Source organism: Pseudonocardia sp. MH-G8 (genome assembly GCF_002262885.1).
GTDB lineage: Bacteria > Actinomycetota > Actinomycetes > Mycobacteriales > Pseudonocardiaceae > Pseudonocardia.
Genome location: NZ_NKYF01000033.1, coordinates 1 through 57,125, shown reverse-complemented (window position 1 = coordinate 57,125; position 57,125 = coordinate 1). Strand labels below are relative to the sequence as shown.

Below are 57,125 nucleotides of genomic sequence, written 5' to 3'. Positions count from 1 at the left end.
GACGGAGTGGTGGTTGCGCCCGGTCATCAGGGCCTGCCGGCTGGGGGAGCAGAGCGCGGTGACGTGGAAGCGGGTGTAGCGCAGGCCGTCGTCGCCCAGCCGCTCGGCCGCCGGCATCCGGCACGGGCCGCCGAACGCGCTCGAGGTGCCGAAGCCGAGGTCGTCCATCAGCACGATCACGACGTTCGGCGCGCCCGGCGGGGGCAGGACGGGGCGCACCGGCTCGAACGCGGCCGTCTGGTCGTCGATGCCGACGGCCGTCACCACGCTCTGCCTCCGCTCCGGCTCCGGCAAGATGTGGCGGCCGGCGCTGAAGCTGCCCACGCTGAATCCTCTTTTCTGTTGACGAATTGCAGGATCGTCCGAATGGCGAATGGAATACCGACGAGTCGGCCCTGAGAATTCCTGGCCCTCAAATCGGTCCAGTGCATGATCACATGCGCGTGGTGGATCGGTCAACGGCGTGCGGCGCCGGTCCGAGACCGGTTTTCGATCCGACCGATAGAAGAAAACTATGGCACGATCGGGGCCCGGGTCGAGGCCAGGGGAGGACGCGTGGACCGTCGGCAGCTCGAGTACTTCCTCGCGGTCGCGGCGCACGGCAGCTTCACCAGTGCGGCCGCGTCGCTGCGCGTGGCGCAGCCGTCGCTGTCGCATGCGATCAAGACCGTCGAACGCGAGGTCGGGGCCCAGTTGTTCCACCGGCTCAGCCGCGGTGTCCGGCTCACCCCGGCGGGCGAGGCGCTGCTGCGGCCCGCCCAGCAGGTGTTGCGGGACTTCGCCGCGGCCCGCGCCTCCGTGCAGATGGTGAGCGACCTGACCGCGGGCCGCCTTGCCATCGTGGCGCAGACGACCCTGGCCGTGCACCCGTTGGCCGGTCTGGTCGGCGCGTTCCGGCAGGCCCACCCCGCGATCACCGTCGGCATCGAGGACCCCGAGCACGGGGCCGCGGTGGTGGAGATGATCCGCACCGGGCACTCCGAACTGGGGTTGACCGACTTCTCGGCTCCGGTCGGTGATCTGCGGTCCTACGAACTGCCTGATCAGGAGGTGCTGGTCGTCCTCCCACCGGATGCGGGCATCGGCCGCGGGGAGTCGTTGAGGGTTGCCCAGGTGGTGACGTTCGACCTCATCGTCACCCCGCCGGGCACCGCGAGCCGCGCGCTGCTGGAGTTCGCCCTGTCCGACGCGGGCGTGCCGCTGCGGGTCGCGGTCGAGACACCCCACCGGGCGGCCATCGTCCCGCTGGTGCTCGCCGGCGCGGGCGTGACGCTGCTGCCCCGGTCGATGGCCGAGGACGCCGCCCGGCAGGGAGCACGGGTGGCGGGCCTCGATCCGCGCGTCGTGCGCAGGGTGCAATTGCTCTGGCGGCGGGAGCCGCTCTCGCCGGCCGCACGGGCGTTCGTGCGGATGGTGGTCTCCGCGACCGGTGGGCGCCCGTCGGAATTCGCCGACCTCGATCGATAGAGGGAGCCTATGGCTGCGACGGGAACGTGCCCGGACCCAGGCGGGTACGACCGGTAGCATCGCCTGCCGTGCAGCACGCCGACCGAATGCTGCAGGACATCGTGGACTCGCTGGCGGCGCGGCTGGAGCGCTCGGTCGCCATCGACGATCCGCAGATCAAGCTACTTGCGGCGAGCCGGCACTTCGGTGACGAGGACCGGGCCCGGATCGAGTCGGTGCTGCACCGGGAGGTGGGGCCGGAGAACGTCCGGTACGTCATGTCCCACGGGATCTCGGGATGGCACGAGCCGGGCTGGATGCCGCCCGACGACGCGCTCGGGGTGCACGGGCGGATCTGCGCTCCCGTCCGGTGCCACGGCCTGCTGCTGGGCTACCTGTGGCTGATCGACCCGGACGGCAGCGCGTTCGAGGGCGACCTGGCCCCGGTCACCCGAGCCGCGGAGGCCGCGGGTGTGGTGCTCTATCGCAGCCTGATGCTGCACGAGCAGCAGCAACGCAGGGCGGCCGACCTGCTGCTCGACCTGCTGTCCGCCGACGGGGAACGGCGCGCGCACGCCGCGGTCGTCGCCCGCGACGAGCGGCTGCTCACCGAACCCGGACCGGTCGTCGTCCTGGCGGCGGCGCTGGAGGGGGACTCCCCGGAGCTGGAGGTGCTGCTGTCCGCGGCGGCCGAGTACGCGGTGCGGCCGCTGCCGGCGGGTGCGGCACTGGTTCGGGTGGCCGGAGCGGGCCTCACGCTGCTGCTCTCCGCCGCCGCCCTCGACGCGGAGGTGAGCGCGGTCGAGGTGGCGGAGCGACTGGTGGCCCGGGTCGGCGAACTCGCCGGCGAGGACGTCGGGTGCGCCGTCGGCGTCGGCTCCGCGGGGCCGGACCTGGCGCACGCGTTGGCGTCCTACCGGCACGCCACGAGTGCGCAGCGGGTGGCGCGCGCCGTGGCGGGCGCGGGCCCGGTGGCCGTCTGGGACCGCTTGGGTGCGTACTCGCTGCTGGCCCGGTTGGGTCCGGAGGACCTCACACCGCAGAGCTGCCCGGCGCCGGTGGCCCGCCTGCTGGCCGACGGGCGCTCCGCGCACCTGCTGGAGACGCTCGAGACCTACCTCGACCACGCGGGCGACGCGGCGCGCACCGCCGCGGCCCTGCGGATCCACCGCACCACGCTGTACTACCGGCTCGGCCGGGCCGAACAGGTCGCGGGCATCGACCTGCGGGACGGGGCCGACCGGCTCACCGTCCACCTCGGGGTGAAGCTCGCCCGGCTGGCCGGCTGGATCGACGACGCCGGCGCCTTCCGTCAGATGTAGGAAGCGGGCGTCGTACTTTCCCACTGCGCGTGCATGACCGCTGCCCGTGCCGGGGCCCACGCTGGGGAGCCATCAGCGGGTACAGGGAGGTGACCGCGTGCGGGAGCGGTATTCGCACATCGTGATCGGTGCGGGCGCGCTGGGCAGTGCCGCCGCCTACTGGCTGTCGGAGAAGGCCGGGAGCAGCAGTGTCCTGGTCCTGGAGCGGTTCCGGACGGGCCACACGTTCGGCGCGTCGGAGGACCACTCGCGGATCATCCGGCACACCTACCACTCCACGGACTACACGCGGCTGGCTCCCGCCGCCTACGCCGCCTGGGAGCACGTCGAGGCCGAGACCGGCCTGCGGCTCGTGCACCGCACCGGCGGGCTGGACATGGCCGTGGCGGGGAGCCCCGGCGCGGCGGCGGTGGCGGCGGCCCGCGACGCGCTGCGGGCGGTCGGTACCCCGTTCGAGGACCTCGACACCGACGCGTTGCGGGCTCGCTGGCCGCAGTGGCGGTTCCCGGGGGAGATGGTGGGGATCCACCAGCCCGACGGCGGCATCCTTGACATCCGGCACGCCACCGCCGCGCACCTCGCGCTGGCGCGTGCCCGCGGCATTGACGTGCTCGACGAGACACCGGTGCACCGGATCGACGGCGTCGGCGAGGCCTACGTCGTCCACACCCCGCGCGGCACGTTCACCGCTGACCACCTCGTGCTCTGCGCGGGCTCGTGGACCGGGCAACTGCTGCCCGACCTCGGCGTCGACCTGCCGATCACGCTCAGCCAGGAGCAGGTCGGCTACTTCGCCACACCGAACCTGCGCGAGTTCGCCATGGACCGGTTCCCGGTCTGGATCTGGCACGGGGAGGACGACTGGTACGGCTTCCCGGTCTACGGGGAGCCGGCGATCAAACTGGCCCGGGACATGGCGGGCCGGTTCGTCACCCAGGAGACCCGGTCCTTCGAACCGGACCCGGCCGAGACCGAGGTCCTGCGTGGGTTCGTCGCCGAGCACCTGCCGGCGGGCCTCGGCCCCGAGCGGCTGAGCAAGACCTGCGTGTACGACATGCCTCCGGACCGGGAGTTCATCGCCGACACCCTGCCCGGCCACCCCCGCGTCGCGATGTGCGTGGGTGCGGGTCACGGAGGCAAGTTCGCCGGCTTGCTCGGCCAGATCCTCGCCGATCTCGTCACCGAGGGCGCCACCCCCCATCCGATCGAGGCGTTCCGGTCGGACCGGCGGGCCCTGACCGATCCCGATTTCGTCCCGACCTTCCATCACGAGTCGGCACGCGCGGTCTGAACCGCACGCGGCAGGAGGAATATCAACGATGAGTCCTACCGGCCTTTCGCTCGACGAATCCCCCTTCACCCGGTTCCACCTGCGGGTCACCGTCTTCACCGCGGGCGGCCTGTTCTGCGACGGCTACATCATCGGCTCGATCGGGCTCGCGCTCCCCCTGCTCACCCCGGCGATGGGGCTCGGTCCGGTGTGGCAGGGCGCGATGGCCGCGTCCGTGCTGGTCGGGCTGTTCGTCGGTGCCCTGGTCTTCGGCCCGGTCACCGACCGGTTCGGCCGGCAGAAGATCTACCTCGCGGACCTGGTGGTCTTCGTGGTGGCGTCGGCGTTGCAGTTCTTCGCCGACGGCGCGGTCACGTTGCTCATCCTGCGCCTGGTACTGGGAATCGCCATCGGGGCGGACTACGCCATCGGCGGTGCGTTGCTGGCCGAGTTCGCGCCGCGCAAGTGGCGCGGCCGGATGATGGCCAGCCTGAACGCGACGTGGACCGTCGGCTTCGTGGCGGCCTACGGCGTCGGGGTCCTGCTGCAGGGCGCGGCCGGCCCGGACGCGTGGCGCTGGATGTTGGCCAGCAGCGCCGTGCCCGCGCTGATCACCCTGCTGCTGCGGCTCGGCGCCCCGGAGTCCCCGCGGTGGCTGCTCGGCAAGGGCCGGGTCGAGGAGGCCCGGCGGGTGATCAAGACCTACATCGGCCCGGAGTACGACCTCGACCCCGCGGAGGTGACCGCGCCGCGCAGCCGCTACCGGGACCTGTTCACGCGGCGCTACGGCCGCCAGACCTTCTTCGCCGGTGCCTTCTACTTCTGCCAGGTCTTCCCCTACTTCGCGGTGGGGATCTTCCTCCCGGGGATCATCACCGCCTTCGGCGTCGAGGACTCGACGCTCAGCGAGATCGTCTACAACGGTGTGCTGCTGGTCGGCGCCCTCGCGGGCCTCGTGCTGATGGACCGCCTGCCACGGCGCGGGTTCGTCATCTGGTCGTTCTTCATCATCGGGGTCACGCTGGTCGTGCTCGGCCTGAACCCGAACGGCTCGCTCGCGGTCCTGCTGCCCACGCTGCTGGTGCTGGCGTTCGTGATCTCCGCGGCGGCCGACCTGGAGAGCGTCTATCCCCCCGAGATCTTCCCGACCGAGATCCGGGCCTCCGGCGTGGGCCTGGCGACGTCGATCAGCAGGATCGGGGCCGCTCTGAGCACCTTCGTGCTCCCGCAACTGCTGGTCGGAGTCGGGGTCGGCCCGACGATGTTCGTCCTGGCCGGAGTGGTCGCCGCAGGCTTCGTGATCTCGCTGTGGCTGGCCCCGGAGACGAGGGGCGTCGGGTTGTCGGCAGCAGCCGGCCCCGGGCCGGACCGGCCACGACGGGTGGAGCCGGGAGTGGTGGCGGCACCGGAGCTCTAGCTCGGCAACTCGTTGACGCGGTGATGCACCTCTCCTACGGTGTCTGCATAAATGGAGGCGCGTCCATATATATGGACGAGCCCCGCCCCCGCTTCATCCCGTGGACCGACGAGGAGGAGATGTGAGGCAGCCCGATCAGAGGCCGGTTGCTCGACGGCGTGCAGGCGTGAAGGGGAGAGGTCGGGCGCTGGCCGTCGCGGCCGTCGTCTCCATCGGGCTGTCCGCGTGCACCACCGGTGGTGCGGGGGGTGGCGCCGACGGCGCGACGAGCACGATCCGGACCGCGATCAACGCCACGCCGACGACGTTCACGCCGTGGATGGTGCAGAACCGCGACGACTACACGGTCAGCCGCCTGCTGTTCCACACGCTGGTGCGGCGCGGCGCGGACAACTCGATCGTGCCCGCGCTGGCCACCTCGTGGGAGTCGACGCCGACCACGGCGCAGCTCACCCTCCGCGACGACGCGACCTGCGCGGACGGCACGCCGATCACGGCCGGGGTGGTCAAGGACTCGCTGGACGCGATGGCGACGGCCGAGGTCTCGGTCTTCCGGGAGATCGTGTTCGGGCCGGGCACGCCCACCATCTCCGCCGACGACCAGGCGAACACGGTGACCATCGCGCTCGCGCAGCCGTGGCTGGACCTGTTGCAGGGGTTGAGCCTCGAGGCCACCGGCATCGTGTGCCCGGCCGGGCTCGCGGACCAGGACGGGCTGCGCACCGGTGCCGTCGAGGGTGCGTTCTCCGGCCCGTACGTGCTCGCCGAACAGTCGCCCGGCGTGTCCTACACGCTGGCGTTGCGCGACGACTTCACGGCGTGGCCGGAGTACAGCGACCCGCCGTTGCAGGGCGAGCCCGCGCAGACCCTCGAGGTGGCCGTGGTGGGCAACGACTCCTCACGGGCGAACGCGCTGCTCACCGGCAGCATGGACATCGCCGACATCAACACCGAGGACATGACCCGCTTCGACGGCCAGGAGGGGTACACGACCCACCGGCTGCCCTACCTCGCCCTGTACGTGCTGTTCAACGAACGCCCCGGCAGCGTCTTCGCCGACGAGGCGGCGCGTCGGGCGGTGGTCCAGGCGCTGAGCCGGGACGCGCTCAACAGCGCCGCCTCCGGTGGCCTGGGAGAACTGGCGGTCACGTTCAGCCACGCGGCGGTCCCGTGTGCCAACACCGACGCCTCCGTGCTCATCCCGCAGGACGTGGCGGCGGCCCGGGGCGTGCTGAGCGGCCGGACCGAGCCCGTCAAGGTGCTCGGGATGGACGTGATCGGGCCGCAGGGCGCCGCGAACAGCTACGTCGCCGAGGCGCTGCGGGAGGCCGGGGCCGCCGTGGAGCTCAACAACGTCGACGTCTCCACGTGGTCGACCACCGGCGCGACGGAACCCGGCGCCTGGGACCTCACCGTGTTCCCCGCGATCAACGCGGGCGGGACGATGTACGGCGCGCTCTCGCCCATCGTCGGGCCGGCCACCGAGGACGGCGGGGCGAACTGGTCGGGCGTCCGCCACGAGGACGTGCTGGCGATGGTCGACGAGGCCATGCGGCAGCCCGACGAGCAGGCGCGGTGCGGGGTCTACCAGCAGATCCAGGAGAACCTGATCGGTGCGGCACACGTGATGCCGCTGTCCTACAGCCCGGAGCAGTCCATCGCGCGCCCCGGCTTCTCGATCAACGCCTACAACAACCAGGTCGACTTCTCCACGATGCGGATCGGCACCGGGGCCCAGGGGTGACGGCGGTGGCGGTGCGCCGGGTGACCTGGCGGGAGCGGCCGTGGCTGCGGTTCGCGGGGCAGCGGCTGGGCGGGCTGGTGCTGTCGTTCGCGGTCCTGGTCGTGGTGACCTTCGTGATCGTGCCGCTGATCCCGGGGGATCCGGCGGTCGCGGTCGCGGGCCAGGAGGCCACCGGCGCGGAGGTCGCCCGGATCCGGGCGGAGCTCGGGCTGGACCAGCCGCTGCACGTCCAGTTCCTGGACTACGTCGGCGGGCTGTTGACCCTGGACCTGGGCACGTCGTTCTCGAACGGGCAGGACGTCGCCACGGTGATCCTCGCCCGGCTGCCGTTCACCGCGGAGCTGGCCCTGTTCGCCATCGCGCTGGTGCTCGTGATCTCCGTGCCGGTGGGCATGCTGGTCGCCTTCCTCACCCACGGCGGGCGCAGGTCGTGGCTCGACCACCTCTTCAACGTCGTGACGAGCCTCGTCTACTCGGTGCCGCAGTACGTGATGGCCACCCTGCTCGTCGTGGTCTTCGCGGTGGGTCTCGGCATGTTCCCCGCGGCCGGAGCCGAAACGCTGTCCTCACTGGTCCTGCCGACGCTGGCGCTCATGCTGCTGCCCATGTGCGTGGTCTCGCGGGTGGTGCGCCGGGAGACCGCGGTGGTGCTGGACCAGGACTACATCCGCACCGCCAAGGGGTGGCGGATCGGGCGGTTGCGGCTGTTCGGGCGGTACGTGCTGCCGAACGTCATCACCACGACGCTCACGCTGTCCGGGCTCATCCTGGCCGCGCAGCTGGGCGGGGCGGTCGTCATCGAGACGGTGTTCGCGTTCCCCGGGCTCGGTCAGGGTGTCGTCCAGGCCATCCTGGAGCGCGACTACCCGGTCATCCGGGGCACGATCCTCGTCCTCGGGCTGATGGCCACGCTGATCATCAGCGTGGTCGACGTGATCCTGGCGATCATCGACCCGCGCTCGATCGAGGCCGACCATGACTAGCCGCGGGCGCAGAGGGCTGTGGACGCCGTCCATGGTGGGCGGCGTCGTGCTGGGCATCGGCCTCCTCGCCGTGGCGGTCGTGGCGCCGATCGTGCTGGCCGCACCGGCCGCGCAGCTCACCGGGGACGCCGGGCAGGGTCCCGGCGCCGAGCACCTGCTGGGCACCGACAACCTCGGGCGCGACAACCTCGCCCGTGCGCTGGTGGCCACCCGCCTCACCCTGCTGATGACGACCTGCACCACCCTCATCGCGGTCGTCGGCGGCATGGTCGTCGGCGTGGGGATCTGGTCGTGCCGGCCACGGGCCCGCAAGGTCGCACTGCGGCTGCTGGAGACCGCGGTGGCCTATCCCAGCCTCATCTTCGCCCTCGTCATCGCGGCCATCCTGCGTCCCGGCGTGGTCTCGAGCGTCGTCGCGATCGGCGTCGCGGGCATCCCGAGCTTCGCGCGGCTCACGGCGAACCTCGCGGCCAAGATCTCCACCAGCGAGTACGTCACCACGGCCCGGTTGCTCGGGGTGCCACCCTGGGCCGTCGCCGTACGGCACACGCTGCCGAACATGGCCGAGCCGCTGCTGATCCTGGCCACCACGGTGTTCGCCCTGTCGATGGTGGAGCTGTCGGCTCTGTCGTTCATCGGGTTGGGCGTGCAGTCCCCGAGCTACGACTTCGGCCGCCTGCTCAACGAGAGCCTCACCCAGATCTACACGCAGCCGACGGCGGTGGTGGGGCCGTCGATCATGATCGTGCTCACCGGTGTGGCGGTGATGCTGCTCGGGGACGCGCTGGCCGCTCGCGCGGATCCCCGCACCGGTCGGCGCGCCGCGGCGCGTCCGTCCGCTCCCGCGGTCGCGGAGGTCCCGGACGGGGACGCCGCGCTGGTGCGCGTCGAGGACCTGCGGGTCGGGGTCCCGGGTGGCGCCGAGCTCGTGCGGGGCGTCTCGCTGGCCATCGAGCCCGGAGAGGTGGTGGCCCTGGTCGGGGAGTCGGGCTCCGGCAAGTCGCTCACCGCGATGTCGGTGGCCGGGCTGGTCTCCGAGGAGCTCGAGGTCCGCGCGGAGGTGCTCCGGGTGGGCGACATGAACATGCTGGGGCAGCCGGACCGTGGCCGCCTCGGCCGGGAGATCTCGGTCGTCTACCAGGACCCGGGGAGCACCTTCAACCCCTCGCTGCGCATGGGGGTGCAGCTCACCGAGGTGCTGCGCACCCACCTGGGCATGGGACGGGGCCGGGCCCGCGAGCTCATCACCGAGGCGTTGACCCAGGTGAACATCAGCGAGCCCGCACACCGGTTGCGGCAGCACCCGCACAAGCTGTCCGGCGGCATGCGCCAGCGCGGCATGATCGCCATCAGCCTGGTCACGACCCCGAAGCTGATCGTGGCCGACGAGCCGACCACGGCGCTCGACGTCACCGTGCAGCACGAGGTGCTGCGCCAGTTCCGCAGGATCCACCGCGCGCAGGGCACCGCGATGCTGTTCATCTCCCACGACCTCGGGGTCGTCGAGGCGCTGTGCGACCGGATCCTCGTGATGAAGGAGGGAGAGATCGTGGAGCGCCTCACGCCGGCCCAGCTGCGCGACCGCGACGTGCACCACCCCTACACCCGGGCCCTGATGGACGCCGTCCCGGTCGTGGACGTGACACCCCTGCAGGCGTCCTCGTGACGGTCGACACGACACCGCCGCTGGAGACCCGCGGGCTGCACGTCTCCTTCGGCCACGCCGCCGTGCTGCGCGACGTGAACCTCACCGTGCCGGCCCACACCGCGGTCGGCCTGGTGGGGGAGTCCGGATCGGGCAAGTCGACGCTCGGCAAGACCGTCGTGGGCATCCACCGGCCGCGCACGGGGCAGGTGCTCGTCCACGGCGAGGACGTCTTCTCGGTCGGGAAGCGGCGGCGCGCCGCGATGCGGCGGCAGGTCCAGTACATCCCCCAGGACCCGTACTCCTCCCTCAGCCCACGCCGGACCATCGGGCAGACGCTCGCCGAGGCGCTCGATCCGCGACGGGCCGACCCGGCCGACCACGAGGAGGCGATCGCCCGGGTGCTCGAGCAGGTCCGCCTCGACGCGAGCACGACGGCGAAGTACCCGCACCAGTTCTCCGGCGGCCAGCGGCAGCGCATCGCGATCGCCCGCGCGCTGATCCTCCGGCCGCGGTTGATGATCGCCGACGAGATCACCTCGGCGCTGGACGTCTCCGTCCAGGCGGAGATCCTGACGTTGCTGAGGTCGCTGGAAGCCACGATCGAGGCGTCGCTGCTGTTCATCTCCCACAACCTCGCCGTGGTCCAGGCGCTGTGCGAGTACGTGGTCGTGATGCACCAGGGCGTGATCGTCGAGCAGGGCAGGGTGGACGACGTGTACCGCGATCCGCAGCACGACTACACCCGCCGGCTGCTCGCGTCCGTACCGGGATCGGAGGGTTTCAGCCTTGACTGACTCCACCATGGAACAGCCGGAGCTCATCAGCGTGCGCGGGTCCTACCGGTCGATGGGCGCCGACTACGGGCGGGTCGCGCTCGACAAGATCGAGCACAACCTCGACTTCTACCGCCGCGTGTGGACCGAACGCGCGGGGATCTCGGCGGAGGACGTGCTCGCGTGGGGAGACGTGTTCGCCGAGCAGGTGCGCGCCTACGACGCGGATATCGCCGAGCTGATCGACGGCGTCGCCGAGGGAGCCGGGTTCGACCGCCGGCTGATCTTCGCGCTCAACGCGAAGCTCGAGCTCATGTACGGCAGCGGCTACACCGACTGCGCCTGCACCTCGCTGGCCGTGCTCGATTCGCGGACGACGGACCGGCACACGCTCCTCGCCCAGAACTGGGACTGGCACCCGGACATCGGACCGAACACCGTCCTGCTCTCCACCACCGACGAGGACGGGTTCAGCGTCCTGACCCTGACCGAAGCGGGACAGGTCGGGAAGTCGGGCCTGAACTCGAACGGGATCGGGGTCTGCGCCAACCTCCTCGTGACCGATCGCGATGCCGCCGGACGCGGGGTGCCGTACGCGGTGCTCCTGCGCGGAGTGCTCCAGTCGCGGACGATGGCGGACGCGATCCGCGCCGTCACCACACCGACCCGGATCAGCTCGGGCAACTTCCTGATCGCGGCACGGGGCGGCGAGGCGATCGACATCGAGGCGGCGCCCACCGACTTCGGACACCTCGTGCCGCGCAACGGGCTGGTGGCCCACGCGAACCACTTCGAGACCGAGGTCGCGGGCCGGGACACCAAGAAGGGATCGGCCCGGCTGACGCTGCTGCGGGCCGAGCGGGTGCGCCACCTCCTCGAGGATCGGCTCGATGCGCGCCGCGTCGACGCCGAGGCGATCCACGAGGTGCTCACCGACCACTTCAGCTACCCGGACGGTCTCTGCCGCCACACCAACCCCGCCAACGAGTACGTCGAGCGGATCGTCTCGGCATACTCGATGATCATGGACCTCGACGAGCTCACGATGGACGTCACGCCCTACCCCGTCTGCGAGAACCCGTCGACGACCTACGCCCTCGACGCGGCCGGTGTCGTGACGGCGGGGGCGCAGCGGCAGGGGACGGCGTGACCGAGCGCGGTGGCCCGCTGGCCGGGGTGCGGGTCGTGGAACTCGGGACCACCTTCATGGTCCCGTACGCCACGCAGCTCATGGCCCAGATGGGGGCGGAGGTCACCAAGGTCGAACCGCCCACCGGGGACATCATCCGAGGGGTCGGCGACCCCACGGGGAGAGGGCTGGGCCCGGCGTTCATGAACGCCAACCGGGGCAAGGGCAGCGTGCCGCTCGACCTCAAGGACGTGGCCGACCGCGAGTCCTTCCTGCGGTTGATCGAGGGCTGCGACGTCTTCGTCCACAACCGGATCCCGCGCTCCGTCGATTCCCTCCGCATCGGGTACGCCACCCTCGCCGAGCGCAACCCCGGGCTCGTGTACTGCGCGGTCCGGGGGTACGGCGAGGAGGGGCGCTACCGCGACCGACCGGCCTACGACGACGTCATCCAGGCCGCGTCGGGCCTCGCGGCCACCCAGACCAACGGCGCAGAGCCCAGCTACGTCCGCACCCCGGTCGCCGACAAGACGACCGGCGTCCTCGCGCTCTCCGCGGTGATCGCCGCGCTCTTCGAGCGCGAGCGGTCCGGGCAGGGCCAGGCCGTCGAGGTGCCGATGTTCGAGTGCATGGCGGCGTTCACGCTGTTCGAGCAGCAAGGCGGGTACGTCTACGACCCGCCCCGGGGCCCGGCGGGGTACGCGCGGACCGCCGCGACGGACCGACGGCCCTACCGCACGGCCGACGGGACGATCGGGGTCACCGTCTACACCGACGAGCAGTGGCGCCGCTTCTTCGCCCTCGTCGACCGGCCCGACCTCGCGCAGGACCCGCGGTTCACCTCGGCCGGCGCGCGGAACGAGAACGTCGACGACCTCTACGCGTTCCTCGCCGACGTCCTGCGCACGCGCGACACCGACACGTGGATGTCCGTCCTCGTCCCGGCGGGGATCCCCGCCATGCCGGTGCACGAGGTGGCAGACCTGTTCGACGACCCGCACCTCGCCGACGTCGACTTCTTCCGCTCCGCGGAGCAGCCGGGGGTCGGGCGGGTGCGGTACCCGCGGTTCCCGATCCGCTTCTCGAGGACACCGGCTGCGAGCAGCGGGACGACGAGCGAGCTGGGCGGCACGAGATGAGCGCCGAGCACCGCACGGTCACCCGGACGGCACGCATCCTCGAGATGGTCTCGGCCGATGCCGGCGTGCTGCGGCTGGCCGACATCTCCGAGCGGCTCGGCGCCCCGAGGTCGTCGGTCCACGTCCTGATCCGAGGTCTGGTCTCGGTCGGCTACCTCGTCGAGGTCGACGGGCGCTACTCGATCGGCTACTCGCTCGGCGAGCTGGTCCGGCCGAGCGAGAGCGGGCTGACCGAGCTGTTCCTCCCGCACCTCGACGAGATCCGGGACGAGACCGGCGAGACCGTCACGCTGGGACTCTTCGCCGGGGAGCACGTCGTCTACACCGCGTGCGCGCAGTCGAAGCACTCGGTCCGCTACGTCCCCGAGCTCCGGATCCGGCGCCCGCTGTTGCCCACGAGCATCGGCAAGCTGCTGCTCGCGACGTGGCCCGAGGACCGCCTGCGCAAGCACGTGCTCGCCCACGGCTCCGGCGACCTCGACGCCGACCTCGCGACGGTCGGGATCGTGCGCACGCAGAGCCGGGCCTTCAACCGGGGCGAGACGCTGAGCGCCGTCACAGCCGTCGCGCGCCCGTGCCGCGTGGACGGCCGGCGGATCGGCGGGATCAGCGTCGGCGGGCCGAGCGAGCGCATGCTCCCCCGCCTGGAGGAGATCGACGCGGTACTGAGCAGAGTGCTCACCTGAGTAGGGGGGATCGGCAGATGGAGACCTTCGACGTCGCCGTGGTCGGGATGGGTGCTCTCGGCAGCGCCGCCGCGTACCACCTCGCCCGCAAGGGCGTGAACGTCGTGGCGTTCGAGCAGTTCGAGCTCGGGCACGTGCGCGGTGCGTCCCACGACACCTCGCGCATCCTCAGGACCTCCTACGGCAAGCCGCAGTACGTGCGCCTCGCGCGGTCGGCCTACCAGGACTGGGCCGACTTCGAGGCCGTCGCGGGGGAGAGGTTCGTGACCGTCACCGGGGGTGTGGTCTTCTGCCCGGTCGAGGGGCCCTACGCCGCCGGTGACTTCACCTCGAGCCTCGACGAGGTCGGCGTGCCCTACGAGCTCCTCGGCCCGGCGGAGGTGAACACCCGCTGGCCGCAGTTCCGGATCCCCGAGAACGTGGAGTCGATCTACACCCCGGACACCGGCATCGTGCACGCGTCCCGCTCGGTGGCCGCCCTGCAGATGCAGGCGCGGGCGCACGGCGCCGTCATCCGGGACCGAACCCCGGTGGAACGGCTGAACCCCGACGGGTCGGGCGTCGTCGTCCACACCGCGAACGGGGACGTCCGCGCGGGCAAGGTGGTGCTCGCCGCGGACGCCTGGACCAACACGCTGCTCGAACCGCTCGACGCCGCCATCCCGCTCGTGACGATGCAGGAGCAGGTCACCTACTTCAAGCCCGCGGATCCCGACGCCTTCGACCGCGACCGCTTCCCGGTGTGGATCTGGGAGGACACCTCCTGCTTCTACGGGTTCCCGACCTACGGCGAACCGACGATCAAGGCCGCCCGCGACCGCTCGGACAACCTGATGACGCCGCAGGAGCGCACCTTCGTCCCCTCGCAGGAGCTGCTCGACGAGCTGTCGTCCTTCATGGGCGCGACCATCCCCGGGAGCGGGCCTGCGCTGCGCACCGTGACGTGCCAGTACGCGATCACGCCGGACCGCCGGTTCGTGATCAGCCCGCTGGAGCAGCACCCGGACGTCATCGTGGCTCTGGGCGCGGGCCACGCCTTCAAGTTCACCCCGGCGATCGGGCGGATCCTCGCCGAGCTCGCCGTGGACGGCGGCACGGGCGAGGACATCTCCGCCTTCGCGTCGCACCTAGTGGCTGCCTCATAGTGGAAGGGATGACAGCGGTGGAGTTGCGCAACGCGCGATTGCTGGGCGGCGGCGAACCCGTCGACGTGCGGATCGACGACGGCCGGATCGTGGGGATCTCGCCCGTGGGTGCGCAGCCGCGCACGGGAGCCGAGACCGTCGACCTCGACGGTCGCATCCTGGCGCCCGGTCTGTGGGACGAGCACGTGCACTTCACGCAGTGGACGATCCGGCGGTCGCGCTTCGACCTGGGCGGCACGACGAGCGTCGAGGACGTCCTGGACCGGGTGCGCGCGGTGCTCGGCCGCGGCGGGCACCCCGCGGACGCGATCGTGACCGGTTACGGCTTCCGCGACGGCACGTGGCCCGCGCCTCCCACACTGGAGGCCCTCGACGAGGTGACCGGCCCGACACCCGTGGTGCTGATCGCCGCCGACCTGCACTGCGCGTGGCTGAACTCCGCCGCCGCCGCACGGCTCGACGCGAAGCCGGACGAATCCGGGATGCTGCGCGAGTGGGACTGGTTCGCCGTGGGCCCGAAGCTGGCCGCGGTGTCACCGCCCACGGTCGACGCGTTCCGGGAGGCGGCCGAGGCGGCGGCCCGGCGCGGCGTCGTGGGCATCGTCGAGTTCGAGAACACCGACAATCTCCTCCAGTGGCCGGAGCGTGTGGCGGCCGGGGTGGACAGCCTCCGGGTGGAGGCGTCGGTGTGGCCCCAGCGCCTCGACGACGCGATCGGACGCGGGCTGCGCACCGGGGCCGGCCTCGAGCCGCGAGGCCTGGTGAGCATGGGCCGGCTCAAGGTCGTCGTCGACGGTTCGCTGAACACGCGCACCGCCTTCTGCTGGGACCCGTACCCGGGCCTCGACCGGCACGCCCTGCACCCGTGCGGCGTCTCGAGCGTCTCGCCCGACGAGTTGCGCGAGCTGCTCGTGCGCGCGGACGCCCACGGCATCGGCGGAGCGATCCACGCCATCGGTGACCGGGCGAACACCGAGGTCATCGACACCTTCGAGCAGCTCGGGATCCCCGGGGTGATCGAGCACGCCCAGCTCGTGCGCGCCGAGGACTTCGCCCGCTTCGCCTCGCTGGGCCTGGTGGCGAGCGTGCAGCCCGAGCACGCGATGGACGACCGCGACGTCGCCGACCACCACTGGTCGGGACGCACCGACCGCGCCTTCGCCTACGCCTCGCTGCACGGGGCCGGAGCGACGCTGCGATTCGGATCGGACGCGCCGGTCGCGGTGCTGGACCCGTGGTTCGCGATCGCCGCGGCGACGAGCCGCAGCCGGGACGACCGCGCCGCCTGGCACCCCGAGCAGCGCGTGCCGCTGGACGTCGCGCTCGCCTCGAGCATGCGCGGACGGACCCGCGTGGAGGTCGGCGACGTCGCCGACCTCGCGATCCTCGACGCCGACCCGTACACCGCGTCCCCCGAGCGGCTGCGCGAGCTGCCGGTGGCGGGCACCCTGCTCGGCGGCCGCTGGACCTGGCGGGGGCTCTGACCATGGCACCCACGGTCTTCTCCGGACGCCCTCGGGGCGGCCCCACGCACAGCCGCGTCCTCATTCCTCCGAGCGACGCCGGGTGGTCGGGCGTGGCGATGATGGAGTGGGAGCTCACCGCGCAGGAGTGGAGCGACGAGCACCCGCACGACGAGTTCAACTACGTCCTCGAAGGCACGCTCATGGTCTCCTGCGACGGAGAGACGGTGGAGGTGCCCGCCGGCTCCGTGGTGCAGGTGCCCGCCGGCTCCCGGGGCCGCTACTGGGCTCCGGAGCACGCCCGCATGCTCGCCGTCTACGGCCCGAACCCGAACGCCGAGCCGAGCACGATCGTCGGGCTCCGTTCCTTGGGGACCTGACCACGCAAAGCGTTCCGATGCTCCGGTGCGTTCCGCGGAACGCACTGCTTTCAAGGTCATGCCGACGTCGTGGCGACTCGGGCGAGTCGAATAGCGTCGACGGCGGCCTTGATCAGCGAACGAGGGACATGAGCCGCACCCCTGCACGGGCAACACCGTTTAACCGCTGGTAGACGCGCCGCGGACCGATCACGGTCCGCGGCGTGACGGGCCGGCGATGCCCGCCCCCATCCGTCCACGTCGAGGAGCGTGTGCTACGGATTCCGGCGGGGTTTTTGTTCCGGGTCGATCCATTTCGGTGGGATGAATTCGGGTAACCCGTCACGGATCCGCACCACCCACCCGGAATCGTGGATCAGGCGGTGGTGGACTTTGCACAGACTCACCAGGTTGCCCAGTTCGGTGGGCCCGCCGTACTCCCACTCCCAGATGTGGTGGATTTCGCACCACGATGGTGTCCGGTCGCAGCCCGGGTGGGCGCATCCACGGTCGCGGGCGGTGACCGCCCTGCGCAACCCGTCGGGGATCACCCGGGTGGAGCGCCCCACGTCGAGGGGCTGTCCGGCGCCGTTCATGACGATGGGTACGACGGCGGCGTCGCAGGCCAGCATCCGCAACGACTCTGCGGTCATGCGGCCGCCGAAGTCGAGCATCGCCGACCGGGCGCGGGTTTCGAGGTCCTCGAGCCGGATCAACACGTTCAGGTGCGGCCGTCGCCCACCGGCGTCGGGGAGGGTGGCGTGGTCGGCGTGGGCGAGGACGAACCCGCAGGCGTCGGCGAGGGCTTCGGCCTGACGCTGCCCCGTCGATCGTTGATCATCGCGGCCGAGCGGCTTGGCCTTGGCGTCGATCACGGTGGCGATCGCGTCGAACATCGCCGCGTCGTCGAACTGACCGCTGATCGTGCCGCCCGACCCGTCGCGACGCTTACGGACCTGCAGCCGGTTGACCGGCTCCGGCGGATTGTCATCAGGCTCGGGGCCGTCCCCGTCCAGCGCCTCCAGTAACTGGGTGCCCAGCTTGCGTAGCTGTCCGGGCGAGTATTCGGCGGCCATCCCGGCCAGCTGCTCTTCCAGCCCCGCGCGTTGCCAGTCGGTGATCCGCCCGGCCTCCGCAGTGTTGAGAAGGGCGGCGATGACTTCGACATGACGCAGCCCGGCGTGCCCGGCGGCGAACGCCTTCCCCGTCGCGGGGAGGCGGGCGGGGATCACGGTGCCGTCGAGCCCGATCTGCTCGCACGCCTGCTCGGCGGCCACGACGCGGCGGCGGGCTTCGTAGGAGTCGCATCCCAGCAGGTCGGTGAGTGCGCCTTCGGGTTTGCGATAGCCACGTTCGGCGAACGTGCCGCGCCGTTGCAGGGCGGCGGTGGTGGAGACGGTGAGGTGGTCGTGTTGTCGGGACATGCCTTCACCGATGGTGAGTACCGACAGCAGTTCCGCGTCTGAGGTCAGGGGGTTTTCCGCGGCCTGCCGGAATGCGTCGAACGCCTCTTGGAGGTGTTCGTATGCGGGGGCGACTGCGGACATGCCTCCAGTTTAGTCGAACAGGTGTTCGATGGCATGGGTCTGTTCGGGTGGTTCACCGTGTGCAATAGTGAACGTTGCGCGCCGAGATGATCTCGATAGCAGAACAACGAGTGTTGGCCGCCCTTGCCGCAAACGTCTTCTGTCGGTCTATCAGAGGCGATCCTCCTCTGCCTCGTAGCCCGGGTTGCAGTGGGCGCGCCGTTCCCGGCTCGAGACTTCCTGCCCCGCCGCCGCCCGGGGTCTCACGCGCAGTGGGTCCGGCGCCGAGGTCGACCTCCGCGCCGAAGGTGGCCGGGTTGGGTACAAGCAACGAATACCGTGGTCGACCGGACAGTCGTCCCCGACGCGGGCCCAGGCCCATTCTCGACGAGTCCGCGGCGGCCGGGTCCGTGCCCACCTGGCTGTGGTGCCGTTCCCGAACCTCTCCGACAACGGCCTTGATCAGCGAACGAGGGACATGAGCCGCACCCCTGCAGCCCCTGTCCCAATCCCGCCGATCATGGGGGTCAACACGCCTCGAACCAGCCCGATGATCACCGTGAGGGGGTGGATCGGGACCATCGCAAGGTGCGTTCCGCGGAACGCGACGGCCATGATCAGCAGAAATGGTGTGGGGACGACAGATCTGTCGCCGTGGCACCACTCCTGGCGATCATGACGGCGAGCCGACGTGCGGGAAGCGGTCGCGGGGGCGGCCGGCTCACCGCGCCCTCGTCACCAGCCGCAACCGGCAGGCGAGCTCGACCGAGAAGCGGGTGTCGGGGTCGTCCAGGTCGAGGTTCAGGGTCTGCTCGATGCGGCGGATGCGGTAGTTGACCGCGTTGGGGTGCAGGGTGAGCGCGGCGGCGGCGCGGGCGAGGGAGTTGCGGGTGCTCACGTAGGCGAGCAGGGTGCGCACGGCCACCAGGCAGCGTTCGGGGCCGAGCGCGTCGAGCGGGGCGAGGACGTCGTCGAGCAGGGTGCGGCTCAGCGGGGACGCGGAGAAGTCCAGGAGCACCCGGCGCAGGCCGGTGACGTCGGTGACCACGGTGGCGCCGAGGCGCCCGCCCGCGACGGCGGACTCGGCGGCGATCCGGGCCTCCGTCGCGGACTGCCGCAGCCCCGACGCACCGTTCTGGGGCGTGCCGAGCCCGACGGTGAAGGCCCAGTCCTCTCCGGTGATCGACGAGGCGACCTCGACGACCCGGTCCACCACCTCGCGCAACCGGCGCTGCTGGTCCGGCGCGCCGGGTTCCTCGGACACCACCATCAGCAGGTCGTCGTGGAACCCGACCACGTGCCAGGTCTCGTCGTGCCCGCCGGCGGAGCGTTCGTCGACGAGCTGCAGCGCGCGCAGCTCGAGGGCGGCGAGCTGGGCGGGGGACGCGCGCCGCGTGCCGTCGCCGCGGTGCCGCGGGCTCACCCAGGCGACGGAGTGCGACAGCTGCACGGGCAGCCCGGCCCGTGCGGCGTCGACCCCGAGCGCGTCCAGGCGCGAGGACTCGGCGAGGAGCAGCTCGATGACGAGGTCGGCGCGCGAGCGGACCGGGCCGTAGCGGTCCTGCGACTCGCGGGCGACCGCGCGCGAGAGCACCGCCGCGACGACCGGGAGCGCGATCGCGGCTGCCGGGTCGCGGCGCTCGGCCACGAGCCGGCCGATCGGCACCTCCCCGATGCAGACGGCGTCGGGATCCGTCCAGCGCACGCCCGGGTCCTCCCGCACGCTCAGCCGCACCCCGAGCGCGGAGGTGGCGGCGTCCAGGAGCGCCGCCCGCACGTCGGCCGCGCCCGCTTCGGCGACCGCGCAGACCGTGGCGATGGCGTGCTCCGCGCGCGCGATGGCCTCCGCAGCACCACGCCGCACGCAGCGGTCGACGAAGACGGCGAGCTCCGACGGGGCCCCGTCGGCGGTGAGGACCGGCAGGCCGGCGCGCTCGGCGAGCACCCGCGCGGTCTCCGCGAGCGTGACGGGGGCGGCGAGGACGAGGGCGGCGACCTCGGCCGCGATGCAGCGGCGGATCGCGATGTCGATCTGGTAGGCGTGCAGCGGCGCCCCGGCACCCGGCTGCGACGTGATGACGAGGTGCCCCCGCGACGCCGTGGCGAGATCGTTGACGGCCAGCATCTGGACGCCCTCCACGACGACGCCGCCCGGATCGCCCGTGAGTACCGCGACGTCGAACCGCTCGGCCTGCTCGATGATCCCGTCGAGGGTCGCGCGGTCCTGTGCCATCAGCACAGTCTGCCGGGATTCCCTGAGTTATCAGCACATTGTCGGGGGTCACGTCCGTTCCTAGGCTCCCTCCATGAGCTCCCCGGCGCCACCGCTTCCGCGGCGCATCACCCGCGACGACGTCGCGCCGCTCGCCGCCGGTGCCGCGATCTTCGGTACGGGCGGTGGCGGCGCCGTGCACACGGCGCGGCTCGCGGCCGAGTCCGCGATCGACCGGCACGGGCCGGTGCGGCTCGTGGGGGTCGACGAGCTCGGGCCGGACGACGCTGTGATCGCCATGTCGGGCATCGGCGCCCCGTCGGTCGGCATCGAGATGCTCGGCGCGAGCGCGCAGGCCTCGACCCTGCTGCGCGAGGTCGAGCGGCTGATCGGACGCCCGGTGACCGTGGTCATGGCCACCGAGATCGGCGGCGGCAACGGCGTCGCGCCGGTCGGCTGGGCCGCGGACATGGGGCTCGCCGTGCTCGACGCGGACGGGATGGGCCGGGCGTTCCCGGAGGCGACGATGGTCGCGATGAACGTCGCGGGCCGGTCGCGCGACTTCGTGGTCCTGACCGACGTCGTCGGCAACGTCAGCGCGCTCCGCACGCTCGACTTCGCCTGGCTGGAACGCCACGCCCGCGCCTTCACGGTCGCCGCCGGGGGCATCGCGCTCGGTGCGCACCACCTGGCCGACCCGAAGGGCGCCGTCATCGAGGGGACCGTCAGCCGCGCGATCGGCGTCGGGCGACGGCTGCTGCATTCCGCGGACCCGGTGGTGGACACCGCCGACGAGCTCGGCGCGACGATCGTCGTCGCCGGCAAGGTGATCGACATCGAGCGGCGGACCGACGGTGGCTTCACGCGCGGCTCGGCGACCGTCGAGGGCATCGGCGAGGACCGCGGGCGCCTCGTGCGCGTGGAGATCCAGAACGAGAACCTGGTGGTCATCGAGGACGGGGCGGTCACGGTGAGCGTGCCGGACCTCATCACGGTCGTGGACTCCGAGACCGGGGAGGCCATCTCCACCGAGCTGCTGCGGTTCGGCCAGCGCGTCAGCGTGCTGGCCTGGGCGTGCGACCCGCTCTGGCGCACCGAACGGGGCGTCGAGCTGACCGGTCCGCGGGCGTTCGGCTACGACCTCGACTACGCGCCCTTCGGCGCGGTCGCGGCGGGGGCCGCGCGATGAACGCCGCACCGATCAACAGCGGCCGCGACCTCTCCGTCGGCGTGGACGTCGGCGGCACCAACACCGACGCGGTCGTGCTCGACGGCGCCGGCGGCGTCGTCGCCTGGACGAAGCAGCCGACCACGGCGGACGTCACCGGCGGTGTCCGCGCCGCGCTCGCCGCCGTGCTGCACGACATCGGCGAGCGGCGTCACCAGGTCTCCCGCGTCATGCTCGGCACCACCCACGCGACGAACGCGATCGTGCGCCGCCGCGACCTGGGCCGCGTCGCCGTGGTGCGCCTCGGCGCACCGGCGTCGACCGGTTACCCCCCGCTGGTCGGCTGGCCCGCCGACCTGCGCGACACCGTGCTCGCGGGCGCCCTGCTCGCCGGCGGCGGGCACCTCGTCGACGGTCATCCGATCTCGCCGCTCGATCCCGGCGCCATCCGCCGCTTCCTCGACGGGCTCGAGGGCCGCTTCGACGCGGTCGCGGTGTGCGGGATCTTCGGCCCGTCGTTCCCGGAGCAGGAACTCGAGGTCGCGGCGCTCGTGCACGACCACGTCGGGGTCGATGTGCCGGTGTCGCTGAGCCACGAGGTCGGCGCGCTCGGGCTGCTGGAGCGCGAGAACGCGACCGTGCTCAACGCCGCCCTGCACCGCGTCGCCCGGGACGTCACGAACGCCCTGGTCACCGTCGTCGACGAGGAGGGCCTCGACGCGGCGCCGTTCTTCGCCCAGAACGACGGCACGCTCATGGCGCTCGACTACGCCGCCCGCTACCCGGTGCTCACCATCGGCTCCGGGCCCGCCAACTCGATCCGCGGCGCCGCCCGGCTCTCCGGCGCGGACGACGCGATCATCGTGGACGTCGGGGGCACCACCAGCGACCTCGGTGTGCTGACCGGCGCCTTCCCGCGGGAGTCGACGTTGCCACGCGAGATCGGCGGCGTGCGCACCAACTTCCGGATGCCCGACATCCTGAGCCTCGGCCTGGGTGGCGGCTCGATCGTCGACCTCGAGCGCGGCGTGCCGCTCACGGACTCGGTCGGCCACCGCATCAGCACGGAGGCCCTGCTGTTCGGCGGTCCGACCGCGACGCTCACCGACGCCGCCGCGGTCGGCGCGCCCGCCACGATCCCGGGCCACGCCCTCCCGACGCTCGACGCCGCCACCGGCGCCGCTCTCGGGCGCGCTCTGCAGGTGGCGCACGACCGCATCGAGTCCGCCGTGGAGCGGATGTCGTTGGGCCGCGTCGGGTTGCCGCTCGTGGTCGTCGGGGGCGGCGGCTTCCTGGTGCCGGACACGGTCTCCGGTGCGAGCGAGGTGGTGCGGCCGCAGCGCGGCGACGTCGCCAACGCGGTCGGGGCCGCGATCGCGCTCGCCGGCGGCCGCGCCGACCAGCTGTGCGACGTCGCCGACCGGTCCGCCGCCATCGACGCCGCGAGCCGCCAGGCCGTCGACCGCGCCATCCAGGCGGGGGCCGACCCGCGCGCCGTCGAGGTCGTCGACGTGCTCGAGACGCCGATCTCCTACAGCACCCGCCCGACGCTGAAGGTCTCGGTCAAGGCCGCCGGGCCGCTCGCCCGGATCGAACGGACCAGCTCACCCGCGCTGTCGGCGACGAAGGGCACACCATCATGAGGAGCAGGGCCCGCGCGGCAGTCGTGGCCGTCACCTCGGCCGCCGCGATCGCGCTCACCGGGTGCGGCGCGGTGTTCTCCCAGCCCTCGGGCGGCGGCACCGGCGAGCCGGCCTCGGGCGCCACGTTCACCGTCGCGCTGAACGACGACCCGGGCAACCTCTCGCCGCTCACCGGTGTCTCGCTCGTCCAGCGCGGGCTGGTGCCCTACGGCTACGAGTCGCTGGCCTACACCACCGCCGACGGGGAGATCATCCCGTGGCTCGCCGAGAGTTGGCAGGAGACGCCGACCTCGATCACCTACGCGCTGAAGCCGGGGATCACCTGCGCCGACGGCACCCCGTTCACCGCGCAGACCGCGGCCGCGAACATCGCCTACCAGGCCGACCCGGCGCACGGCACGTTCTGGCACGGCTCGAACATCACCGCGGGCATGACCGCCACGGCCGAGGGCGCCAACCTCACGATCACCAGCCCGACGAGCAACCCGTTCCTGCTGGCGAGCACCGGCGCGGTCGAGATGGTCTGCCAGGCGGGGCTCGACGACCCCGAGTCGCTCGCCGACACGACGAACGGCACCGCGCTCTACCGGCTCACGGCGGCCACGCCCGGGTCGACCTACACCTACACCAGGCGCGAGGGATACACCTGGGGCCCCGACGGCGTCACGAGCGACACCCCGGGGCTGCCCGACGAGATCGTCGGTCGCGTCGTCACGGACGAGGCGACCGCGACGAACCTCCTGCTCTCCGGCGAGCTGAACGCCGCCTCCATCGCCGGCGCCGACCGGCAGCGCATCGAGGCCGCCGGGCTGGGGTCGGTGGGCGTGCTCAACCCGATCGGCGAGATGCTGTTCAACGAGCGTCCCGACCGCCCGACCGCCGACGAGCGCGTGCGCCGCGCCCTCACGCTCGCCCTCGACCGCGCCGCCGTCGGCGAGCTGGTGACCGACGGCGACCACGTCGAATCGGTCTCGCTGGTCAACAAGACGCCACTGACCTGCGTGGCGGGCGGCCCGCTCTGGGAGCTCCCGGCCACGGACGTGGCCGCCGCGAACGGGCTGCTCGACGAGGCCGGCTGGGTGCGCGGACCCGACGGGCTGCGGTCGAAGGACGGGCAGCCGCTTGCCATCCGCTTCCTCTACGACGGCGGCACCCCGTCGCACGGGGCGGCGGCCGAGGAGGTGGCGCAGGAGTGGAACGCGCTCGGCATCACCACCGAGCTGGTGGCCGAGGACCCGGCGGGCTGGTCGACCGACCTCTACCAGAGCTACGACTGGGACACCGGATTCATCCAGCTCACGCCCAGCAGTCCGGTCGTGCTGAGCCTGTTCTTCCTCGGCGGGACCTCGGAGAACGGGGGGTACAACTTCATGGCGGTCGACAACCCGGAGTACGAGGCGCTCGCCCAGCAGGCGTTCACGGCCGGCTCCTCCGAGCAGGCCTGCGGGCTGTGGCAGCAGGCCGAGCGCGAGCTCGTCGACCGCGTGGACGTGTTCCCGCTCGCCGAGACCCGCACGCCCACGTACATGAGCGGCGCGACGTTCGAGATGCCGGGCTCGATCGCCCCCACCTCGATCCGGATGCTGGGCTGACGCCGTGACGGGCCCGTCGACGGCGCCGGTCACCCCGCTCCCCACGCCGTCTCCCGGCGCGCGCAGGGGCCCCGGGTGGGACTCGCCCCGGGCGGCGTTCGTGGCGCGGCGGCTCGCCCGCGCGGGCGTCTGCATCGCCGTGGTGCTCGTCGCCACGTTCTTCCTGGTGCAACTGGTGCCGGGCGACCCGGTGCGGGCCGCGCTCGGGCCGACGGCCCCGCCCGAGACGGTGGAGGCGCTGCGCGTCCAGCTCGGGCTCGACCGGCCGATCGGCGAGCAGTTCGGCCGCTACCTCGGCGGGCTGGTCACCGGCGACCTCGGGGTGTCGGTCACCTCGCAGCGGCCGGTCACCGCGATCCTCGCCGAGCGGCTGCCGACCACCCTGCTGCTCGCCGTCGCGTCGTTCCTCGTGGCCGCGGTCGGCGCCTTCCCGATCGGCGTCGCGACCGCCGTCTCCGCCTACGGCGGCCGCCACCGGCCGCTGGACCTCGCGGCCTCCGGGCTGCTGGGCGTGCTCGTCGCGGTGCCGAACTTCCTGCTCGCGGTGCTGCTCATCGCCGTCTTCAGCGTCGGCCTCGGCATGCTCCCGCCGGCCGGGTGGGCGGGGCCGGTCCACGCGGTGCTGCCCGTCCTCGCGCTGGCGGCCGGGCCGCTGGCCTACCTCGCGCGCATCGTGCACGTCGAGATGCTGCGGGTGCTGGCCGCGCCCTACCTCACCACGGCGCGCAGCAAGCGCCTCCCGGCGCGCCTGCTGTACGCGCGGCACGCGCTGCCCAACATCGTCACCGCGAGCCTCACCGCGGGCGGCGTCGTGCTGACCGGCCTGGTCGCGGGCACGGTGCTCGTCGAGACCGTCTTCGTGATCCCCGGCATCGGTTCGACGATCGTCTCGTCCATCGCCACCCGCGACTACCCGCTCATCCAGGGCCTCGTGCTCGTCTACGCCGCCCTCGTCCTGGCCGCCAACCTGTTCATCGACCTCGCGCTGGCCGTGCTGGACCCGCGGTCCGCGATCGCGGAGGCGTGATCATGTCGACGACATCCGCACTGCGCCGCACCCTGCTCACCCCGCAGGGGATCGCCGTACTGGCAGGCCTGCTCGTCGTCACCCTCGTCGCCGTGTTCGGCGAGGCGCTCTTCGGCGACGCGGCGACCGCGCGCAACATCGCGGAGCGCCAGTCCCCGGCGAGCCTCGCGCACCCCTTCGGCACCGACGAGCTCGGCCGCGACCTGCTGGCCCGCGTGCTGGTGGCGACCCGGCTTTCGGTGCTGCTGACCCTCGGTGCCACGGCCATGTCGGTGGTCGGTGGGGTCCTGCTCGGGGTGGTTGCGGCGCTGCTGCCGCGGGTGGCGCGGCGTCTGGTCGGGGGGCTCATCGACGTGCTGCTGTCCTTCCCCTGGCTGCTGCTCGCGCTGTTCTTCTCGGTGATCTGGGGCGCGACGGCGACCGGGGCGATGCTGGCCGTCGGCGTCGCGGGCATACCGGTGTTCGCCCGCCTGGTCACCACGCTGGCGTCGTCGGTGGCGAGCGCCGAGTACGTGCACGCCGCCCGGATGCTCGGCAGCTCACCGCTGCGCACGGCCGCCCGCCACGTGCTGCCGAACATCGTGCCGCCGCTGGTCGTGAACACGGCGACGCACGCATCGGTCACGCTGCTGTCCTTCGCCGCGCTGTCGTTCCTCGGCCTCGGCGTGCAGGCACCCGAGTTCGACTGGGGGCGGTTGCTCAACGAGGGATCGCAGCGGATCTACCTCGCGCCGATGGCGGCGATCGGCCCGGGGATCGCGATCGTTCTCACCGGCGTGGTCTTCGCGCTGCTGGGCGAGCTGCTCAGCGAACGCGGCGGTCGCCGCAGGCCGGTGCGGGCGGTCCGCCCGCCCGCGGCCGCGGAGCCGGACGAACCCCTCGAGAAGGGGGCCGTGGTCGACGTCGCCGCGCTGCGCGTCGCGTTCCGCACGCCCGGTGGCGGGCTCGTCGAGCGGGTGCACGGCGTGGACCTGCACGTCGACGACGGCGAGGTCGTGGGCATCGTCGGGGAGTCGGGATCGGGCAAGTCGGTCACGGCGATGGCCGTGGCGGGGCTGCTGGGCCCGGACGCGCTCGTCACGAGCGACCGGCTGCGGTTCCGCGGCATCGACATGGCGCGCCCGCTCGGCGCCGCGGACCGCCGGACGCTGGGGCTCGAGCAGGCCATGGTCTTCCAGGACCCCCAGAGCAGCATGAACCCGGCGCTGCCGGTCGGGCTCCAGCTGCGCGAGGCGAGCGAGACGCACGCCCGGACACCGCGACCGGACGCCCTGCGCCGGGCCGTGGAGATGTTGCGGCTCGTGCGCATCCCCGAGCCGGAACAGCGCCTGCGCCGGCTGCCGCACGAGTTCTCGGGCGGGATGCGCCAGCGGGCGATGATCGCGATGGGGCTGATGGGCTCACCCCGGCTCATCATCGCCGACGAGCCCACCACCGCCCTCGACGTCACCGTGCAGCGGCAGGTGCTGCGGGCCCTGCGCGACGCGCAGCGCACGACCGGCGCGGCGATCCTGCTCATCTCGCACGACATCGCGCTCGTCAGCGGCTTCTGCGACCGCGTCGTGGTGATGCGCGGGGGCGTCGTGGTCGAGGAGCTCGACGCGCGCCGGCTGCACGAGGCGCGCCACCCTTACAGCCGCGGGCTCATCGCCTGCGTGCCCGACCTGACGACCGACCGCTCCCGCCCGCTTCCCGTGCTCGAGGAGGCCGGCGAGTCCCCCTCCGGCCCGCTGCTCGAGGAGGCCCGGGCATGAGTGAACTCGCGTTCCGCGACGTGCGGGTCGCCTACGGCCGGGGCCGGCGGGCGCAGCTCGCCGTCGACGGCGTCGACCTCACCGTGCGGACGGGCACCACCCACGGGCTCGTCGGCGAGTCCGGGTCGGGCAAGTCGACGCTCGCGCGCGCAGCCGTCGGCATGGCGACGGTGTCCGCCGGCACGATCACCCTCGACGGTGCCGACCTCATGAGGCGGGCACCGGCGCGTCGGCGGGTCCAGATGGTGTTCCAGGACCCGCTCGCCGCCCTCGACCCGCGGATGCCGGTGGGGCTCTCGGTCGCGGAGGGCCTGCTCGCGACCGGGCAGCGGCTCACCCGGGCGGACCGGGAGGCGCGGGTGCGCGCGCTGCTGGAGCGGGTGCACGTCGACCCCGGGCGCGCGGGCGAGCTGCCCGCGTCCTTCTCCGGCGGGCAGCGGCAGCGCATCACGATCGCTCGGGCGCTCGCGGCCGACCCGGCGGTCCTGGTCGCCGACGAGATCACCTCCGCCCTCGACGTGTCGGTGCAGGGAGTGGTGCTGAACCTGCTGCGCGAGCTGCAGGACGAGCTCGCGCTCACGATGCTGTTCATCTCCCACAACCTGGCCGTGGTGCGCTACGTCAGCGACGAGGTGAGCGTGATGCGCGCGGGGCGCATCGTCGAGCACGGGCCCACCGGGACGGTGCTCGCCGCCCCCACCGACGACTACACGTCCGAGCTGCTCCGGTCCGTGCCGGTCATGGGACGGCCCCTCGACCTGGAGGACGACCTGGAGGACGCCGTCGATGCGTAGCAATCCGGCCTACGCCCTCACGGATCCCGGCGAGGTGCGCGCGCTGATCCGGGCGCACCCGTGGGCGGTGATGGCCAGCGCCACGCCCGACGGGCTCGTTGTCTCGCACTACCCCTTCCTGATAGACGAAGGCACGGACGGTCTCGTCCTGCTGAGCCACGTCGGCCGCCCGGACGAGCGCGCTCACCGGCTCGGTGAGTCGGAGGTCGTGGTCGTGTTCTCCGGCCCGCACGGCTACGTCTCGCCGAGCTGGTACGGGGTCGACCGCGCGGCGCCCACCTGGAACTTCGCGGTCGTGCACGCCTACGGCACCCCGGAGCTGCTCTCCGACGCCGAGAACCTCGCCGTGCTGGAACGGCTCGTCGACCGGTTCGAGGACCCGCTGCCCACGCCGTTCCGCCTGCGCGCCACCCCCGAGAACGCCGCCTACGCCGAGCGGACCGCGCGCGGCACCGCCGGCTTCCGGCTGCCGGTCACCCGCATCGAGGCGAAGGACAAGATGAGCCAGGACAAGCCCGCCGAGGTCGTCGACCGCGTCCTCGCCGCCCTCGACGCTCCGGGCCCGTACCGCAATCCGGCGTTGGCGCAGCGGATGCGCCGCGCTGCACGCGGCTAGGAAGGGACCGACGACATGCCGTACGCGAAGGCCGACGGGATCGAGATCTTCTACGACGTGACGGGGGAGACCACCGACCCCGTCGTCGTGCTCATCGCAGGCGGCGGCGCACAGCTGATCGCGTGGCACGAGGACCTCGTCGCGCTCCTGGTGGCCGAGGGCTTCCGGGTGGTGCGGATCGACAACCGCGACACCGGCTACTCGCAGCGCTTCGGCGGTCGCGAGGACGTCGACGGTGGCTACGACCTCTCCGACATGGGCGACGACGTCGTCCGGGTGCTCGACGACCTCGGCGCGGCGGCCGGTCACCTCGTGGGGCACTCGATGGGCGCGATGATCGCGCAGATGGTCGCGATCGAGCACCCCGAGCGGGTGCGCAGCCTCGGGCTGCTCAGCTCCATCCCGGGGCGGGACCCGCGCTACATCCTGCACGGCGAGCGCGAGGAGCTGCGGGTCGTGCCGCCGCGGCGCACGCGCGAGGAGGTCGTGGCGGCGGCGTCCGGGGCGTTCCGGCCGAGCGTTCCCCAGCGTTACCGCTGGCAGGAGGAGTGGATGGTCTGGGCGGCCGGGGAGGCCTACGACCGCGGCTACGCCCCCGAGGGGTACGTGCGGCAGTGGGCGGCGCTGCGGCGCGCCCCCGAGCGGCTCGAGCGCCTGCGCGCGGTGACCGTCCCGACGCTCGTGCTGCACGGCCGCGACGACGACGTGCTGCACTGGTGCGCCGCGGTCGACACCGCCGAGGCGATCCCCGGCGCGGAACTGCAGATCCACCCCGACATGGGCCACCTCGTCCCGTGGGAGCTGTGGCCGGACCTGGTGGCGGCGATCGCGCGCACGGCGCGCCGCGGCGAGGAGCTCGCGACCGGGACCTGAACCCCGGTGTCACTCGAACGGGCGGTTGTTTCGCAGGCTCCCGTGAATCCGTAGCGTTCGTCGCCGGCCGTCCGACACTGGTTGCACGAGGGCGGGCCCGGGGAGTCGAAAATGATCATGCTGCTGGCGCAGTCGATGGGTGTCGACATCACGCCGATGATCCGGTTCATGTTCGTCTGCTTCGAAGCCTTCTCGGTCGGCGTGGTCGTCCTCCGGATCGTCGATGCGGTACGGCGGCCGCGGTTGGCGGATCTCGCGGCCGAACGTCGGGAGCGGTGGGAAGCGGCGTATGCGGCTCCCTCCGGTCACGCGACCGAGCTGGACGACGACTGACGGCGAGCCACTCAGCGGAACGTCGCCTTCCAGCCCGCGGTGCGCAGCCCGCTCTCCGCGCGCCAACGAGCGATCACCTGTGACAGGCGTGCGCGGTCCTGCGCGTAGGTGGGGTCGTTCCAGAGGTTCTTCTGCTCCCACGGGTCGGCTGCCAGGTCGAACAGCTGCCCGTCGGTGTCGTCGACGAACTCGACGAGCTTCAGGGTCTCGTCGCGCACCATGGTCATGAGCTCGGTCTTCTGCAGGATCATGTCCTTCGCGTGCTCGGAGAAGACGTACTCGCGGCCCTGCCACTGCTCGCCGTGCAGGGCCGGGACCAGGGAGCGCGCCTCCATCCACCCCGGCGGCTCCAGGCCGGCCAGTTCGAGGATCGTCGGGCCGAGGTCCATCAGCGCGGTCAGGCCGTCGAGGACCTGACCGGCGACCACGCCGGGGCCGGCGATGATGGCGGGCACCCGCACGCTCGGTTCGTACATCGACCACTTCTGGATGTGGCCGTGGTCGTTGAGGCAGTCGCCGTGGTCGGAGGTGAAGATCACGACGGTGTCGTCGAGGACGCCGCGACGTTCCAGGGCGTCGACCAGGACGCCGACCTGCTCGTCGATCATGGAGACGTTCGCCAGGTAGTGCGTGCGTTGGCGGCGCAGCTGTTCCTCGGTGGGGTGTTCGAGGTGCACGACGGCGTCGTGGTCGACCTCGAGGTTGTCCCGGCGCAGGTCCTTCAGCGCGTAGGGCTGGCTCGCGCGGTCCTCCTCCGAGTCGTGGGGGAGCGGCACGTCCACGTCGGCGAACCTGTCGAGGTGCTCCTGAGTGGGGTCGTACGGGGGATGCGGGCCGGGAAAGCCGACCTGCAGGAAGAACGGTTCCGCGCCGGGGTACACGTCGAGCCAGTGCGCGGCGAGTCCGCCGACGAAGTTGTCGGCGTGCAGGTCGTCGGGCGCGTCCCAGACGAACGCGCCGAGCCGGTCGCGGTAGTCCGGCATCGCGCGGTACTTCGTGGCCCGGTCCGGCTTGACCAGCCCGCGGGCGTGGAACGCCTTGTCCCACTCGTCGAGGAAGAACGGCAGCTTCGGGTTGGACCGGTCCTTGTTCTCCACCACGTGACGCTCGTGGAAGCCGACGGGCGCGGTGTAGGGGAACGTGTGCATCTTGCCCACGTTCACGCACCGGTAGCCGGACTCGTTGAGCCGCTCGACCCACGAGTGCCGCCACGGGTCGTTGTTGCGCAGCACGCCGGTGGTGTGCGGGTAGAGCCCGGTGAACAGGCTCGCCCGCGACGGGGCGCACGACGGCGCGGTCACGTAGGTCCGGGTGAACGCCGTGCCGCGCGCCACCAGCCGGTCCAGGTTCGGTGTGATCGCGTGCTCGTGCCCGAGCGCGGCGATCGTGTCGAACCGCTGCTGGTCGGTGATGACGAAGACGATGTTGGGTCGCCCGTCGGGCATGGGGTTTCCTTCCTGCGCCTGGTCAGGTGTGTGGGCCGTGTTCGTCGCCTGCGGTCCGGTCGATGATCGTGCGCATCAGCGCCGCGGCCCGGTCGCCGTCGTGCCGCGCGACGGCCTCGGCCACGGCGAGGTGCAGTTCGACGTCGTGCGGCACCGCGTGGTCGGGACGATCGGGGCGGTGGGCGCGTTCGCGCAGCGCCTCGTCCACCACGGCCTGCAGGCGTACGAACATCGCATTGCCGGACATGGCGAGCACGAGGCCGTGCAACCGCCGGTCGGCGACGAGGAACTCCTCGGCGCCCTGGGACGTGGCGAGGTGCGCGGCGGCCTCGCGCAGGTGCTCGACCTGGTCGGGCGCGGGCCGGTGGGCGGCCAGCCGGGCCGCCTCCGGCTCGACCGCCCGGCGCAGCGCGCGCAGCTCGGCCAGCTGGGCCGCCCGCTCCGGCGAGGCGAGGCGCCAGCGGATCACCAGCGGGTCCAGCACGTTCCACGTCGCCCGCGGCAGCACCTTCACCCCGACCCGGCGCCCGGCGCTGATCATGCCCAGCGCACCGAGCACGCGCAGGGCCTCCCGCACGATGCTGCGCGAGGCGCCGGTGCGCCCCGTCAGCCCCTCCACGGTGTCGGTGTGGCCCTCGGGCAACGCCCCGCTGACGATCGCGGAGCCGATCGCGTGCAGCACGCGGTCGTAGGTGCTGGCGTGCCCACCGGCCCCGCCGGTCACCGCTGCGAGATCGGCGAGACGACGAGCTCGTCCACGCGCACGTGGGCCGGCGTGTCCAGCACGTACTGCACGGCAGCCGCGATGTCCTCGGGCGTGAGCATCACGGCGCGCGCCGCGGCGTCGGGCACGGACGGGCGCTGCTCCAGGAAGTCCGTGGCGACGTCGCCGGGGCACAGGTGGCAGGCGCGCACGCCGTGCTCGGCTTCCTGGTCGTTGATCGACTTGGTGAGCGAACCGAGCGCGGTCTTGCTGGCGCTGTAGGCGACGCCGGCGCCCGGCGAGAACCGCCATCCCGCGACGGACGAGATCATCACGATCTTGCCCCCCGTGGCGCGCAGGTCGGGCAGCGCGGCGTCGACCACCCGCGCGGCGGCGGTGAGGTTGGTGCGCACGATGTCGTCGAACACGTCCATGTCCTGGTCGGACCAGCTCCGCTGCCGGCTGTTGCGCCCCGCCGACAGCACCACGGCGTCGAGGCGGCCGAATGTGTCGAGCACCGCCTGCCGGGCGGCGGCGACGGCCGCCGGGTCCTGCACGTCGACCGGGAGGGCGAGCGCGCGTCCGCCGTCGCGCGCGATCCCGCCGGCCACGTCGTCCAGCGGCTCGGGTCGCCGGCCGCTGACGGCCACCGCCCACCCCCGTGCCGCCGCCGAGCGGGCTACGGCTGCGCCCATCCCGGTACCGCCGCCCGTCACCCACACCACGTGCTCGTCGTCCATCGCCGCCTCCGCCCTCGGTTGGCCACGAATAGTATGCTTATTGCCTCCGGGGGTGCGAGCGCGGCCGACGTCAGGCGGCAGCGGATCGGGCTGCGCCGACCGTGCGGCCGAGGAAGTCGCGGATGTGACCCACGGCGGTGTCCAGGGCGCTCTCGAGCAGGAAGTGGCCGCCGTCGAGGAGGTGGATCTCGGCGTCGGGCAGGTCGCGGGCGAAGGCCGTGGCCCCGGCCGGACCGAAGATCTCGTCGCCGTTGCCCCAGATCGCCAGCAGCGGCACCCGGCTGCTGCGGAAGTAGTCGTGCACCGCGGGGTAGAGCGGCGGGTTGGTCGCGTAGTCGCGGAAGAGCGCGAGCTGGATCTCCGGGACGCCCGGCCGGTTGACCTCGGCGTGGTCGGTCACCCAGGTGTCGGGGTCGACCAGATCGGGCTCGGACACCCCGGTGAGGTACTGCCACCGGATGGCGTCGAGCGTGAGGGCGCCGCGCACGGGGCCCTCCGTGTCGGGACCCGGCGCCCGGGCGTAGGCCCACAGCGGGGACCAGAAGGAGTCGACGAAGCCCTCGTCGTAGGCGTTGCCGTTCTGACTGATGATCGCCTGTACCGCGGCGGGGCGTCGCAGCGCCAGGCGCCAGCCGATGGGTGCGCCGTAGTCCTGCACGTACATCGCGAACCGCTCGACCCCGAGCTCGTCGAGCAGGGCCTCGGTGACGTCGGTCAGCGCGTCGAAGGTGTAGTCGAACTCGGTGGCCGCCGGGGCGGCGGACCGCCCGAACCCGACGTGGTCGGGGGCGATGACGTGGTACCGGTCCGCGAGCGCGGGGATCAGGTGCCGGAACATCCGCGAGCTCGTCGGGTAGCCGTGCAGCAGCAGGAGGACCGGCGCGTCGGCGGGGCCGGCCTCCCGGTAGAAGACCCGCTGACCGTTCACGGTCGCTGTCCGGTGGTGGATCTCGGTCATCTCTAACTCCTTGAAGGCAGATTGACGGTTAGGTGCCGGCGACAGCACACCTCAGACGGACCTAACTTGTCAATAGTCCTGAAAGGGTTAGAATGGGCGCATGGCGGATCCGGTCGCTCACGAGGACGAGTCGCTGCTCCTCGACCTGCTGAACAGCACACCCGTCGTCGACAGCGGGCAGCGGGATCTGCTGGCCGACGACCGTGGGTCGCGGGCATGGGTGCGGGCCCGGGGCGGCGTCGGGTCGGCGGCCGAGGTCGCGCACCTGCGCCAGGTGCGGGACCGGCTGCAGGCCGTCGTCGGAGGCGTGGAGGCGCCCGAAGTGCTGGCCCCGATGCTCGACGGTGTGCGCCTGCGTCCCGAGATCGTGCAGGGCGGGCTGTCGTGGCGGCTCGACGTGGCGGACGACGAACGCTCGTCCGCCCGCGCGTTGCTGGCGTGGGGGCGGGTGCAGGAGTCGATGCCCGGCCGGCTGCGGGCCTGCGCCAACGAGGAGTGCCGGCTGTTCCTGCTGGACCGCAGCAAGCCGAACAGGGCGCGGTGGTGCTCGATGAAGGTCTGCGGCAACCGGCTCAAGGCGCGGCGCCACTACGAGCGCTCCCGTCACGCGTCGCGGTGAACGCCAAGAGGGACTCGGCGGTCCGCGGCGGATCCTCGAGGTTGGGTGAGTGTCCGACACCGGGCAGCATCTCGATCGTCGCCCCGGGAACGGCGCGGTAGTCGGCGGCTGATGACGCGCGCCACCTGCGGTCTTCCTCGCCGAAGAGCACCAGTAGCGGCTTGCGCAGGGGTGCAAGCCGTTCCGGAAGCCCCTGCGCGTCGAGGTACGCCCGGACCGCCTGCGAAGTCGCGGCGAACACGTGGAAGTCGACGTCGCGGAACTGGTCCACGAACGCCTGGGGGATCTCGTAGCCCGCGTGGAACCCGTCGCTGATGGCCTGGCGCACCTGGTCGTCGGTCAGGTCCGCCCACGACGCCGCCCGGACGGCGACGTCTTGCGCGATGTAGGCGGCCATGTCGGGTCCGGTGTTGAGGAGCGCGACCGCGGTGACGAGGTCGGGCCGTTGCTCGGTGAGGGCGGTGGCAACCACCCCACCACTGGAATGGCCGACGACGACGGCGTGCCGGACCCCGAGCCGGTCCAGTGCCTCACCGACCCGGCGAGCCTGGTCCGGGACCGCGTAGCTCGCACCGTCCGGTCTGGCCGACCGGCCGCAGCCCGGCAGGTCGATGCGGATGACCCGGTGGGACCCGGTCAGCAGCGGGACCATCGGCTCCCACGAGCGGGCCGACACGGCGGTTCCGTGGATGAGCAGGAGCGCGGGGGCGTCGCGGGGGCCGTCCTGGAGCACGTGGATCTCGCCGTCGTCCAGGCGCAGGGTGGAGTCATCGGGAACGGTCATGGGGGAACTGTCGCCGCCGGTGCGTGCAGTCGGCTTGGACGAATGTTCCCGGCTCACCGCCGGTCCGCGTCGTAGCATGGAACCGGCCCTCGGCTGTGACCGGCATCACTTCGGGAAGACGTTCAAAGGTTTGATTACCTCGTCCCGGTCTTCTACCGTCCGATCGTGGAAAGGAAGCCCATGGCCAAGCCGTTCGCGTCGTCCGCCGACAGCGCCGCCAAGGAGCAGACCCTCGAGGTGCTCGCCGAGGGCGTGTACGCCCTGACCGCCGAGGGGGATCCGAACATCGGGGCGATCGAGGGCGAGGACTTCCTCGTCTGCTTCGAGGCCCTCGCCACCCCGGTGGCCGCGCAGAAGTGGCTCGCGACGCTGCGCGAGCACACCGACAAGCCCGTTCGCTACCTCGTGCTGAGCCACTACCACGCCGTGCGCGTCCTGGGTGCCAGCGCGTTCGACGCCGAGATCATCGTTTCCCACGAGATCACCCGGGACCTGGTGGCCGAGCGGGGCAAGCAGGACTGGGAGTCCGAGTTCGCGCGGATGCCGCGCCTGGCCGAGGCCGCGGACTCCGTGCCCGGGCTCACCTGGCCCACGCTGACCTTCGCCGACAGGCTCACGATCGACCTCGGCGGCGACCGGGGCGACCTCGTGCTGCAGTACCACGGTCGCGGCCACACCGAGGGCGACCTCACCGCGTGGCTGCCGCGACAGCGGATCCTGTTCGCCGGGGACCTGGTGGAGGCCCAAGCCGCCCTGTACACCGGCGACGCCTTCCACCGCGACTGGGCGGGCGCGACCCTCGACCGCGTCAAGTCCCTCGGCGCCGAGCAGCTGGTCGGCGGGCGCGGCGCCGTCAGCCGTGGCCGCGCGGAGGTGGACGCCGCGATCGAGCAGACCCGGGGCTTCCTCCATGTCATGATCGATCAGGTCGGGGCGGTCCACGGCCGCGGAGGCACGCTCAAGGAGGCCTTCGAGGCCACCCACGCCGCGCTGGTCGACGACTACGGGCAGTGGCCGATCTTCGAGCACTGCCTGCCCTTCGACGTCTCACGGCTGTGGGACGAGCTGTCGGGCATCGAGCGCCCGGTGATCTGGACGGCCGAGCGCGACCAGGAGGTCTGGGCCCAGCTGCAGGGCTGAGTCCTCGGCGCGACGACGGGAGTCCTGATGTCCTCCACCTGGCCTCACGACCCGGTCGCCGTCCTCGGGGCAGGCCCGGTCGGCCAGTCCACCGCCCTGCTCCTCGCGCGCTGGGGCGTGCCGTCCGTGGTGCTCGACCAGCGCCCGCGGCGGGACCGGATCGGCTCCAAGGCGATCTGCCAGCAGCGCGACGTCCTCGACATCTGGGAGGCGGTCGGCGCGGGCCGCCGGATCGCCGACGAGGGGGTCACCTGGACCACCGCCCGCACCTTCCACCGCGACGCGGAGCTGTTCGCGATCGAGCTGGCCGAGCCCGGTAGCCCGGCGTTCCCGCCGTTCGTGAACATCTCCCAGTCGCGCACCGAGCAGATCCTCGACGAGCGCATCGCGCAGGAGGCCCTCGTCGACGTGCGCTGGGGCCACGACGTGGTCGACGTCGCCCAGGACGACGCCGAGGTGGTGCTGCGCTGCCGGACCCCATCGGGGCCCGTCGAGGTCCGCGCGCCCTACCTCGTCGTGTGCGCCGGAGCCCGCAGCGACGAGCTGCGCGCCCTGCTCGGGGTGAGCTTCGACGGGGGCAGTTTCGACGACCGCTTCCTGATCTGCGACATCCGCGCCGACCTCCCCGGCTGGGCCACCGAGCGCCGCTTCTACTTCGATCCCGAGTGGAACCCGGGCCGCCAGGTCCTCATCCACCCCTGCCCCGACTCGACCTTCCGCATCGACTGGCAGGTCCCGGTCGGCTACGACCTCGACGCCGAGGTGGCTTCCGGTGCCCTGGACGCCAGGATCCGGAAGATCATCGGTGAGCGGGAGTACGAGATCGTGTGGAAGTCGGTGTACCGGTTCCAGTGCCGCGTGGTCGACCGCATGCGCTGCGGCCGCATCCTGATCGCCGGAGACGCCGCGCACCTGGTCTCGCCGTTCGGTGCCAGGGGACTCAACTCCGGGGTCGCCGACGCGGAGAACGCGGCGTGGAAGATCGCATACGTCGGGCACGGCTGGGCGCCCGACGAGCTGCTCGAGACCTACCACCACGAGCGGCACGCCGCCGCCGTGGAGAACGTCGCGGTCACGACCGCCACGATGGACTTCCTCGTGCCGCACGACGACGCGCAGGCCCGCCGGCGTGCCGAGGTCCTCGCGGCCGCGGCCACCGACCCGGAAAGCCGTGCGCGGGTGGACTCCGGCCGGCTCGCGGAGCCGTTCTGGTACGTCGACTCCCCGCTGACCACCCCCACCGCGCGCCGGCCCTTCCTCGGCAGGCCCCCGCGCGGGCAGGCTCCCCCCGCCGGGCCGGGGGTGCTGCTGCCCGACGCCCCCGTCGCGGCTCCCGGTGGTGGTCGCAGCCGCGCGCGGGCCCTCGCCCGGGACGGGTTCCTGCTGCTCACGACGGTCGGTGTCGACGCCGGCGCGGTGCGGGACGCCACGGCGGCCCTGCCGGGCCCGGTCCGTGTCCTGGACCTCGCTGCCTCCGGCGACCGGGAGGGCACGCTCGGCGCTGCGCTCGGCGCCCGCCCGGGCGAGGTCTGGGTCGTCCGGCCCGACGCGCACGTCGCCGCCGTCCTGACGGACCCGACGACCGAAGAGATCACCGCGGCGCTGCGGCGCGCCGCCGCCCACCCCGCAACCCGGGAGGAGAGCCACGATGGCGCACTACAGGCGAGCGGGTGAGGTCCCGCCCAAGCGGCACACCCAGTTCCGCACGCCCGAGGGAGGGCTGTACTACGAGGAGCTGATGGGCGAGGAGGGCTTCTCGTCCGACTCGTCGTTGCTCTACCACCGGGCGATCCCGTCCGCGGTGGTCGACGCCACGCCGTGGGAGCTGCCCGACCAGAGCACCACCGAGAACCGGCCGCTCCTGGCGCGGCACCTGCAGCTGCACGCGCTGTTCCCGGGGGAGGAGGGCAAGCGCGCCGACGTCGTCACGGGGCGGCGGCTGGTCCTGGGCAACGGCGACGTGCGCATCTCCTACGTGGTGGCGGGGGAGGCCTCGCCGCTGTACCGCAACGCCGTCGGCGACGAGTGCGTCTACGTGGAGGCCGGTGCGGCCACCGTCGAGACCGTGTTCGGCACGCTCACCGCGCGGCAGGGCGACTACGTGCTGCTGCCGCGCGCGACGACGCACCGCTGGGTCCCGGTCGGCGAGGAGCCGCTGCGCTGCTACGTGATCGAGGCCAACTCGCACATCGCCCCGCCGAAGCGCTACCTGTCGCGGTACGGGCAGCTGCTGGAGCACGCCCCGTACTGCGAGCGCGACCTGCACGGGCCGGACGGGCCGCTGCTGGTCGACGGGAGCGACGTCGAGGTGCTGGTCAAGCACCGCGGCTCGCGGGGGGTCACCGGCACCCGCTATACCTACCCCACGCACCCGTTCGACGTCGTCGGCTGGGACGGCTGCCTCTACCCGTACACGTTCTCGGTCCACGACTTCGAACCGATCACCGGGCGGGTGCACCAGCCGCCGCCCGCGCACCAGGTGTTCGAGGGCGACAACTTCGTGATCTGCAACTTCGTGCCGCGCAAGGTCGACTACCACCCGCTGGCCGTGCCGGTGCCCTACTACCACTCCAACGTCGACTCCGACGAAGTGATGTTCTACTGCGGCGGTGACTACGAGGCCCGCAAGGGATCGGGGATCGGGCAGGGCTCGATCAGCCTGCACCCCGGCGGCTACGCCCACGGTCCGCAGCCCGGGGCGATGGAGCGGGCGCTGGGCGCGGAGTTCTTCGACGAGCTCGCCGTCATGGTCGACACGTTCCGCCCGCTGGAGCTGGGGGAGGGGGCCGTGGCGAGCGAGGACCCGAACTACGCGTGGACCTGGTCCGGGCGGGGCCCCGCGTCGTGAGCACCACGATCCGCATCCCGGACGGCTCCCCGTTCGGGCCGCACAACCTGCCCTACGGCGTCTTCTCCGTGGCCGCGGGCGCTCCGCGGATCGGCGTCCGGCTCGGCGACACGGTGATCGACCTGTCGGTGCTGCTCGACGACGACGGCGCCGACCGGGTGTTCTCCGCCGCGTCGCTCAACCCGTTCATGGCTCAGGGCCCGGCACGGTGGGCCGAGGTCCGCGAACGGATCACCGCGCTCGTGGCCGCGGACCTGCCCGACGAGGCGCTGCACCCGGTCCGCGACGTGACCCTGCACCTGCCCGTCGAGGTCGCGGACTACGTGGACTTCTACGCCTCGCAGCACCACGCGTCCAACCTCGGGCGGCTGTTCCGGCCCGACGCCGAGCCGCTGCTGCCGAACTGGAAGCACCTGCCGGTGGCCTACCACGGCCGGGCCGGCACCGTGGTGGTCTCGGGCACCGGCATCGTCCGCCCGTCCGGCCAGCGCAAGGCGCCCGACGAGGCCGTACCGACCTTCGGGCCGTCGCAGCGGCTCGACATCGAGGCCGAGCTCGGCTTCCTCGTCGGCGTGGGGTCGGAGCTGGGGGAGCGGATCGACGTCGACGCGTTCGCCGAGCACGTGTTCGGGGCGGTTCTGGTCAACGACTGGTCCGCCCGCGACATCCAGGCCTGGGAGTACGTGCCCCTCGGCCCGAACCTGGGCAAGAGCTTCGCCACCTCGATCAGCCCGTGGGTGGTGCCGCTCGCCGCGCTGGAGGCCGCCCGGGTGCCGCTGCCCGAGCAGGATCCGCAGCCACTGGACTACCTGCGCGGCGGCCAGGACCGGGGTCTGGACGTCGAGCTCGTGGTCGAGTGGAACGGTGAGGAGGTCACGCGCCCGCCCTACCGCGAGATGTACTGGTCGCCGGCGCAGATGCTCGCGCACATGACCGTGGGCGGTGCGTCGGCACGGACGGGCGACCTGTTCGCCTCCGGCACCGTCTCCGGCCCCGAGCGGCGCCAGCGCGGCGCGTTCATCGAGCTGACCTGGGGCGGGAAGGAACCGGTGACGGTGAAGGGGGAGGAGCGCACCTTCCTCCGGGACGGCGACGTGGTCACCATCTCCGCCGCCGCACCGGGCCCGGGGGGCACCCGGATCGGCTTCGGCGAGGTCACCGGGACCATCCTGCCCGCAGGGTGACCACCGCGAGCGCGCCGCCGACCCCGGGGACGAGGCTGAGCAGCGTGGGCCGGCTCGTCGGTCCCGCGCACATGGCGGTTCCGATGATCGCCGCGATGTAGGCGCAGCCGTGCAGCGGCCCGAGGAGCGTCGCCACGACCGGGACGTGCACGGTGGCGAGGTTGACCAGGAGTACCAGCAGCGTGCCGAACTCGACCGCGGCGAGCAGGGCCAGAACGCGGGTGTTCACGCCTCACACCCCGGTGGTCGAGCCGGGTCGCACGATCATCAGGACGGTCACCGCGGCCCACAGCAGGTTGAACACGCCGGTCGCCATCGCGAGCCCGCCGATCTTCTGCCGCGCGATCACCGCGACGTCGGCCCCGGCCCCGGCCCCGGAGTGCGCGGTGACGTCGGCGAGCAGGCTCTGCTGGCGGGGGAGCACCACGAAGGCGAGCACCAGGGCGGCCACGAGGGTGAGCCCCATGGACACGATCACCCAGGTCTGGGACAGGACGTCCATGGACGCGGCGGTCATCATCCCGAGCACGGGTACGGCGATCCCGACGGCTGCGTAGACGCGGGAGATGCGGGCGAGGACCACCAGGCGCGTGGCGGCGTGGTCGCCGAGGGCGCGGCGCGCCTCGGCGGGGAACATGCTGGCCGCCACGCAGATCGGCCCGATGGCGATGATGGCGGCCAGGACGTGCAGCGAGAGCAGGACCGCGTTCATCGGCAGACCTCCGTGCTTTCAGCTCGACTGAAACTCAGGTTACAGCCTAGCTGTAACTCGCGGCGCGTGAGGTCGCGGCTTCGGTTGCCCGGTCGTCAGGAGCGGGGCTCGGGGCGGTGGGCGTCGAGGAGCTGCATCAGCAGCGGGCCCACCGCGGTGGCGTCCTGATCGGGCAGCGCGGCGAGGAGCTGCCGGTCGGCGGCGGCCACGGTCTCCAGGCCGGCGGTGCGGAGCCGACGTCCGGTGTCGGTGAGGTGCAGCTCGGCCGTGCGGCCGCGGCCGGGTGGGGTGCGGCGCTCGACCGCGCCGAGCGTCTCGAGCTGCTGCAGGGTGGCTTGCATGCTCTGCGCGGTGACGCCCGCGCGGCGGGCGAGCTCGCTGTAGGACAGCCCGGGTTCCCGCCCCAGGTGCCCGAGCGCGGACAGGTGCCGGAGCGTGAGCCCCGAGGTGGCGAGATCGCGCTCGATCTCCGTGCGCAGCTGCCGGCCCAACATCATGATCAGGATGGCGGGGCTGGGGGTGGGAAGATCATTGCCGGCCGGCATCGCCCGAGTCTTCCACCCGCACCGTGCGACACACGACTCCGGCATCAGGGGTGGGTACGCAGCAGCTCCCGCAGCCGCGCGATGTGCTGCCGCGCCGCCGCCTCGCCGGCATCCGGATCACCCGCGGCCAGCGCCTCGAAGATCCGGCGGTGGTCGGCGACGGCCTGGGCCATCCCGCCGCTGACGCTCGTCGACCGCATCGCCAGCATCACCTGGCCCTGGATCTCCTCGAGCATCCGGGCGAGCACCGGGCTGCCGGCGGCCTGGCGGATCTCGCGGTGGAACGCGGCGTCGACATCGATGTGGCGGGTGAAGTCGTGGGCGGCGACGACCTCGTCGTGCTCGGCGAGCAGGTCGCGCAGCCGGCGCCGCACGGCGGGCGTGAACCCGGCCGTCGCGAGGCGGGTGGCCATGCCCTCCAGTGCTTCGCGCGCGTCGTAGAGGCTGATCAGGTCCTCGCGGCTGAGCTGCCGCACGACGGCGCCCCGGTTGAACGTCTCCTCCGCGAGGCCCTCGCGGACGAGTTGGAGGACGGCGTCGCGCAGCGGGCTGCGGCTCACGCCGAGCTCGCGTGCGATCGCGGGTACCGACAGCCGCGACCCCGCGGGAAGGGCGCCCGTGAGGATGCGGTTGCGCAGGTCGCGGTGCACCCGTTCCCCGACGCGCTCGTTCGGGTCGAGCAGCGGGGTCACGCCGGCGATCCGCCGGTGACGGCGAGGGGCCGGGACGCGTCGACGAAGACGTCCACGAAGTGGCGGTACCGCGACGCCACGGCGGACACCGCCGCGGCGTGCTCGATCTCGCCGGCGAGGAGCCCGCGCACGGCGTCCCACCAGATGCTGCGTCCCACCGCGAAGCCGGCGAAGCCGTTGCGGGCCGCGCGCGACAGCCAGGTGTCGACCTGTTCGGTCGGAGCGCCCGCGCCGAGCAGCAGGCACGTGGCGTCGTGCGTCGCCGCGAGCGCCACGGCGTCCGCGTAGGCCTGCTCCGGGCCGAGGCTCTCGAGCTTCCAGACGTCGACGTCGACGTCGGCGGCGATCTCCTCCATGGCCCGCAGCACCAAGCCGGGCCGCACCTCGTGTGCCCACACGTCCGCGTCGCGCTGCGACTCGGTGGGTGGGGCGGACACGGGCGGGACCAGCAGCTCGAACAGGAACCGCGAGCCCGCCTCGTGCGCCGCGCGTGCGGTGGCCGCGAGCCGGCGCCGCTGCACCGCGTTCGCGTCGGCGTCGCCGTCGGGGTTGTAGCGGACGAGCACCTTGGCCAGGTCCGGGGCGTGGTGGGCCAGGTGGGCCGGGACGTCGGCGGGTGCGTCCTCGTACAGGTCGAGACCGGCCCGTTCGAGCGGCATGCTCAGGGTGATCCCCGCGGCCCGGGCACGCTCGGCCACCCCCGGGCCGAGCTCGTCGTCGACGAGCAGGCCCGCGGCCTCGCGGGGGACGCCGGCGTCCACCGCGGCGAGGAGCCCGTCGAGGACCGCGTGCTTGGCGCGGGCCGCGGTGGCCCGCTGGTCCGGGGTCGCGGTGCCGGTGTGGCCCCACAGGGCCTGGGTCAGCCACGGCCGCTGGTCGACGGCCAGGACGAACAGGTGGCGTGCGGTCATGCGGGGGCTCCAGAGACGATGTAGGGCTTCAGCAGGTCACCGGCCACGAACTTGTCGAAGGCCCGGGCGAGCTCGGGCAGGGTGAGCGGGTGCGCGAGGACGTCGCGCAGGGCCGGGCCGCAGCGGCGCAGCAGGTCCCAGTTGCCGTCCACCTCGGTGAGCGGGAAGTAGAAGGAGCGGACGGTGAAGCAGTCGGTGCGCCGCCAGCGCGGCGTCGCCGCCATCACGTACGGGTCGTTCGACTCCCCGAGCACGAGGACGGTGCCGCCGGGCACGACCACGCGCTGGGCGGCGTCGCGCCCGGGAGCGGAGCCACTGACCTCCACCGTGACGTCGTACCGGTTCTCCGCCTGCAGGTCGACCTGCGTTCCCGCGCCGAGGCGCGCGGCGAGTGCGAGCCGCCCGGGATGCGGGTCGTGGGCGTCGACGGACGCGACGCCCAGCGCGCGGGCAACGGCCACGACGCCGAGGCCGAGCGGGCCGCACCCGACCACGAGCAGGCGCCGGGGGAGCTCGTCCTGCGTGCGCAGGGCGAGCCGGAGGCCGTGCGCCGCCGTCCCCACCGTGTCGAGGCCGAGCACGGCGACGTCCTGGGGCACGTCGTCGGGAACCGGCAGCGCGCACCGCTGCGGGACGTCCACGAAGTCGGCGAAGCCGCCGTCGCGCTGCCAGCCGATGAGCTCGCGCAGGTGCAGGCAGCGGTTGGTCTGGCCCCGCAGGCACTGGTCGCACTCCCCGCAGAAGACGGGGATGTAGACGATGCAGCGGGTGCCGGTGGGCAGCGTGGTGCCGCGGCCCGCCGCGACGACCGTGCCGGCGATCTCGTGCCCGGGCACCACCGCCGAGCCGCTCGCGAGGAGGCGCTTGTCGGAGCCGCACAGCGCGCAGACGTCCACGCGCAGCCGCACCTCGGCCGCGGCGACCTCGGGCAGGTCGTCGTCGGTGAAGTCGATGACCGCATCCCCGCGGAAGCGGGCGGCCCGCCGCGTCGCCGGTGTCATCGCGTCAGCCATCACTTCACCGCCCCGCCGGTCAGGCCCCGCACGAGCCAGCGCTGCGCGAAGACGGTGAGCAGGAGCGCCGGCAGCGAGATGAGCGTGCTGGCAGCCATGAGACCTCCGTAGTCGCTCGCGCCCTGCCCGATGAAGTTGAACGCGATCACGGGCAACGGCAGCGTGTCGGCGTTCGCCAGGGCGAGGGCGAAGAGGAAGTAGTTCCAGGAGAAGATGAAGCTCAGCGTCACCGCGACCGACAGCCCCGGCAGGGCCAGCGGCACGACGACGTGCCGGAAGCGCTGCCACACCGTGGCACCGTCGAGCATCGCCGCCTCTTCGAGGCTGATCGGGATGTCCTCGAAGAACGGCACCAGAAGCCAGATGCACAGCGGCAACGTGATGATCAGGTGTGCCGCGATGAGCAGGGCGAAGTTCAGGCCGTTGTTCGACGGCGCACCGGTCTGCACCGAGAGGACGAACAGGGGCAGCACGAACAGCACGCCGGGCGCCATCCGAGCGAGCAGCATGAGGAAGCCGATGCTCGTGGCCTTGCGGCGCACGATGACGTAGGCCGCGGGCACACCGAGTGCCAGACCGAGCAGCGTGGAACCCCCGGCCACGACGAAGCTGTTGCGGATGTAGTAGTAGAAGACGAACCGGTCGAACAGGTTCGTGAAGTTCTCCAGGGTCAGCGGCGCGGTCAGGTTGAAGATCGAGCCGGTGATGTCGACGTTGCTCCGGAACGCCGACCACAGCATGAACAGGACGGGTCCGAAGAAGACCAGCGCGGCGAGCAGGTACAGGGCGTACACCTGCGTGAGCCGTCGAGCGGCAGGGGTCCTAGTGGTCAACGCTGATCCTCCGGCGCCAGAGGGTGAACACGCCGGCCAGGACGACGACGAGCAGCAGCAGGCTCAGCTGGAGCGCGGCGGCGTAGCTCGCCTCCTGGTCGATGAACGCGGCGCGGTAGCCGTAGACGTTCAGGGTGTTCGTGGAGTCGACGGGGCCGCCCTGGGTCATGATGTAGACGGTGTCGAAGAACCGCACGAGGTCCACCGTGCGCAACATCATCGCCACCGAGATCACCGGCATGAGCAGCGGCAGCCCGACGTGCACCGCCTTGCGCCAGCCCGAGGCGCCGTCGATCGACGCCGCCTCGAACGGCTCGGCCGGCAGGGAACGGATGCCCGCGGCGATGATGAGCGCCATGAACGGCGTCCACTGCCAGACGTCGACGAGCGCGATCGACCAGAGGGCGATGTCGGGGTCACCCAGCCACACGACCGGGTCGAGCCCGACCGCGGTGAGGATCTGGTTCGCCGCCCCCAGGGTGGGGTCGTAGATGAGCATCCAGACCAGGGCCACCGCGACCGACGCCGTGATCGCCGGGATGAGCATGATCCCCTGGAAGACCTTCCGCCCGGGCACGTCGATGCTCAGCAGGTAGCCGAGCGCGATGCCGAGCACCGTCTCCACGAGCAGGCAGACCGCGAAGAGCACGAGGGTGACCCGCACGGAGTTCCAGAACTCCGGCGCCGCCACCATGCGGGCGAAGTTGTCGAGCCCGACGAAGCCGGCGTTGGTGCCGTCGCGGCCGCGGTCCGACAGCGACAGCCAGACCGTGTAGAGGACGGGGAGGACGACGAGGGCCAGCGTGACGACCATCGCCGGCACCAGCAGCGGCCAGACGCCCCGCGCCACCGGGGTCGCCCCGCCGCCCCGGCCCCGCCGGGACGGTGGAGGTGCGAGGGCCGGCGGAGTGGGCTCGCGCGTGCGCGTGGTCACGGTGGTCATCCATCCGCCAGTTGGGACGTGAGGCCGGACTGGATCTCCGCGGCCGCCTGCTCCGGGCTCGCCTCACCGAGGATGGCCTTGCCGACGGCGTCGCCGATGACCTTGCGCATCGCCGGCGCGTTCGCGCCGACCGGTCCCACCTCGACGTTGCCGTTCTCCTGCAGATCGGCCACGGCGGCGCGCCACTGCTGGTGCGTCGGGGTGTCGAGCGCTTCGGCGTAGGAGGGCTCGTCGGCGACGGACTGCCGCGGAGGGGCGATGTCGGCCTTCGCGAGCTCCAGCTGCGTCGCCGGGCTCGTGGCCCACTGCATGAACTGCCACGCGGCGTCCTTGTTCTCCGAGAACGGGGACATCGCGATGCCCCAGGACAGCACCGTGGTGGCGGGCACGGCGGCGACCCCGACGTTCTCGGCGACCGTCGAGCTGCCCGGGTCGATGAGGCTGTTGAGCTCGTTGCTGGACTCCAGCTCCATCGCGGCCTTGCCTTGCGCGAAGAGCGTGGAGGACTCGGTGAACGAGTAGTTGATGACACCGGGCGGCCCGAACTCGCGGGCCAGGGTGGCGTACTGGTCGATGGCGAGGACGGCGCGCGGGTCGTCGAAGGTGGGCGCTCCCTGCGCGTCGGTCCACTCCAGACCGGTGCCGTGCAGGAACGGGCCGAAGGTGAACGGGAGCGCCGAGGAGGCGCCGCGCAGCGTGATGGGCGTGACGTCCGCGGTGCGGCCCTTGATGGCCTCGGCCGTGGCGCGCAGCTCGTCCACCGTCGTGGGCGGGGTGAGGCCCCACTGCTCGAACAGGTCCGTGCGGTAGTACAGGACCGGGCCCTCGACGTTGATGGGCAGCGCGTACGTCGTGCCGTCCACCTGCATACCGGTGAGGGCGCCCCGGCTGAAGCCGTCGGCCTCGTACTCCGCGGGCGCCTGCGCGAGCCGGTCGTCGAGCGGCTCGTAGTAGCCCGACGACGCGAATACCGGGCCCTCGCGCGACGGGAGGGTCATGTAGACGTCCATCGCGGCGCTGCGGGACTGCAGGTTGAGCTGGATCTTGTCGCGCGTCTGCTGCTCGGCGAACGTCTGCACGTTCACCGTGATGCCCGACTCCTCCTCGAACCGGTCGATGAGGGGTTCGATCCCGCGTTGCCACGGGTGGTTCGACATCACGAGGTTGATCGCGTTGCCCGCACCCGAGGCGGCGTCGGTGGGGTTGCCGCACGCCGGTAGGGCGAGGACGGCGGCGCCGAGGACGCAGCCGAGGAGCCGGGTCCGTGTCTTCATCCGGGTCCGTGTCTTCACGAGGCCTCCAGGGCGATCGCGGCAGTGGAATCTGCCTGGGGGGTGACGAGGGGGGCGAGCCAGGCGTGGAAGTCGCCGAGGTCGGCCGGGTCGCGGCGGCGCCAGCGCTCGGGAACGGTGCGGACCCGCGCCGCCACTTCGGCGAGCGGCACGAGCGGGTGGTGCGCGCGGTAGCCGGGCCCGGGCCGGCGCTGCACGCCGACCATGACCGCCGTCGGTGCGGCCGGGTCGAGCAGTGTGGCGGCCGCCAGCCCGCCGACTTCCACCGCCTCGCGGGCGTCCGCGGCGCTGACGAGGTGCGACGCGCAACGCTGGGCCACGCCGAGCACCTCGCCGCGCGCGGGCAGGCCGAGCCGGGTGGTGACGAGCTCGGCGAGGCGGCGCGCGACCCCGCCGACCAGCAGCGTCGTGTGGTTGGCCGCGTGGATCGGCGCCGCGGTGAGGTCGGTGGCGACACCCTCGCTGACCACGACGAGGGCACGCCCGTGCCGCTCGACCAGCCCGGCGACGTCGGTGAGGAACTCCTCGACGTCGAACCCGAGTTCGGGCAGGTGCACGCGGTGCACCACGTGCTCGTCGTCGCCCGTGACGGGCAGTGTCGCGGCGAGCGCGAGCCAGCCGGTGGCCCGGCCCATCGTCTCCACGATCCGGACCGGCTCGATCGAGGTCATCGCGCGGTGGTCGCGGGCGATGTCCTGGACGACGGTCGACACGAAACGCGCGGCGGAGGCGTAGCCGGGGGCGTGGTCGACGCCGTCGAGGTCGTTGTCGATGGTCTTGGGGATCCCCGCGGTCCGCAGCGCCACGCCGCGCTCGGTGGCGCGTCGCGCGACGGCGTCGAGCAGTGCCATGGTGCCGTTGCCGCCGACGAGGCAGAGCCCGTCGACGTCGCGCGCCGCGAGGCCGGCCACGATCGCGTCGACGTCCTCGGGCGTCGTGGCCCGGCGCCCGCCACCGAGCCACGAGCCGCCCCGCTCGACCTCGCCGGCCGGCAGCCCGCCGGGTGGCAGCGGGTCGAGGGCCGCGCGTACCAGGGCGTCCGGGCCGCCGCGCGCCAGGAGCACCTCGTGCTCGCGGCTCGCGTCGAGGAAGCCCGCGACACTGCGGTTGACCACCGCGGTCGGTGCACCGGTCTGGCCGATGACGAGGCGCATCACGACACCGCGTCGCCGGCGACCGCCGTGGTGCGCCACGCCTGGAAGGCCTCCAGCCCCTGCGGGCCGCCCTCGTACCCGGAGCCGGAGAGCCCGAGCCCGCCGAACGGGGCCCCGGGGTAGTTGGGTGTGCCGGTGTTGATGCCGACGATGCCGGCGCGCAGTCGCCCGGAGACCGCCCGCGCGACGTCGACGTCCGTGCCGCATACGTAGCCCGCCAGCCCGTAGCCGGTTGCCCGGTGCTGCGCGATCGCGTCGTCGAGGTCGGTGTAGGTGCTCACGGCCGCGACGGGGCCGAACACCTCGTCGCGGAACACCGCCGCGGCGGCGGGGACGTCGACGAGGACGGTCGGGGCGAACCAGTGCCCCGGCTCCGGCACGGGAGCGCGGGTTCCGGCGACGCGCGCCCCGGCGGCGACCGCGTCGTCCACGAGCTCGGCCAGGCGCGCGGGGTCACCCGCGGGGGCGAGCGGGCCGATGTCGCTTGCGGCATCGAGCGGATCGCCGACGACGAGTCGCTCGGTGGCGGCGACGAAGGCGTCGACGAACCCGCCCGCCACCTCGCGTGCGACGAACACTTGGTTGGCGGCGATGCAGGACTGCCCGTTGTTGCGGTACTTCGCGACGAGCAGTGTCTGCACCGCCTGCTCGACGTCGGCGTCGGGGAGCACGAGGAACGGCGCGCAGCCGCCGAGTTCGAGCACGGTGCGCAGGAACCGGGGTGCGGCCGCGGCGGCGACGAGCCCGCCCACCCGGGTGGAGCCGGTGAAGGAGACCACCTGCACCTCCGGGTGGGCGAGCCACGGGTCGACGACGTCGGCCGGCTCGCCGAGCACGGTGTTCACGGTGCCCGCGGGCAGGTGCCGGTCGAGCAGGGCCGCGAGGACCATCGACGACAGCGGCGCCACCTCGGACGGCTTGAACAGCACCGGGCAACCGGCGGCGAGCGCGGGGGCGATCTTTCGTGCCGGGATGGACACCGGGAAGTTCCAGGGGGTGAGCACGGCGGCCACCCCGAGCGGCCGCGCCTCGACGTGGTGCGCGGTGCCGGTGACGGCGTGCAGCACGCGTTCCTGCTGCTGCTCGAGCAGGTCGGCCATCACCCGGAAGTAGACGGCCGACAGGCCGAGCTCGCCGCGGGCCTCCGCGAGCCGCTTGCCGGTCTCCCGGGTGATGAGCGCGGGCCACTCGGCGCCGGCCGCTGCCGCGTCGAGCTCGTCGGCGACGGCGCGCAGCGAGGCGGCGCGCTCGGCGGGCGGTGCGGCCGACCACGCCGGCAACGCCCGGGCGGCGGCACCGGCGGCGTCCTCGGCGTCCTGCCGCCCGCCGACGGCGATCTCGGTCCACGGCTTGCCGTCGACCGGCGCGACGAGCGGCCGTCGGGACGACGTCGTGCGGCGGCGACCGTCGACGACGACACCCGTCGGCTCGGCCAGCACCGCACCGACGGTCGCGTCGCTGCTGCTCACGGTCGTCACAGGGTCTCCTCCAGGTCGGCGATGGCGTCGAGGTCGAGATCGACGCCGAGTCCGGGGCGGTCCGGCACGCGGACGGTCCCGTGGTCGGTCAGCAGGTGGTCGACGGCCTCGCGCAGCCGGTTGGCGCGCACGTCCCACTCGACGGCCGTGGTCGCCGGCACGGCCGCGGCGACCTGCAGCGTCGCGGCGGTGGCGACCGCGCCGTTGTACAGGTGCGGGTTGACGGTCGTGCCCGTCGCCGCCGCGAGCGCGACGACCCGCAGGTACTCGGTCGGGCCGCCGACCTTGGACAGGTCGGGCTGGACGATGTCCACCGAGCCCTGCTCGACGTAGGGCGCGAAGGCGGCGGCGCCGTAGAGGTTCTCGCCGGTGGCCAGGGGCAGCCCACCGCGACGCCGCAGCTGCGCGAGCGCGCCCGGGTCGTCACCGGCCAGCGGCTCCTCCAGCCACTCCACGCCCGCGTCCCGCAACGCGGGCACGAGGTCGAGGGCCTCGTCGAGCGACCAGGCCTGGTTGGCGTCGCCGAAGAGCCGGACCCCGCCCCCGAGCACGCGGCGGGCGGTGCGGAGGTTGGCCAGGTCCCGGTCGCGCCCGAAGCCGAGCTTGACCTTCACGGCCGTGTGCCCGGCGCCCGCGCAGCGCTCCGCCGTCGCCGCGACGTCGTCCGGGCCCAGGCTGGAGGCGTAGACGGGCAGCTCGCGCCGGACGTCCGCCCCGGTGAGCAGGGCGGCGAGCGGCCGGCCCGCGTGCCGGGCGGCGAGGTCCCACAGCGCGGTGTCCACGCCGCTGACGGCCTGGTGCACCGGACCCGGCGCCCCCCACTGCCGGCCCAGCGGCCGCAGTGCCGCCATGAGCAGGTCGTGCGCTTCCGCGGGGCTGGTCAGGGTGCGGCCGAGGAGCAGCGGGGCGACACCCTCGGCGAGGGTCGCCGCGCGCTCGCGCCAGGCCCAGGCCGGGTAGTTCACCCACGTCTCGCCGATGCCGCGCGCGCCGTCCTCGAGTTCGACCTCGACCACGGCCATGGCCCGATGCCCCATGGGGGCGAAGGACATCGCCACCCCGTCGACGACCGCGCTGCGGAAGACCCGCAGCCGGACCGCGGCGACGGGGGACGCCGGCAGCAGGCGCTCCGGAGTTTGTGCGGAAGCGAACATTGCATGCAGTGTTCGGATGCACGGGGCCCCTGTCAAGACCCGGGCGACGGGTCAGCGCGCGACGACGATGCGCGTGCCGGCCGCGTGCAGGCGCCGGGTGAGCCCCTCGCTCATCGGCGCGTCCGTGACCACGGTGTCGATCCGGTCCAGGGTGCAGACGCGCACCGTGCCCGGCCCGCCCTCCTTGGAGGCGTCGCAGACGAGGACGACGTCCTCGGCGACGTCGAGGAGCGCCTGCTTGACGCTGAGCTCCAGCTCGGAGCGGACGTACACACCACGGACGTCGATGCTGGCCACGCCGAGCACGAGCAGGCGCAGGCGCAGGTTCCGCACGAAGTGCGCGGCGCTGGGCCCGATCATCGCCTGGTTGTCGTGCGACAGTTCCCCGCCGATGGCGATGACGCGAGCGGCCTTGCGCGCGAGCATCACGGCCAGCGCCGGCGCCGAATGCGTGACGACGCAGCCGGAGAAGGTCTCGGGCAGCGCGTGCGCCACCTCGAGGGCGGTGGTCCCGGCGTCGATGCCCACGGTGTCGTCGGCCGCGACCATCGCCGCGGCCGCCGCGCCGATGCGCCGCTTGGCCTCGGCGTTGACGAGCGCCCGCACCCCGAAGACCGGGCGGCCGTGCGATCCCGCCGGGAGGCTGGCGCCGCCGTGCACGAGGCTCGCGTCGCCCGTCTCGACCAGGCGGCGCAGGTCACGGCGCACGGTCATCTCCGACACCCCGAGCGCCTGGCTCACCTCCGAGACCGAGACGTGCCCGCTCGCGCGCAGCCGCTCGAGGATCGCGTCGCGGCGGCGGGGTGCGGCGTCGTAGCGCAGCGCGGCACCACCGTCGGCGGATCCGCTCGTGGGTGCTGCGGCCCGGTCCGTCGCGTCGCTCACAGGGCGATGGTAGTGAGGGTGCCGGTCGCGCCACAGATGGTAGCTATCGCACATTCACTCGTGATCGTCGGCGACGATGAGGACGTGCAGCGTGCGCGGGCCGTGCACACCCTCCACGCGGTCCAGCTCGATGTCGCTGGTCGCGCTCGGCCCGCTGATCCAGGTGCTCGGCCGGCGGGGGTCGAGCGCGGCGACCGCGTCCGGTACCGCGGGCACGATCTGGTCGGTCCGCACCACGCAGACGTGCAGGTCCGGGACGAGCGTCGCGGCGCGGCGGCCCTGACCCTCCCGGTGGTCGAGCACGATCGTCCCGGTCTCGGCGATCCCGATCGCGGCGGTGGACAGCACCCCGTCGCAGCGGTCCAGCTCGGACACCGCCACGTCCGGGCCGTCGTGCAGCACCTCGACCCCGTCCGGGACCAGCGCCCGCGGGAATCCCGGTGGGACGAGGATGCGCAGGGCGCCGCTCCCCGACAGGGGGGTGCGCCCCTCGAGAGCGGCGGCGACGAGGCCGGGGGCGGTGGAGGTGGTGGCCCGCTCGACGACGGCGCGGTAGTCCGCGACCTGCTCGGCGAACAGGTCCACGACCTGCTCGTGGGTGCGTCTGCGGTCCGGTTCGGGCCGGACCACGGGGACGTCGAGGGCGGGATCGGACTCGGGTACGTCGGCCAGGGCACGGCGGGCCCGGCCGAGGATCGCCTCGCGCGCGCTCACCGCCGCTCCTCCCGCTCGGTACGACCGCCGTCGGTCCGCGCCCACCACTGCCGGAACGATTCGGGCGCCGGGACGGGCACGTCCCGGGAGTCCGACCAGGCTCCCGCCGGCCCCGGGATCGCGCCCAGCACCGGGCGCCCCCCGGGAGCGGTGCGCCCCACCTTCGCGGCGAGCCGCCCGCCGAACCCGGCCGCGCGCTCCGCCGCGGCGGTGCGCGACGAGGACGAGAACGCCCACGACGCCGCCTTCATCGCCAGGTCCTGCACCGACGGCAGGCTCCGCTCCCGCTTGTGCGCGTCCACGACCTGCGCGCGCAGGTGCACCAGCACCTCCGGGATGTCGATCCGCACCGGGCACACCTCGAAGCACGCCCCGCACAGGCTGGAGGCGAAGGGCAGCGAGTCGGTCTGCGCGTCGTGGCCCACCCCGCGCAGCTGCGGGGTGAGGATCGCGCCGATCGGGCCCGGGTAGACCGAGCCGTACGCGTGCCCGCCCGTGCGCTCGTAGACGGGGCAGACGTTCAGGCAGGCCGAACAGCGGATGCAGCGCAGCGTCTGCCGCCCGGTCGGGTCGGCCAGGACGTCGGTGCGGCCGTTGTCCAGCAGCACCACGTGCACTTCCTGCGGCCCGTCCCCGGGCGTGACCCCCGTCCAGGTGGACGTGTAGGGGTTCATCCGCTCGCCGGTGGACGACCGCGGCAGCAGCTGCAACATCACGTCCAGGTCCTGGTGGCTGGGCAGCACCTTCTCGATGCCGACCACCGACACCAGCACCTCCGGCAGGGTCAGGCACATCCGGCCGTTGCCCTCGGACTCGACGACCGTCAGCGCCCCGGTCTCGGCCACGGCGAAGTTCGCCCCGGAGACGGCCACCTTCGCCCGCAGGAACTTCTCCCGGAGATGCGCCCGTGCGGCCGCCGCCAGCTGCGCGGGCTCGTCGGTGAGGTCCTCGGGTGCCGCACGACCGGCCCGGCCCATCTCGCGCAGGAAGATCTCGCGGATCTCCGCGCGGTTGCGGTGGATCGCCGGCACCAGGATGTGGCTGGGCAGGTCGTCGCCGAGCTGGACGATCAGCTCGGCCAGGTCGGTCTCCCAGGCGTGGATCCCCGCGGCCTCCAGGGCGCCGTTGAGATCGATCTCCTGGGTGGCCATCGACTTGACCTTGACGACCTCGTCCGTGCCGTGCTTGCGGACGATGTCGACGACGATCGCGTTCGCCTCGGCGGCGTCGCGGGCCCAGTGGACGGTCGCGCCCGCCTCCGTCAGCGAGCGCTCCAGCTGCTCCAGGTAGTGCGGCAGGTGCCGCAGCGCCCGGTTCTTGATCGCCTCGCCCGCCAGCCGCAGCTGTTCCCACTCGTCGACCTCGCCGACGACCTTCGCCCGCTTGGTGCGGATCGTGGTGGTGGCGTGGGCGAGGTTGCGCCGCAGCTGGGTGTCCGACAGCGCGGCGCGGGCCGCCTCCGGGAAGGCCGGCGTGCCGAGGAAGGTCCCGCTCATCGCAGCTGCTCCCGCTTCTGCGGGACCGCGGTTCCGGCGCTCCGCGCGTCTCCCGCCCGGTCGCCGGAGGAGATCACCGGCTCGGTCTGGGCCAGTACCTCGGCCAGGTGCATCACGCGCACGCCGGAGCGCTGCCGCGACAGCAGGCCGCCGACGTGCATCAGGCACGAGTTGTCCCCGGCGACGAGCACCTCGGCACCGGTCTCCTGCACGTGCCGGGCCTTGTCGTTGCCCATGGCGATCGAGGTCTCGGCGTTCTTCACCGCGAACGTGCCCCCGAACCCGCAGCATTCGGCCGCGCCGGGCAGCTCGGCCAGCGTCAGGCCGCGCACCGCGCGCAGGAGCCGGGTCGGCCGGTCGCCGACGCCGAGCATCCGCAGCGAGTGGCAGGTCGGGTGGTAGGTGACCCGGTGCGGGAAGTACGCGCCCACATCCTCGGCCCCGAGCACGTCGACCAGGTATTCCGAGAGCTCGTACACCGGTGGCGCCTGCGCCACCCCGCGGATCAGACCGGGGTCGCCGGAGCGCTGCGCGACCATGCCGTGCTGGTGGCGCACCGAGCCCGCGCAGGACCCGGACGGCGCGATGATCGCGTCGCATCCGGAGAACGCGTCCACGTGGTTGCGCACCAGCGGGACCGCCTCGTCCAGGTAACCGGTGTTGGTCATCGGCTGGCCGCAGCAGGTCTGCGCGGCCGGGAACTCGACCTCCACCCCGAGCCGGCGCAGCAGCGTGACGACGGCCTTGCCGGTGTCCGGGAACAGCGCGTCGTTGATGCAGGTGACCATCAGGCCGACCCGGGTCATGTGGCCTCCGAGGTGAGCTGTGGTGGATGGAGGGCTTGGTCAGACCAAGCTAGCGCTATGGTGCGACCAAGACGCCGATGGGTCCGGCATGCCGGCGGTCCAGCTGGTGCGTCGCGTGAAGTTGTGCCTGCGTGTGTGAGGGGAGGGGCGTGCCGCCCGACTTCCGTGGTCGACGTGCCCACGAAATGGTGCTCACACACATCGAGCACCGGCTCATGGCCGGCGAGCTGCGCCCCGGCGATCGCCTGCCCGGCGAACGGGAGCTGGCCCACCAGTTGGGCGCCGGTAGGCAGGCGGTGCGGGAGGCGCTCCGGGTTCTGCAGGCGCAGGGCGTGATCCGCTCGCAGGTCGGCACGGGAGAGGCGTCGGGCACCGTCGTCGTCCCGGCTCCCGCTCGAGCCCTGGGCCGGGTGCTCGCACTGCACCTCGCCGTCGACTCGTTCCCGGTGGATGACGTCACCGAGGCCCGGGTGATGCTGGAGCGCTTCTCGGCAGGGCTCGCGGCCCGCCGCCGGACGGCGAGGGACCTGCTCGTCATGGCGGCCGAACTCGACGCGATGGATGCTGATCTGGGCCCTGAGGTGTTCAGCGACGCCGATATCGCCTTCCACGTCCTGATCGCAGCGGCGGCCGGGAACCGCCTGGTCAACGAGCTGACGGTGGCGATCCGCGAGTCGGTGCGAGGAGTTCTGGTGGGGGCGATGCGTGAGCGAGCCGACTGGCCCGCGCTGCGTGGACGCCTGCGCGGCGAGCACCGGGAGATCTACGCCGCGCTCGCGGACGGCGACGCCGAGCTGGCCGCCGGCCGTATCGAGGCCCATATTCGTGCGTTCCACGGTGTCCTCCCGGCACGAGGTGCGGTGGTTGACCGGAGCGCCCGAGAGGCCGACCCGCAGTCGTGATCCTCGGCCGCCCATCAGGGGTTCCGGCGGGGTTTCTGTTCGGGGTCGATCCATTTCGGTGGGATGAATTCGGGTAACCCGTCACGGATCCGGACCACCCATCCGGAATCGTGGATCAGGCGGTGGTGCACCTTGCACAAGCTCACCAGGTTGTTCAGTTCGGTGGGTCCGCCGTACTCCCACTCCCAGATATGGTGGATTTCGGACCAAGAAGGTGTCCGGTCGCAGCCCGGGTGCGCGCATCCGCGGTCGCGGGCGGTGACCGCCCGGCGTAGTCCGTCGGGGATCACCCGGGTGGAGCGCCCGACGTCGAGGGGTTGTCCGGCGCCGTTCATGACGATGGGTACGACGGCGGCGTCGCAGGCCAGCATCCGTAGCGAGGTGGGGCTCATGCGGCCGCCGAAGTCGAGCATCGCGGAGCGGGCGCGGGTTTCGAGGTCTTCGAGCCGGATCAGCACGTTGAGGTGTGGGCGTCGCCCGCCGGTGTCGGGGAGGGTGGCGTGGGCGAGGACGAACCCGCAGGCGTCGGCGAGGGCTTCGGCCTGACGCTGCCCGGTCGATCGTTGATCATCGCGGCCGAGGGGCTTGGCTTTGGCGTCGATGACGGTGGCGATCGCGTCGAACATCGCCGCGTCGTCGAACTGCCCGCTGATCGTGCCGCCTGACCCGTCGCGACGCTTACGGACCTGCAGCCGGTTGACCGGCTCGGGCGGGTTGTCATCAGGTTCGGGGCCGTCGCCGTCGAGGGCTTCCAGGAGTTGGGTGCCGATCTTGCGTAGTTGCCCTGGCGAGTATTCGGCGGCCATACCGGCCAGCTGCTCTTCCAGCCCCGCCCGTTGCCAGTCGGTGATCCGCCCGGCTTCGGGGGTGCCCAGCAGGGCGGCGATGACTTCGACGTGGCGCAGGCCTGCGTGTCCGGCGGCGAACGCCTTCCCGGTGGCGGGGAGGCGGGCGGGCAGCACGGTGCCGTCGAGCCCGATCTGCTCGCACGCCTGCTCGGCGGCGACGACGCGGCGGCGCGCTTCGTAGGAGTCGCATCCCAGCAGGTCGGTCAACGCGCCTTCGGGTTTGCGATAGCCGCGTTCGGCGAACGTGCCGCGCCGTTGCAGCGC

General features: G+C 72.7%; 54 protein-coding genes (1 of these 54 running past the window's edge). 29 read left to right on the top strand and 25 right to left on the bottom strand.

The genetic code is table 11. The annotated features are described in order from the left end of the window. Positions 1-324: the 5' portion of an arylsulfatase gene (locus tag CFP66_RS40945; RefSeq protein WP_233160127.1), read on the bottom strand. 2,031 nt of this gene lie to the left of the window's left edge; only the first 324 of its 2,355 coding nucleotides appear in the window; it begins with the start codon at positions 322-324; the stop codon falls past the left edge of the window. Between the two features lie 231 nt (positions 325-555). On the opposite strand from CFP66_RS40945, the gene CFP66_RS40940 reads away from it, so the two are divergent. From CFP66_RS40940 to CFP66_RS40875, 14 genes are all read left to right on the top strand, one after another. Then, on the top strand, positions 556-1,467 hold the full coding sequence (locus CFP66_RS40940) for a LysR family transcriptional regulator (RefSeq protein ID WP_094930788.1): 912 nt from the start codon (positions 556-558) through the stop codon (positions 1,465-1,467). Between the two features lie 68 nt (positions 1,468-1,535). After that, positions 1,536-2,768, top strand: coding sequence for a CdaR family transcriptional regulator (locus CFP66_RS40935; RefSeq protein ID WP_143517556.1), 1,233 nt, complete (start codon positions 1,536-1,538; stop codon positions 2,766-2,768). Positions 2,769-2,865: 97 nt separating this feature from the next. After that, entirely contained in the window at positions 2,866-4,059 is a 1,194-nt protein-coding gene (solA, locus tag CFP66_RS40930) for an N-methyl-L-tryptophan oxidase (RefSeq protein ID WP_158228418.1), read from the top strand. Between the two features lie 28 nt (positions 4,060-4,087). Continuing rightward, a complete protein-coding gene (locus CFP66_RS40925) occupies positions 4,088-5,455 on the top strand; it encodes an MFS transporter (protein WP_094930754.1) in 1,368 nt (455 codons plus the stop codon). 166 nt (positions 5,456-5,621) lie between these two features. Beyond that, positions 5,622-7,199, top strand: a complete 1,578-nt coding sequence (locus tag CFP66_RS40920; RefSeq protein WP_094930753.1) for an ABC transporter substrate-binding protein — start codon at positions 5,622-5,624, stop codon at positions 7,197-7,199. Between the two features lie 5 nt (positions 7,200-7,204). After that, a complete protein-coding gene (locus tag CFP66_RS40915) occupies positions 7,205-8,182 on the top strand; it encodes an ABC transporter permease (RefSeq protein ID WP_094930787.1) in 978 nt (325 codons plus the stop codon). Beyond that, positions 8,175-9,848 (top strand): dipeptide/oligopeptide/nickel ABC transporter permease/ATP-binding protein, encoded by a 1,674-nt coding sequence (locus tag CFP66_RS40910; protein WP_094930752.1) that lies wholly within the window; start codon positions 8,175-8,177, stop codon positions 9,846-9,848. Before CFP66_RS40915 ends, CFP66_RS40910 begins: the two co-directional genes overlap by 8 nt. Then, positions 9,845-10,624, top strand: coding sequence for an ABC transporter ATP-binding protein (locus CFP66_RS40905; RefSeq protein WP_094930751.1), 780 nt, complete (start codon positions 9,845-9,847; stop codon positions 10,622-10,624). Before CFP66_RS40910 ends, CFP66_RS40905 begins: the two co-directional genes overlap by 4 nt. Further along, complete coding sequence (locus CFP66_RS40900; protein ID WP_143517555.1) at positions 10,617-11,753, top strand: C45 family peptidase; 1,137 nt, start codon at positions 10,617-10,619, stop codon at positions 11,751-11,753. Before CFP66_RS40905 ends, CFP66_RS40900 begins: the two co-directional genes overlap by 8 nt. Beyond that, the gene (locus CFP66_RS40895; RefSeq protein ID WP_094930749.1) at positions 11,750-12,871 is read left to right on the top strand and encodes a CaiB/BaiF CoA-transferase family protein; all 1,122 of its coding nucleotides are present in this window, start codon (positions 11,750-11,752) and stop codon (positions 12,869-12,871) included. The genes CFP66_RS40900 and CFP66_RS40895 overlap by 4 nt, the downstream gene beginning before the upstream one ends. Further along, entirely contained in the window at positions 12,868-13,557 is a 690-nt protein-coding gene (locus CFP66_RS40890; protein ID WP_094930748.1) for an IclR family transcriptional regulator, read from the top strand. Before CFP66_RS40895 ends, CFP66_RS40890 begins: the two co-directional genes overlap by 4 nt. Before the next feature lie 17 nt (positions 13,558-13,574). After that, positions 13,575-14,702, top strand: a complete 1,128-nt coding sequence (gene solA, locus CFP66_RS40885; protein ID WP_094930747.1) for an N-methyl-L-tryptophan oxidase — start codon at positions 13,575-13,577, stop codon at positions 14,700-14,702. Positions 14,703-14,710: 8 nt separating this feature from the next. Continuing rightward, positions 14,711-16,186 (top strand): amidohydrolase, encoded by a 1,476-nt coding sequence (locus tag CFP66_RS40880; RefSeq protein ID WP_094930746.1) that lies wholly within the window; start codon positions 14,711-14,713, stop codon positions 16,184-16,186. Between the two features lie 2 nt (positions 16,187-16,188). Further along, positions 16,189-16,545: a cupin domain-containing protein gene (locus CFP66_RS40875; RefSeq protein WP_094930745.1), complete on the top strand. Its 357-nt coding sequence runs from the start codon at positions 16,189-16,191 to the stop codon at positions 16,543-16,545. A 254-nt stretch (positions 16,546-16,799) separates the two neighbouring features. Here the strand turns inward: CFP66_RS40875 and CFP66_RS40870 are convergent, their stop codons facing one another. Both CFP66_RS40870 and CFP66_RS40865 read right to left on the bottom strand, forming a co-directional pair. Next, entirely contained in the window at positions 16,800-18,071 is a 1,272-nt protein-coding gene (locus CFP66_RS40870) for an HNH endonuclease signature motif containing protein (protein ID WP_094930744.1), read from the bottom strand. Positions 18,072-18,771: 700 nt separating this feature from the next. Then, entirely contained in the window at positions 18,772-20,283 is a 1,512-nt protein-coding gene (locus CFP66_RS40865; protein ID WP_094930743.1) for a CdaR family transcriptional regulator, read from the bottom strand. 73 nt (positions 20,284-20,356) lie between these two features. On the opposite strand from CFP66_RS40865, the gene CFP66_RS40860 reads away from it, so the two are divergent. The 9 genes from CFP66_RS40860 to CFP66_RS40820 all read left to right on the top strand — a co-directional run bounded on the left by CFP66_RS40860 (position 20,357) and on the right by CFP66_RS40820 (position 30,062). Beyond that, complete coding sequence (locus CFP66_RS40860) at positions 20,357-21,451, top strand: DUF917 domain-containing protein (protein ID WP_094930742.1); 1,095 nt, start codon at positions 20,357-20,359, stop codon at positions 21,449-21,451. Then, a complete protein-coding gene (locus tag CFP66_RS40855; RefSeq protein ID WP_094930741.1) occupies positions 21,448-23,073 on the top strand; it encodes a hydantoinase/oxoprolinase N-terminal domain-containing protein in 1,626 nt (541 codons plus the stop codon). Before CFP66_RS40860 ends, CFP66_RS40855 begins: the two co-directional genes overlap by 4 nt. Continuing rightward, positions 23,070-24,665 (top strand): ABC transporter substrate-binding protein, encoded by a 1,596-nt coding sequence (locus CFP66_RS40850; RefSeq protein ID WP_094930740.1) that lies wholly within the window; start codon positions 23,070-23,072, stop codon positions 24,663-24,665. The genes CFP66_RS40855 and CFP66_RS40850 overlap by 4 nt, the downstream gene beginning before the upstream one ends. Before the next feature lie 4 nt (positions 24,666-24,669). Then, complete coding sequence (locus CFP66_RS40845; protein WP_198962015.1) at positions 24,670-25,692, top strand: ABC transporter permease; 1,023 nt, start codon at positions 24,670-24,672, stop codon at positions 25,690-25,692. Positions 25,693-25,694: 2 nt separating this feature from the next. Then, entirely contained in the window at positions 25,695-27,446 is a 1,752-nt protein-coding gene (locus tag CFP66_RS40840; protein ID WP_094930739.1) for a dipeptide/oligopeptide/nickel ABC transporter permease/ATP-binding protein, read from the top strand. Beyond that, positions 27,443-28,240, top strand: a complete 798-nt coding sequence (locus CFP66_RS40835) for an ABC transporter ATP-binding protein (protein WP_094930738.1) — start codon at positions 27,443-27,445, stop codon at positions 28,238-28,240. The genes CFP66_RS40840 and CFP66_RS40835 overlap by 4 nt, the downstream gene beginning before the upstream one ends. Then, positions 28,233-28,856, top strand: coding sequence for an FMN-binding negative transcriptional regulator (locus CFP66_RS40830; protein ID WP_094930737.1), 624 nt, complete (start codon positions 28,233-28,235; stop codon positions 28,854-28,856). The genes CFP66_RS40835 and CFP66_RS40830 overlap by 8 nt, the downstream gene beginning before the upstream one ends. A 15-nt stretch (positions 28,857-28,871) precedes the next feature. Next, a complete protein-coding gene (locus CFP66_RS40825; protein WP_094930736.1) occupies positions 28,872-29,729 on the top strand; it encodes an alpha/beta fold hydrolase in 858 nt (285 codons plus the stop codon). Between the two features lie 117 nt (positions 29,730-29,846). Continuing rightward, positions 29,847-30,062 carry a hypothetical protein gene (locus CFP66_RS40820; RefSeq protein ID WP_143517554.1) on the top strand — a complete coding sequence of 72 codons (216 nt, stop codon included), beginning with the start codon at positions 29,847-29,849 and terminating at the stop codon, positions 30,060-30,062. 11 nt (positions 30,063-30,073) lie between these two features. On the opposite strand, the gene CFP66_RS40815 is transcribed toward CFP66_RS40820, so the two are convergent. The 4 genes from CFP66_RS40815 to CFP66_RS40800 form a co-directional block, all read right to left on the bottom strand. Beyond that, positions 30,074-31,507, bottom strand: a complete 1,434-nt coding sequence (locus CFP66_RS40815) for a sulfatase (RefSeq protein WP_094930734.1) — start codon at positions 31,505-31,507, stop codon at positions 30,074-30,076. Between the two features lie 22 nt (positions 31,508-31,529). After that, positions 31,530-32,231, bottom strand: coding sequence for a FadR/GntR family transcriptional regulator (locus CFP66_RS40810; protein WP_094930733.1), 702 nt, complete (start codon positions 32,229-32,231; stop codon positions 31,530-31,532). Next, positions 32,228-32,950, bottom strand: coding sequence for an SDR family oxidoreductase (locus tag CFP66_RS40805; RefSeq protein ID WP_094930732.1), 723 nt, complete (start codon positions 32,948-32,950; stop codon positions 32,228-32,230). Before CFP66_RS40805 ends, CFP66_RS40810 begins: the two co-directional genes overlap by 4 nt. 70 nt (positions 32,951-33,020) lie before the next feature. Further along, positions 33,021-33,908 carry an alpha/beta fold hydrolase gene (locus CFP66_RS40800; protein WP_094930731.1) on the bottom strand — a complete coding sequence of 296 codons (888 nt, stop codon included), beginning with the start codon at positions 33,906-33,908 and terminating at the stop codon, positions 33,021-33,023. A gap of 100 nt (positions 33,909-34,008) precedes the next feature. Here CFP66_RS40800 and CFP66_RS40795 point away from each other — a divergent pair, with 100 nt between their 5' ends. Beyond that, the gene (locus CFP66_RS40795) at positions 34,009-34,527 is read left to right on the top strand and encodes a CGNR zinc finger domain-containing protein (protein ID WP_094930730.1); all 519 of its coding nucleotides are present in this window, start codon (positions 34,009-34,011) and stop codon (positions 34,525-34,527) included. Here CFP66_RS40795 and CFP66_RS40790 read toward each other — a convergent pair. Beyond that, positions 34,481-35,311, bottom strand: coding sequence for an alpha/beta fold hydrolase (locus CFP66_RS40790; protein ID WP_094930729.1), 831 nt, complete (start codon positions 35,309-35,311; stop codon positions 34,481-34,483). The genes CFP66_RS40795 and CFP66_RS40790 overlap by 47 nt on opposite strands. Before the next feature lie 180 nt (positions 35,312-35,491). On the opposite strand from CFP66_RS40790, the gene CFP66_RS40785 reads away from it, so the two are divergent. From CFP66_RS40785 to fahA, 4 genes are read left to right on the top strand one after another with little or no spacing between them, the layout of a single operon-like run. Then, positions 35,492-36,451, top strand: a complete 960-nt coding sequence (locus CFP66_RS40785; protein WP_094930728.1) for an MBL fold metallo-hydrolase — start codon at positions 35,492-35,494, stop codon at positions 36,449-36,451. 27 nt (positions 36,452-36,478) lie between these two features. Next, entirely contained in the window at positions 36,479-38,125 is a 1,647-nt protein-coding gene (locus tag CFP66_RS40780; RefSeq protein ID WP_094930727.1) for an FAD-dependent monooxygenase, read from the top strand. After that, positions 38,100-39,299, top strand: a complete 1,200-nt coding sequence (locus tag CFP66_RS40775; protein ID WP_094930726.1) for a homogentisate 1,2-dioxygenase — start codon at positions 38,100-38,102, stop codon at positions 39,297-39,299. Before CFP66_RS40780 ends, CFP66_RS40775 begins: the two co-directional genes overlap by 26 nt. Next, a complete protein-coding gene (fahA, locus tag CFP66_RS40770; RefSeq protein ID WP_233160125.1) occupies positions 39,266-40,483 on the top strand; it encodes a fumarylacetoacetase in 1,218 nt (405 codons plus the stop codon). Before CFP66_RS40775 ends, fahA begins: the two co-directional genes overlap by 34 nt. On the opposite strand, the gene CFP66_RS40765 is transcribed toward fahA, so the two are convergent. The 16 genes from CFP66_RS40765 to CFP66_RS40690 form a co-directional block, all read right to left on the bottom strand. Continuing rightward, entirely contained in the window at positions 40,455-40,712 is a 258-nt protein-coding gene (locus CFP66_RS40765; protein ID WP_094930725.1) for a DUF3817 domain-containing protein, read from the bottom strand. The genes fahA and CFP66_RS40765 overlap by 29 nt on opposite strands. Positions 40,713-40,715: 3 nt before the next feature. Further along, the gene (locus tag CFP66_RS40760) at positions 40,716-41,195 is read right to left on the bottom strand and encodes a DUF2269 family protein (RefSeq protein ID WP_094930724.1); all 480 of its coding nucleotides are present in this window, start codon (positions 41,193-41,195) and stop codon (positions 40,716-40,718) included. A 95-nt stretch (positions 41,196-41,290) separates the two neighbouring features. Continuing rightward, positions 41,291-41,740, bottom strand: coding sequence for a MarR family winged helix-turn-helix transcriptional regulator (locus CFP66_RS40755; RefSeq protein WP_094930723.1), 450 nt, complete (start codon positions 41,738-41,740; stop codon positions 41,291-41,293). A gap of 44 nt (positions 41,741-41,784) precedes the next feature. Continuing rightward, positions 41,785-42,432: a GntR family transcriptional regulator gene (locus tag CFP66_RS40750; protein WP_158228417.1), complete on the bottom strand. Its 648-nt coding sequence runs from the start codon at positions 42,430-42,432 to the stop codon at positions 41,785-41,787. After that, positions 42,429-43,343: a 2-deoxy-5-keto-D-gluconate 6-phosphate aldolase domain-containing protein gene (locus CFP66_RS40745; RefSeq protein ID WP_094930721.1), complete on the bottom strand. Its 915-nt coding sequence runs from the start codon at positions 43,341-43,343 to the stop codon at positions 42,429-42,431. The genes CFP66_RS40750 and CFP66_RS40745 overlap by 4 nt, the downstream gene beginning before the upstream one ends. Continuing rightward, positions 43,340-44,356, bottom strand: coding sequence for an alcohol dehydrogenase catalytic domain-containing protein (locus tag CFP66_RS40740; RefSeq protein WP_094930720.1), 1,017 nt, complete (start codon positions 44,354-44,356; stop codon positions 43,340-43,342). The genes CFP66_RS40745 and CFP66_RS40740 overlap by 4 nt, the downstream gene beginning before the upstream one ends. Continuing rightward, positions 44,356-45,189: a carbohydrate ABC transporter permease gene (locus CFP66_RS40735; protein ID WP_143517553.1), complete on the bottom strand. Its 834-nt coding sequence runs from the start codon at positions 45,187-45,189 to the stop codon at positions 44,356-44,358. Before CFP66_RS40735 ends, CFP66_RS40740 begins: the two co-directional genes overlap by 1 nt. Next, a complete protein-coding gene (locus CFP66_RS40730) occupies positions 45,179-46,123 on the bottom strand; it encodes a carbohydrate ABC transporter permease (RefSeq protein WP_158228416.1) in 945 nt (314 codons plus the stop codon). Before CFP66_RS40730 ends, CFP66_RS40735 begins: the two co-directional genes overlap by 11 nt. A gap of 5 nt (positions 46,124-46,128) precedes the next feature. Further along, the gene (locus CFP66_RS40725; RefSeq protein ID WP_094930717.1) at positions 46,129-47,406 is read right to left on the bottom strand and encodes an ABC transporter substrate-binding protein; all 1,278 of its coding nucleotides are present in this window, start codon (positions 47,404-47,406) and stop codon (positions 46,129-46,131) included. A gap of 14 nt (positions 47,407-47,420) precedes the next feature. Then, a complete protein-coding gene (locus CFP66_RS40720; protein ID WP_143517552.1) occupies positions 47,421-48,578 on the bottom strand; it encodes a 6-phosphofructokinase in 1,158 nt (385 codons plus the stop codon). Further along, positions 48,578-50,056 (bottom strand): aldehyde dehydrogenase family protein, encoded by a 1,479-nt coding sequence (locus CFP66_RS40715; protein ID WP_094930715.1) that lies wholly within the window; start codon positions 50,054-50,056, stop codon positions 48,578-48,580. Before CFP66_RS40715 ends, CFP66_RS40720 begins: the two co-directional genes overlap by 1 nt. Further along, a complete protein-coding gene (locus tag CFP66_RS40710; protein ID WP_094930714.1) occupies positions 50,053-51,210 on the bottom strand; it encodes a mandelate racemase/muconate lactonizing enzyme family protein in 1,158 nt (385 codons plus the stop codon). Before CFP66_RS40710 ends, CFP66_RS40715 begins: the two co-directional genes overlap by 4 nt. A gap of 51 nt (positions 51,211-51,261) precedes the next feature. Continuing rightward, positions 51,262-52,095, bottom strand: coding sequence for a DeoR/GlpR family DNA-binding transcription regulator (locus CFP66_RS40705; protein ID WP_158228415.1), 834 nt, complete (start codon positions 52,093-52,095; stop codon positions 51,262-51,264). Between the two features lie 54 nt (positions 52,096-52,149). Then, on the bottom strand, positions 52,150-52,809 hold the full coding sequence (locus CFP66_RS40700; protein WP_094930712.1) for an LUD domain-containing protein: 660 nt from the start codon (positions 52,807-52,809) through the stop codon (positions 52,150-52,152). Beyond that, entirely contained in the window at positions 52,806-54,305 is a 1,500-nt protein-coding gene (locus tag CFP66_RS40695; protein ID WP_094930711.1) for a lactate utilization protein B, read from the bottom strand. Before CFP66_RS40695 ends, CFP66_RS40700 begins: the two co-directional genes overlap by 4 nt. Further along, positions 54,302-55,111: a (Fe-S)-binding protein gene (locus CFP66_RS40690; RefSeq protein ID WP_094930710.1), complete on the bottom strand. Its 810-nt coding sequence runs from the start codon at positions 55,109-55,111 to the stop codon at positions 54,302-54,304. The genes CFP66_RS40695 and CFP66_RS40690 overlap by 4 nt, the downstream gene beginning before the upstream one ends. Positions 55,112-55,296: 185 nt before the next feature. On the opposite strand from CFP66_RS40690, the gene CFP66_RS40685 reads away from it, so the two are divergent. Further along, a complete protein-coding gene (locus tag CFP66_RS40685) occupies positions 55,297-56,013 on the top strand; it encodes a FadR/GntR family transcriptional regulator (protein ID WP_094930709.1) in 717 nt (238 codons plus the stop codon). Positions 56,014-56,027: 14 nt separating this feature from the next. Here CFP66_RS40685 and CFP66_RS40680 read toward each other — a convergent pair. After that, the coding region (locus CFP66_RS40680) for an HNH endonuclease signature motif containing protein (protein ID WP_094930708.1) at positions 56,028-57,125 on the bottom strand (1,098 nt) is incomplete at its 5' end.

What these genes read in the sequence shown, in the direction of transcription:
- CFP66_RS40925 (WP_094930754.1), top strand. Translation starts at nt 4,088, where the DNA reads ATGAGTCCTACCGGCCTTTCGCTCGACGAATCCCCCTTCACCCGGTTC.
- CFP66_RS40910 (WP_094930752.1), top strand. Translation starts at nt 8,175, where the DNA reads ATGACTAGCCGCGGGCGCAGAGGGCTGTGGACGCCGTCCATGGTGGGC.
- CFP66_RS40890 (WP_094930748.1), top strand. Translation starts at nt 12,868, where the DNA reads ATGAGCGCCGAGCACCGCACGGTCACCCGGACGGCACGCATCCTCGAG.
- solA (WP_094930747.1), top strand. Translation starts at nt 13,575, where the DNA reads ATGGAGACCTTCGACGTCGCCGTGGTCGGGATGGGTGCTCTCGGCAGC.
- CFP66_RS40880 (WP_094930746.1), top strand. Translation starts at nt 14,711, where the DNA reads ATGACAGCGGTGGAGTTGCGCAACGCGCGATTGCTGGGCGGCGGCGAA.
- CFP66_RS40875 (WP_094930745.1), top strand. Translation starts at nt 16,189, where the DNA reads ATGGCACCCACGGTCTTCTCCGGACGCCCTCGGGGCGGCCCCACGCAC.
- CFP66_RS40870 (WP_094930744.1), bottom strand. Translation starts at nt 18,071, where the DNA reads ATGTCCGCAGTCGCCCCCGCATACGAACACCTCCAAGAGGCGTTCGAC.
- CFP66_RS40865 (WP_094930743.1), bottom strand. Translation starts at nt 20,283, where the DNA reads ATGGCACAGGACCGCGCGACCCTCGACGGGATCATCGAGCAGGCCGAG.
- CFP66_RS40860 (WP_094930742.1), top strand. Translation starts at nt 20,357, where the DNA reads ATGAGCTCCCCGGCGCCACCGCTTCCGCGGCGCATCACCCGCGACGAC.
- CFP66_RS40855 (WP_094930741.1), top strand. Translation starts at nt 21,448, where the DNA reads ATGAACGCCGCACCGATCAACAGCGGCCGCGACCTCTCCGTCGGCGTG.
- CFP66_RS40850 (WP_094930740.1), top strand. Translation starts at nt 23,070, where the DNA reads ATGAGGAGCAGGGCCCGCGCGGCAGTCGTGGCCGTCACCTCGGCCGCC.
- CFP66_RS40840 (WP_094930739.1), top strand. Translation starts at nt 25,695, where the DNA reads ATGTCGACGACATCCGCACTGCGCCGCACCCTGCTCACCCCGCAGGGG.
- CFP66_RS40835 (WP_094930738.1), top strand. Translation starts at nt 27,443, where the DNA reads ATGAGTGAACTCGCGTTCCGCGACGTGCGGGTCGCCTACGGCCGGGGC.
- CFP66_RS40830 (WP_094930737.1), top strand. Translation starts at nt 28,233, where the DNA reads ATGCGTAGCAATCCGGCCTACGCCCTCACGGATCCCGGCGAGGTGCGC.
- CFP66_RS40825 (WP_094930736.1), top strand. Translation starts at nt 28,872, where the DNA reads ATGCCGTACGCGAAGGCCGACGGGATCGAGATCTTCTACGACGTGACG.
- CFP66_RS40820 (WP_143517554.1), top strand. Translation starts at nt 29,847, where the DNA reads ATGCTGCTGGCGCAGTCGATGGGTGTCGACATCACGCCGATGATCCGG.
- CFP66_RS40815 (WP_094930734.1), bottom strand. Translation starts at nt 31,507, where the DNA reads ATGCCCGACGGGCGACCCAACATCGTCTTCGTCATCACCGACCAGCAG.
- CFP66_RS40805 (WP_094930732.1), bottom strand. Translation starts at nt 32,950, where the DNA reads ATGGACGACGAGCACGTGGTGTGGGTGACGGGCGGCGGTACCGGGATG.
- CFP66_RS40800 (WP_094930731.1), bottom strand. Translation starts at nt 33,908, where the DNA reads ATGACCGAGATCCACCACCGGACAGCGACCGTGAACGGTCAGCGGGTC.
- CFP66_RS40795 (WP_094930730.1), top strand. Translation starts at nt 34,009, where the DNA reads ATGGCGGATCCGGTCGCTCACGAGGACGAGTCGCTGCTCCTCGACCTG.
- CFP66_RS40790 (WP_094930729.1), bottom strand. Translation starts at nt 35,311, where the DNA reads ATGACCGTTCCCGATGACTCCACCCTGCGCCTGGACGACGGCGAGATC.
- CFP66_RS40785 (WP_094930728.1), top strand. Translation starts at nt 35,492, where the DNA reads ATGGCCAAGCCGTTCGCGTCGTCCGCCGACAGCGCCGCCAAGGAGCAG.
- CFP66_RS40780 (WP_094930727.1), top strand. Translation starts at nt 36,479, where the DNA reads ATGTCCTCCACCTGGCCTCACGACCCGGTCGCCGTCCTCGGGGCAGGC.
- CFP66_RS40775 (WP_094930726.1), top strand. Translation starts at nt 38,100, where the DNA reads ATGGCGCACTACAGGCGAGCGGGTGAGGTCCCGCCCAAGCGGCACACC.
- CFP66_RS40760 (WP_094930724.1), bottom strand. Translation starts at nt 41,195, where the DNA reads ATGAACGCGGTCCTGCTCTCGCTGCACGTCCTGGCCGCCATCATCGCC.
- CFP66_RS40755 (WP_094930723.1), bottom strand. Translation starts at nt 41,740, where the DNA reads ATGCCGGCCGGCAATGATCTTCCCACCCCCAGCCCCGCCATCCTGATC.
- CFP66_RS40745 (WP_094930721.1), bottom strand. Translation starts at nt 43,343, where the DNA reads ATGACCGCACGCCACCTGTTCGTCCTGGCCGTCGACCAGCGGCCGTGG.
- CFP66_RS40740 (WP_094930720.1), bottom strand. Translation starts at nt 44,356, where the DNA reads ATGGCTGACGCGATGACACCGGCGACGCGGCGGGCCGCCCGCTTCCGC.
- CFP66_RS40725 (WP_094930717.1), bottom strand. Translation starts at nt 47,406, where the DNA reads ATGAAGACACGGACCCGGCTCCTCGGCTGCGTCCTCGGCGCCGCCGTC.
- CFP66_RS40720 (WP_143517552.1), bottom strand. Translation starts at nt 48,578, where the DNA reads ATGCGCCTCGTCATCGGCCAGACCGGTGCACCGACCGCGGTGGTCAAC.
- CFP66_RS40710 (WP_094930714.1), bottom strand. Translation starts at nt 51,210, where the DNA reads ATGTTCGCTTCCGCACAAACTCCGGAGCGCCTGCTGCCGGCGTCCCCC.
- CFP66_RS40695 (WP_094930711.1), bottom strand. Translation starts at nt 54,305, where the DNA reads ATGAGCGGGACCTTCCTCGGCACGCCGGCCTTCCCGGAGGCGGCCCGC.
- CFP66_RS40690 (WP_094930710.1), bottom strand. Translation starts at nt 55,111, where the DNA reads ATGACCCGGGTCGGCCTGATGGTCACCTGCATCAACGACGCGCTGTTC.
- CFP66_RS40685 (WP_094930709.1), top strand. Translation starts at nt 55,297, where the DNA reads ATGGTGCTCACACACATCGAGCACCGGCTCATGGCCGGCGAGCTGCGC.